General features: G+C 72.9%; 45 protein-coding genes and 2 pseudogenes (1 of these 47 running past the window's edge). 34 read left to right on the plus strand and 13 right to left on the minus strand.

From position 1 onward, the window contains the following. Positions 1-108: 108 nt before the first annotated feature. Positions 109-771: a hypothetical protein gene (locus ACFV57_RS23500; protein WP_385235540.1), complete on the plus strand. Its 663-nt coding sequence runs from the start codon at positions 109-111 to the stop codon at positions 769-771. Between the two features lie 698 nt (positions 772-1,469). Here the strand turns inward: ACFV57_RS23500 and ACFV57_RS23505 are convergent. Beyond that, the gene (locus ACFV57_RS23505; RefSeq protein WP_385235543.1) at positions 1,470-1,919 is read right to left on the minus strand and encodes a hypothetical protein; all 450 of its coding nucleotides are present in this window, start codon (positions 1,917-1,919) and stop codon (positions 1,470-1,472) included. Between the two features lie 116 nt (positions 1,920-2,035). Here ACFV57_RS23505 and ACFV57_RS23510 point away from each other — a divergent pair, with 116 nt between their 5' ends. Continuing rightward, a complete protein-coding gene (locus ACFV57_RS23510) occupies positions 2,036-4,012 on the plus strand; it encodes a thioester reductase domain-containing protein (protein WP_385235909.1) in 1,977 nt (658 codons plus the stop codon). A gap of 121 nt (positions 4,013-4,133) precedes the next feature. On the opposite strand, the gene ACFV57_RS23515 is transcribed toward ACFV57_RS23510, so the two are convergent. Then, on the minus strand, positions 4,134-5,090 hold the full coding sequence (locus ACFV57_RS23515) for a cupin domain-containing protein (protein ID WP_385235546.1): 957 nt from the start codon (positions 5,088-5,090) through the stop codon (positions 4,134-4,136). An 81-nt stretch (positions 5,091-5,171) separates the two neighbouring features. Between ACFV57_RS23515 and ACFV57_RS23520 the strand changes: the two genes are divergently transcribed. The 10 genes and pseudogenes from ACFV57_RS23520 to ACFV57_RS23565 form a co-directional block, all read left to right on the plus strand. Further along, positions 5,172-6,017 carry an NAD(P)H-binding protein gene (locus ACFV57_RS23520; RefSeq protein ID WP_385235549.1) on the plus strand — a complete coding sequence of 282 codons (846 nt, stop codon included), beginning with the start codon at positions 5,172-5,174 and terminating at the stop codon, positions 6,015-6,017. 456 nt (positions 6,018-6,473) lie between these two features. Then, positions 6,474-6,956, plus strand: coding sequence for an FAD-dependent oxidoreductase (locus ACFV57_RS23525; protein ID WP_385235552.1), 483 nt, complete (start codon positions 6,474-6,476; stop codon positions 6,954-6,956). Beyond that, positions 6,874-7,485 carry a transposase gene (locus ACFV57_RS23530; RefSeq protein WP_385235555.1) on the plus strand — a complete coding sequence of 204 codons (612 nt, stop codon included), beginning with the start codon at positions 6,874-6,876 and terminating at the stop codon, positions 7,483-7,485. Before ACFV57_RS23525 ends, ACFV57_RS23530 begins: the two co-directional genes overlap by 83 nt. Positions 7,486-8,031: 546 nt before the next feature. Beyond that, entirely contained in the window at positions 8,032-8,856 is an 825-nt protein-coding gene (locus ACFV57_RS23535; RefSeq protein ID WP_385235558.1) for a HipA family kinase, read from the plus strand. After that, the gene (locus tag ACFV57_RS23540) at positions 8,853-9,248 is read left to right on the plus strand and encodes a DUF3037 domain-containing protein (protein ID WP_385235561.1); all 396 of its coding nucleotides are present in this window, start codon (positions 8,853-8,855) and stop codon (positions 9,246-9,248) included. Before ACFV57_RS23535 ends, ACFV57_RS23540 begins: the two co-directional genes overlap by 4 nt. Positions 9,249-9,438: 190 nt before the next feature. Further along, a complete protein-coding gene (gene fabG / locus ACFV57_RS23545) occupies positions 9,439-10,200 on the plus strand; it encodes a 3-oxoacyl-ACP reductase FabG (RefSeq protein WP_385235564.1) in 762 nt (253 codons plus the stop codon). Between the two features lie 17 nt (positions 10,201-10,217). Then, on the plus strand, positions 10,218-10,988 hold the full coding sequence (locus ACFV57_RS23550) for an SDR family oxidoreductase (protein WP_385235567.1): 771 nt from the start codon (positions 10,218-10,220) through the stop codon (positions 10,986-10,988). Between the two features lie 255 nt (positions 10,989-11,243). After that, on the plus strand, positions 11,244-12,209 hold the full coding sequence (locus ACFV57_RS23555; protein WP_385235570.1) for an aldo/keto reductase: 966 nt from the start codon (positions 11,244-11,246) through the stop codon (positions 12,207-12,209). A gap of 145 nt (positions 12,210-12,354) precedes the next feature. Beyond that, on the plus strand, positions 12,355-13,032 hold the full coding sequence (locus ACFV57_RS23560; RefSeq protein WP_385235573.1) for a uracil-DNA glycosylase: 678 nt from the start codon (positions 12,355-12,357) through the stop codon (positions 13,030-13,032). 110 nt (positions 13,033-13,142) lie between these two features. After that, positions 13,143-13,421: pseudogene (locus ACFV57_RS23565) on the plus strand (hypothetical protein); the annotation flags it as partial. 577 nt (positions 13,422-13,998) lie between these two features. On the opposite strand, the gene ACFV57_RS23570 reads toward ACFV57_RS23565, so the two are convergent. Further along, entirely contained in the window at positions 13,999-14,496 is a 498-nt protein-coding gene (locus ACFV57_RS23570; protein ID WP_385235575.1) for a hypothetical protein, read from the minus strand. A 424-nt stretch (positions 14,497-14,920) separates the two neighbouring features. On the opposite strand from ACFV57_RS23570, the gene ACFV57_RS23575 reads away from it, so the two are divergent. Beyond that, the gene (locus ACFV57_RS23575; RefSeq protein WP_385235578.1) at positions 14,921-15,826 is read left to right on the plus strand and encodes a Gfo/Idh/MocA family protein; all 906 of its coding nucleotides are present in this window, start codon (positions 14,921-14,923) and stop codon (positions 15,824-15,826) included. 23 nt (positions 15,827-15,849) lie between these two features. Here ACFV57_RS23575 and lnt read toward each other — a convergent pair whose 3' ends face one another. The 4 genes from lnt to ACFV57_RS23595 form a co-directional block, all read right to left on the minus strand. After that, the gene (gene lnt / locus ACFV57_RS23580) at positions 15,850-17,388 is read right to left on the minus strand and encodes an apolipoprotein N-acyltransferase (protein ID WP_385235581.1); all 1,539 of its coding nucleotides are present in this window, start codon (positions 17,386-17,388) and stop codon (positions 15,850-15,852) included. A gap of 76 nt (positions 17,389-17,464) precedes the next feature. Continuing rightward, on the minus strand, positions 17,465-17,962 hold the full coding sequence (locus ACFV57_RS23585; RefSeq protein ID WP_385235584.1) for a nuclear transport factor 2 family protein: 498 nt from the start codon (positions 17,960-17,962) through the stop codon (positions 17,465-17,467). A gap of 137 nt (positions 17,963-18,099) precedes the next feature. Further along, positions 18,100-20,016 (minus strand): ABC transporter ATP-binding protein, encoded by a 1,917-nt coding sequence (locus ACFV57_RS23590; RefSeq protein ID WP_385235587.1) that lies wholly within the window; start codon positions 20,014-20,016, stop codon positions 18,100-18,102. A gap of 177 nt (positions 20,017-20,193) precedes the next feature. Next, positions 20,194-22,389: a heavy metal translocating P-type ATPase gene (locus ACFV57_RS23595; RefSeq protein ID WP_385235590.1), complete on the minus strand. Its 2,196-nt coding sequence runs from the start codon at positions 22,387-22,389 to the stop codon at positions 20,194-20,196. Between the two features lie 93 nt (positions 22,390-22,482). Between ACFV57_RS23595 and ACFV57_RS23600 the strand changes: the two genes are divergently transcribed. Continuing rightward, positions 22,483-22,923: an ArsR/SmtB family transcription factor gene (locus ACFV57_RS23600; RefSeq protein ID WP_385235593.1), complete on the plus strand. Its 441-nt coding sequence runs from the start codon at positions 22,483-22,485 to the stop codon at positions 22,921-22,923. Between the two features lie 136 nt (positions 22,924-23,059). Here the strand turns inward: ACFV57_RS23600 and ACFV57_RS23605 are convergent, their stop codons facing one another. After that, a complete protein-coding gene (locus ACFV57_RS23605; RefSeq protein WP_385235596.1) occupies positions 23,060-24,415 on the minus strand; it encodes an NAD(P)/FAD-dependent oxidoreductase in 1,356 nt (451 codons plus the stop codon). Positions 24,416-24,619: 204 nt separating this feature from the next. Beyond that, positions 24,620-25,168, minus strand: coding sequence for a GNAT family N-acetyltransferase (locus tag ACFV57_RS23610; protein ID WP_385235599.1), 549 nt, complete (start codon positions 25,166-25,168; stop codon positions 24,620-24,622). Positions 25,169-25,329: 161 nt separating this feature from the next. Between ACFV57_RS23610 and ACFV57_RS23615 the strand changes: the two genes are divergently transcribed. Together ACFV57_RS23615 and ACFV57_RS23620 are read left to right on the plus strand one after the other, a co-directional pair. Next, the gene (locus ACFV57_RS23615) at positions 25,330-26,598 is read left to right on the plus strand and encodes an arsenic transporter (RefSeq protein ID WP_385235602.1); all 1,269 of its coding nucleotides are present in this window, start codon (positions 25,330-25,332) and stop codon (positions 26,596-26,598) included. Between the two features lie 571 nt (positions 26,599-27,169). After that, positions 27,170-27,643, plus strand: a complete 474-nt coding sequence (locus ACFV57_RS23620) for an STAS domain-containing protein (RefSeq protein WP_385235605.1) — start codon at positions 27,170-27,172, stop codon at positions 27,641-27,643. A 7-nt stretch (positions 27,644-27,650) separates the two neighbouring features. Here the strand turns inward: ACFV57_RS23620 and ACFV57_RS23625 are convergent, their stop codons facing one another. Next, a complete protein-coding gene (locus ACFV57_RS23625; protein WP_385235608.1) occupies positions 27,651-28,139 on the minus strand; it encodes a glutathione peroxidase in 489 nt (162 codons plus the stop codon). Between the two features lie 947 nt (positions 28,140-29,086). Between ACFV57_RS23625 and ACFV57_RS23630 the strand changes: the two genes are divergently transcribed. The 10 genes and pseudogenes from ACFV57_RS23630 (at position 29,087) to ACFV57_RS23675 (ending at position 43,108) form a co-directional block, all read left to right on the plus strand. Further along, a complete protein-coding gene (locus tag ACFV57_RS23630; protein ID WP_385235611.1) occupies positions 29,087-31,354 on the plus strand; it encodes an ArnT family glycosyltransferase in 2,268 nt (755 codons plus the stop codon). A gap of 164 nt (positions 31,355-31,518) precedes the next feature. Continuing rightward, on the plus strand, positions 31,519-32,826 hold the full coding sequence (locus tag ACFV57_RS23635) for a M20 family metallopeptidase (RefSeq protein ID WP_385235614.1): 1,308 nt from the start codon (positions 31,519-31,521) through the stop codon (positions 32,824-32,826). Continuing rightward, positions 32,823-34,298, plus strand: coding sequence for an aldehyde dehydrogenase family protein (locus ACFV57_RS23640; RefSeq protein ID WP_385235617.1), 1,476 nt, complete (start codon positions 32,823-32,825; stop codon positions 34,296-34,298). The genes ACFV57_RS23635 and ACFV57_RS23640 overlap by 4 nt, the downstream gene beginning before the upstream one ends. A 68-nt stretch (positions 34,299-34,366) precedes the next feature. After that, positions 34,367-35,191 carry an SDR family NAD(P)-dependent oxidoreductase gene (locus ACFV57_RS23645; RefSeq protein ID WP_385235620.1) on the plus strand — a complete coding sequence of 275 codons (825 nt, stop codon included), beginning with the start codon at positions 34,367-34,369 and terminating at the stop codon, positions 35,189-35,191. A 55-nt stretch (positions 35,192-35,246) separates the two neighbouring features. Next, positions 35,247-37,643 carry a penicillin acylase family protein gene (locus ACFV57_RS23650; protein WP_385235623.1) on the plus strand — a complete coding sequence of 799 codons (2,397 nt, stop codon included), beginning with the start codon at positions 35,247-35,249 and terminating at the stop codon, positions 37,641-37,643. A 162-nt stretch (positions 37,644-37,805) separates the two neighbouring features. Continuing rightward, positions 37,806-38,774, plus strand: a pseudogene (locus tag ACFV57_RS23655) (RNA polymerase sigma factor); the annotation flags it as partial. A 121-nt stretch (positions 38,775-38,895) separates the two neighbouring features. Beyond that, entirely contained in the window at positions 38,896-39,444 is a 549-nt protein-coding gene (locus tag ACFV57_RS23660; RefSeq protein WP_385235626.1) for a hypothetical protein, read from the plus strand. A gap of 88 nt (positions 39,445-39,532) precedes the next feature. Next, on the plus strand, positions 39,533-40,540 hold the full coding sequence (locus ACFV57_RS23665; RefSeq protein ID WP_385235629.1) for a hypothetical protein: 1,008 nt from the start codon (positions 39,533-39,535) through the stop codon (positions 40,538-40,540). Positions 40,541-40,615: 75 nt separating this feature from the next. Further along, complete coding sequence (locus tag ACFV57_RS23670) at positions 40,616-41,992, plus strand: hypothetical protein (protein WP_385235632.1); 1,377 nt, start codon at positions 40,616-40,618, stop codon at positions 41,990-41,992. A 126-nt stretch (positions 41,993-42,118) separates the two neighbouring features. Then, positions 42,119-43,108 carry an alpha/beta fold hydrolase gene (locus ACFV57_RS23675; protein ID WP_385235635.1) on the plus strand — a complete coding sequence of 330 codons (990 nt, stop codon included), beginning with the start codon at positions 42,119-42,121 and terminating at the stop codon, positions 43,106-43,108. A gap of 47 nt (positions 43,109-43,155) precedes the next feature. Here the strand turns inward: ACFV57_RS23675 and ACFV57_RS23680 are convergent, their stop codons facing one another. Then, a complete protein-coding gene (locus ACFV57_RS23680; protein WP_385235638.1) occupies positions 43,156-44,652 on the minus strand; it encodes an amino acid permease in 1,497 nt (498 codons plus the stop codon). A gap of 516 nt (positions 44,653-45,168) precedes the next feature. Between ACFV57_RS23680 and ACFV57_RS23685 the strand changes: the two genes are divergently transcribed. The 6 genes from ACFV57_RS23685 to ACFV57_RS23710 all read left to right on the plus strand — a co-directional run bounded on the left by ACFV57_RS23685 (position 45,169) and on the right by ACFV57_RS23710 (position 52,845). Continuing rightward, positions 45,169-46,899: an ABC-F family ATP-binding cassette domain-containing protein gene (locus tag ACFV57_RS23685; protein WP_385235912.1), complete on the plus strand. Its 1,731-nt coding sequence runs from the start codon at positions 45,169-45,171 to the stop codon at positions 46,897-46,899. Positions 46,900-47,262: 363 nt separating this feature from the next. Further along, positions 47,263-47,502 carry a lactococcin 972 family bacteriocin gene (locus ACFV57_RS23690; protein WP_385235641.1) on the plus strand — a complete coding sequence of 80 codons (240 nt, stop codon included), beginning with the start codon at positions 47,263-47,265 and terminating at the stop codon, positions 47,500-47,502. A gap of 70 nt (positions 47,503-47,572) precedes the next feature. Further along, entirely contained in the window at positions 47,573-48,205 is a 633-nt protein-coding gene (locus ACFV57_RS23695) for a hypothetical protein (protein ID WP_385235644.1), read from the plus strand. A gap of 482 nt (positions 48,206-48,687) precedes the next feature. Then, complete coding sequence (locus tag ACFV57_RS23700; RefSeq protein ID WP_385235647.1) at positions 48,688-49,830, plus strand: Vms1/Ankzf1 family peptidyl-tRNA hydrolase; 1,143 nt, start codon at positions 48,688-48,690, stop codon at positions 49,828-49,830. 562 nt (positions 49,831-50,392) lie between these two features. Beyond that, positions 50,393-51,631: an amidohydrolase gene (locus ACFV57_RS23705; protein WP_385235650.1), complete on the plus strand. Its 1,239-nt coding sequence runs from the start codon at positions 50,393-50,395 to the stop codon at positions 51,629-51,631. Between the two features lie 479 nt (positions 51,632-52,110). Continuing rightward, positions 52,111-52,845, plus strand: coding sequence for an ANTAR domain-containing protein (locus ACFV57_RS23710; protein WP_385235653.1), 735 nt, complete (start codon positions 52,111-52,113; stop codon positions 52,843-52,845). 50 nt (positions 52,846-52,895) lie between these two features. Here the strand turns inward: ACFV57_RS23710 and ACFV57_RS23715 are convergent, their stop codons facing one another. Further along, positions 52,896-54,995, minus strand: a complete 2,100-nt coding sequence (locus ACFV57_RS23715; RefSeq protein WP_385235656.1) for a catalase — start codon at positions 54,993-54,995, stop codon at positions 52,896-52,898. Between the two features lie 445 nt (positions 54,996-55,440). Here ACFV57_RS23715 and ACFV57_RS23720 point away from each other — a divergent pair, with 445 nt between their 5' ends. Together ACFV57_RS23720 and ACFV57_RS23725 are read left to right on the plus strand one after the other, a co-directional pair. Next, complete coding sequence (locus ACFV57_RS23720) at positions 55,441-56,190, plus strand: SigB/SigF/SigG family RNA polymerase sigma factor (RefSeq protein ID WP_385235914.1); 750 nt, start codon at positions 55,441-55,443, stop codon at positions 56,188-56,190. 51 nt (positions 56,191-56,241) lie between these two features. Further along, a complete protein-coding gene (locus tag ACFV57_RS23725) occupies positions 56,242-57,075 on the plus strand; it encodes a VOC family protein (protein WP_385235659.1) in 834 nt (277 codons plus the stop codon). A 15-nt stretch (positions 57,076-57,090) separates the two neighbouring features. Here the strand turns inward: ACFV57_RS23725 and ACFV57_RS23730 are convergent, their stop codons facing one another. Then, positions 57,091-57,671: the 3' portion of a class I SAM-dependent methyltransferase gene (locus ACFV57_RS23730; RefSeq protein ID WP_385235662.1), read on the minus strand. Its footprint extends 178 nt past the window's final position; only the last 581 of its 759 coding nucleotides appear in the window; its start codon lies beyond the right edge, outside the window — the gene reads right to left on this strand; it ends in the stop codon at positions 57,091-57,093.

A 57,671-nucleotide genomic window follows, 5' to 3' on the forward strand; every position in this document is an offset into this window, starting at 1 on the left:
TCACAGCGAGTTGACCACGGACCTCGTCGGAGATGCACATACCACACCAACGAGCCGAATCACGGGAAGCAACACCTTGATTCTCTGCAAGCCCTTAGTGTGATGCGTATGTCTGACGGGGTCGCCTGGATAGGCGCACACAGCACCACAGCCAAATCCGCCGCCCTGCCCGGAATGCTCGGAGGGATATCGCTGACCTGCGCCCGGGGCCTCGACGCGGACGAGTTCCTCATCGCGCTGGGTGCCGACCTCGATGAGCTTGCCGAGGGAATCGCGTACAAGGATGTCGCCGTGCCGGTGGGGCGACCGGGCCGGCCCGCGCCCCACGTCAACCCGGTCATGTACGGGACGTGCGGCGACTGGGTGTACGTGCTGGAAGACTGGGGCATGGCGACGTGGTGCACCGGCTACCGAAAAGCAGAGTCGATGCGCCCCGGACCGGACGAGGAGATCGTCTGCGTGACGATGAACCGGTGGAGCCCCCCGTCTCAGATCGTCCATGCACCAGGTGACGGACGCGTCCTGCAGGCCGATTTCGGAGAGGACACCGGGGAAGCCTCCGCTCTGACCGCGGCACTCCGGGCAGCGGGCGCGGTGTTCCCGGCCATCGGGGATGTGGGCGAAGACGCCGTGGTGGCGCACTTCGAGGAATACGGGCCCCGGCTGCCCGCAGCGGTGTTCACTGCCGTCGGCACCTACTGCGACCTGTCCATCGACCAGGAGGCCGTTGAGGCCGGCGACCTTCCCGCGCTCCTGATCCCCATGGTCTGAGGTGCCGCCGGCTTACAGGTGACGGGCGTGGCGTGCATGCCGGAGATCGCCGACCGGCCACACACTTCCGTGAATGTCGGATCGTGAATGTCGGATCGGTGCCGTTGAGGGTGAGCAGGTGTACCACTGAGCCCAGCTTCTTCGTGTAGGTGCTCATTCACGCCTTGCCGGTGGGGGTGCCGCCGGGCAGCAGGTCAGGGTTCAGGCCGCCCTCGGCCTTCGGCATGCCGTCGCTGTTGTATGTCGAGGTGAACGAGAACTCGTCGCAGTTCAGCTCAGGGGTCTGCTGCGCGGGTTCGATGGTGAGCCCGGCAAGCCGGCGAGGGCGGTTCTGCTGTTGCTCACGACCAGGTTCGGCAAGGCCATCGCGGTGAACACGTACAACACCTACGTGTGAAGCCCGCGTTGACCCGCATCGGGATCATCCCTCCGCGACCGGTAGGTGCGAAGCCGTGGCAGTGGAAAGCCGCGTACCGGGACGGCTTTCATGTGCTGAGGCACACGTACGCGTTGGTGGTCCTTTGAGACCGGTGAGTCGGTGGTGGCCCTGGCCAGGTGGCTCGGTCACTTGTTCTCGTGATCACGCTCAGTCGCTGTGCTCGCTTCGTGCCGGAGGCCAGAGGTCGGAGGTCGGCGGGCGGGGCGGCGGGCTGTCGATGGACTGCTTGGCGCCCCGGCAGGCGCTCTGGTGTGAGGGCTCAAGACTTACTTGACGCTGTGTCCTCATGACTTGCTTGACGTGGCGGGCGTGATTGTCGGCTTGGCCATGTTTTGACTCTGGTGACTGGCTTGTCGCTGGTGCGGGGATGAACGGCCAGTTCTTCGCCGTCGTAGACGATCCGGAAGTGGGTGTCCTCCACGATCACGTTCACGACCTTGCCGCTGTGGACGGCTCCGATCCTCCTGTACTGGCCGGCGACCATGACGCGGCCGTTGCCGTTGACGAGTCTTTGAACGGTGACGGGCCCGATCGGACCGCTGGGAGGCAGTGCCTCGGTGGCGGCCCGGACGCCCTTGAGAAGCGGAAGCCGGCCGGGAGGGATGGGCGGCGGCATGGTCTTCACCACGCGTCCGCCGCTGATGACGTGGAGGAGGTGCTCGTCCATCCGCAGCACCACGCGGCTGCCCGCCAGCGTCCGGGACAGCATGACGTCACGGTCTCCGAGGCCGACCACGCCATCGCGCGTGACCGCGCGGTCGACCTCGACCGCCGTCCCCGGCGGCAACTGGGGCCGGCCGCGGTGACGGGGCAGCGCGGGCGCAGCTGGAATCCGTGCTGCGGCCCAAGGTCGACGCGGCCTGGAACCTGCACGAGCTGACCAAGGACCTGGGTCTGTCCGCGTTCGTGCTCTACTCGTCCGTCGCGGGCGTCCTGGGCACTCCCGGGCAGTCCAACTACGCGGCCGCCAACTCCTTTCTGGACGCCCTGGCCCAGCACCGGGCCGCCCTCGGGCTGCCCGCCGTCTCGGTGGCCTGGGGCCTGTGGGCCGACGCCACCGGAATGACCCAGCACCTCACCGAGGTGCATCTGAGCCGCATGGCGCGCGAGGGCATGCGGCTGTTGCCCACCGACCTCGGTCTGGCGATCCTCGACACCGTGGCGGGCGCCGCCCACCCCGCGGTGATCGCGCTGCCGGTGGACCTGGCCGCGGCACGCACCCATCCCCGCCAGCCCGTGGTGCTGCGCGCCCTGACGCGAGTGCGGCACCGGCCGGTAGCGGCGGCCGCCGAAGAGCTGACCGGTGCGGGCCGTGTCCTCGACGGTCTGGCCGCCCTGGACGAGCCGGAGCGGCAGCGCCTGCTGCTCGGCCTCGTCATCGAGCAGGCGACGGCGGCGCTGGGACGCGGGCCCGACGCCCCGATACCCGCGGACCAGGTCTTCCAGGACGTCGGGTTCGACTCGCTGACCTCCGTCGAACTGCGCAACCGGCTGACGAAAGCCGTGGGCCTGCCGCTGCCCGCCGGACTGGTCTTCGACCACCCCACCCCCCGGCAACTGGCGCGGCGGCTGCTCGCCGATCTGGCCGGTGGCGCGGAAGGCAGCCGGGAGACCGTCGACTTCGCCGCCGAGGTCCGTCTCGCACCGGACATCACCGCCGCGGAGAGCGTCGACCGGGTCGCCGAGCCCCGGCATGTGCTGCTGACCGGCGCAACCGGGTTCCTCGGCTCCTTCCTGCTGCGGGATCTGCTGCAGACGACGACGGCCCGGATTAGCTGCCTGGTCCGGGGCGTGGACGAGGACGACGCCCGGGCCCGCATCGAGGCCGCCGCACAGTGGTACCGCACCGGGGCCGACCTCGACTTCCACCGGATCGACATCGTCGTCGGTGATCTCGCGGAACCGGCCCTCGGGCTGACCGAGGACGACTTCGACGCGCTGGCCCGGCTGGTCGACGTCGTCTACCATGCGGGCGCCGGCGTCAACTGGCTCTACCCGTACGAGGCGCTGCGGCCCGCCAACGTCGCGGGCACCGAGGAGATTCTGCGGCTCGCGGCCCGGCACCGGACCGTGCCCGTGCACTACATCTCGTCCACCGGCGTCTACGCCCAGGAGGCCGTCGAGGGCCGTCGGATCTCCGTCGACGACCCGATCGGACCGCCGGAGGTGCTGTCCAACGGGTACCGGCAGGCGAAGTGGGTGGCCGAGGGTGTCATCGACATCGCCAGGTCGCGTGGCATCCCGGTCTCGGTGTACCGGGTCGACGTGGTCTCCGGTGACCAGGTCAACGGGGCCTGCCAGACCCAGGACTTCGTGTGGCTGAGCATCCGCGGCATGCTCACGGCGGGCGCGGTCCCCGTGGGGATCTCCGGCTACTTCCACCCCACACCGGTCGACTACGTGAGTGCCGCGATCCTGCGGCTCTCCTCCCTGCTCACGGGGGTGGGGGACACGTACAACCTGTCCAACCCGCATCGCCTGCACTTCTCCGAGGTTGTCGACCGGCTCCGCGCCCTCGGCCATACCCTCGTGGACCTGGACGGGGCCGAGTGGAGCCGGACCGTGCGGAGCGACCCGGAGAACTCGCTGCTGCCGCTGCTCGACGTCTTCGAAGCCGCGATCTCCGGAATCGGCGGCTACCCCGACATGGACACCCACAAGACGGAGGCGGCCTTGGCGGGTAGCGGCATCAGCTGCCCGCGGGTGACGGGCGCACTGCTGGCCCGCTACCTGAAGTTCTTCACCGACCAGGGTTACTTTCCGGCCCCCCGTCCGCAGGAATCCGCATCCGTGACGGTGTGACGCCTCGCGCGACCCGAGACCCGAGGACCCCGGCGGCCTGCCTGGCCACCGGGGTCCTCGTCTGTCGCGGGCGTCCGGACCGCGCCACGGACGGCACCTGCGGACAGGGCGCTGCTTTCGGTCAGGCGTTCAGCTCCCGGGTGCGCAGAGTGGCGGCACGGTGTTGGGTGGGCGTGATGCCGCGGCAGCGCTTGAAGGCGACGCTGAGCGCGAAGGTGTTGGAGTACCCGACCTTGCGGGCGATGGAACTCACCGTGGCGTCGGTGTCGCGGAGCAGGTCGGCGGCCAGGGCGACCCGCCACGCGGCCAGATAGGTCATGGGAGGTTCACCGACATGGCGGGTGAAGCGCCGGGCCAGACCGGACCTGGAGGAGCCCACCTTGGAGGCGAGGGTCGTTACGGTCCACGGGTGGGCGGGGTTGTCGTGCATCAGCCGCAGCGCGCTCGCGACGACCGAGTCGTCCATGGTGCGGTACCAGGCGGGGGCGTGGTTCTGGGGGCGGTCGAACCAGGCACGCAGCGTGGAGACGAGCAGCAGGTCCAACAGCCGGTCCAGGACGGCCTGCTGGCCCGGCTTGTCGCGTCGCAGCTCCTCGGTGACCAGGGCGAGGAGCGTACGTTCGCTGTCCCGTTCCGGTACGACGAGGACGTCCGGGAGGGCGTCCAGGAGGCGGTCGCTGATGCCGGTCCGGCCCTCGTAGGCACCGCTGATCAGAAGGGCCGCGCCTGCTTCGCCGACACCGCAGGTCCGCGGGTCGGGGGCCGGCCCGCCTCCCGCGACGGCACGGGCGGTGTGCGCGCAGTAGTCCGCGCTGGTGATGACCTGGTGGGGCGGCGCCGCGGGGTCCTCGGCGACCGTGTACGGGGCGGGGCCGCGCACGACGACGATGTCACCGGAGTCGACTCGGACGGGCTTGCTGCCGGCGGGCGTGACCCAGATTCCGCCGTTGACCGCGACCACCAGCGTAAGTTGGGCGCCGCTCGCGAAACGCAGGGACCACTGGGGGCTCATGACAGTCCGGGTGAACACAGCGCCGCGCGCTCGTACCCCGTCCAGCAGATTCGCTAACGTGTCCACCCCTCCAATGTAGACGCTCGAACATCGACATGGGCGTCTCAACCATGGTTTCGCTCCACGCCGGACGATTGAGTGGGGCCCATGACTGAGCACCAGATTCTGATTACCGGCGGCACGGGGAAAGTCGGCGGGCGCGCCGTGTCCCAGCTCCGCGCGAAGGGCGCCCCGGTGCGCGTGGGGTCACGTTCCAGCGACCCCCGGTTCGACTGGACGGACCAGAGCACCTGGGACGCCGCTCTTGAGGGCGTGAAGAAGGTCTTCATCGTGCCGCACGATGGCGAGCTGCTGACGCGACCGTTCGTCCAGCGCGCGAAGGAACTGGGCGTCGGGCGCGTCGTGCTGCTGTCCGGCCGCGGCGCCGACGTACCCGGCTACGCCGGCGAGGACAGTATCGCGGGCAAGACACACATCGACGGCGAGGACGCCGTGCGCAACTGCGGGCTGGAGTGGACGATCGTCCGGCCGGCGTGGTTCGCGCAGAACTTCAGCGAGGGTTTCTTCCGGGACGCGGTGATGGCCGGCGAGCTCCGGCTGCCCGCCGGTGACGGCGCGGCGAGCTTCGTGGATGCCGAGGACATCGCCGCCGTCGCGGTCGCGGCGCTCACCGAGGACAAGCACGTGGGCAAGACCTACGAGCTGTCCGGACCGAGCGCGCTGACCATTGGCGAGGCCTCGGCCCTCATTTCGGAGGCCACCGGCCGCACGGTGCGCTACGTGCCCCTTTCGCCCGAGGACTTCGTCGCCGAACTGATCGCCGAAGGCTGGCCCAAGGCCGACGCCGAGGACTATGCGGACGCGGTCGGCCCGATCCGACGGGACATGGACAGCCACCTGTCCGACGGTGTGCAGGCCGCGCTGGGCCGCCCGGCTCGTTCCTTCGCCCAGTTCGTCTCGGACGCCGCGGCCGCCGGGGCGTGGCGCGACTGATGTCACCTGCGGTCGGTGACAGCCACCGACCGCACGACACCGCCCCCGCGACCGTGAGGTGCGGGGGCCGTACCATCTGAACGTCCGGCGACACCGGTGACGGCACGCCGGAGGGCCTGTTCCCGGAGCAGGCCGACGCAACACTGCACGAGCAACGGGGGAGCAGCACCTTGTGGCAGGCTGACGCGACCGCGTACGCGGACGCGTCCCGGCCTGTCACCGTTGTGGAGCCACGGACTCGTCCGGGTTCTGTCTCGCTCTGAGGTGGCACCACATTTCCGATCGCCTGTCTCGCGAACGCGAGCTGGATTCCGCCGGCTGTCGAGCCGATCAGCCGTGCCGAACCGGCGGAGCGAGCGCGTCGCGAGGACACGGGCCGCGCAGGCAGACGTCGATTCCTCAGCCGCCCCCCTGGTTCTACGTACACGCGATCACAGGAAATCTGAGGACAACCCAGTGAGTGAAGACAACCAGCCAGGCATACGCGGCACCGGTGGCCTGTCCCGTCGGCGGCTGTTCAGGCTCGGCGGGCTCACCGCCGCGGCCACTGCAGTCGGAACCGTCACCGGACCCCTGGGCGGCACCGCCGCCCGGGGTGCCGAGCCGCGCGTCGGCTACGACGCCATCGTCGTGGGCCTCGGCTTCGCGGGAGCGATAGCGGCACGGGAGTTGCAGGCCAAGGGGCTCACCCCGCTGCTGCTGGAGGCTCGTGACCGGATCGGCGGCCGCACCTGGACCGCCACCTTCGCCAGACAGCCCGTGGAGATGGGCGGACAGTTCGTCGACGAGTCCCAGCCGTTGATCACCGCCGAACTCAGGCGCTACGGCATCCCCGCCGCGACCGGACTCGTCCCGTATGAACAACCGACGCGAGCAGGCCACCGAGGAGTGGCAGCGGCGGTACGCGATCCGCGCCGGCATCGAAGCCACTCCCCCTGACCGGGACACCCCTGCTCTTCCGCGGACGCAACGACACCGCTCTCACCCCCTGGTTCGGCCCGTCCTGCTGTGGCGGGTGCCGGCCAACCGCGTCCTGCCCGTCGAGCGCACGTTGCGGGACGGATCCTGGCTGTCGCGCATCCACGCCTGCACCGACGCCGCCCGCAGCGATCCGGTCACCGTCCGGGTGGTGGCCTACCGCCTGGACGGCACCGGCCGGGCGGCCGGGGAGTACCGGCTGGTGACCAGCCTGCTCGATGCCCGCCACTCCCCGGCCCGCCGGCTGGCCGCGCTCTACCGTGAGCGCTGGGAGGCGGAAGCGGTCTTCGCCGAGCTCAAGACCTGCCTGCGCGGGCCACGCACCGTGCTCAGCAGCAAGACACCCGACGGCGTGCGCCTTTACTTCACGCTCCCTGAGGGCGGCAAGACGCATGCCGTGGACATGTATTTTTCCGTCGCCTGTGGGCTGGGGGGACATTCGAAGAATGTGTCCGGCCGTGTGGGCGGAGTTGCCATGGGGGCCAGGTAAGCCGACGAGGACGGTTTCGCTGCTGCTTACGACCAGATTCGGCAACGCCATCGCGGTGAACACGTACAACACCTATGTGTGGAGGCCCGCGTTGGCGTGCATCGGGATCATCCCTCCGCGTCCTGCGGGTGCGAAGCCGTGGCGGTGGAAGGCTGCGCACCGAGACGGTTTTCATGTGCTGAGGCATGCATGCGCGTCGGTGGTTCCAGAGCCTGGCGAGTCAGTGGTGACCTTGGCCGGGTGGCTGGGGCGCTCGTTGTCGATGGTCACGCTGAGTCACTATGCTCACTTCATGCCGGAGGCCGGAGGCCGGCGGTCGAGGGTGCAGGGCTGTCGACGGGGAGCTCGGTGATCCGGTGGGAGCTGTGGTTGGGAAGTGAAACTCCCCGAATTCTCCCCAGATCCCTTCGGGAGTGTTCCCGGGTGGGGGTGACGATCGCGACGGAGTCGATGCGGTTGTACCGATATAGTTGTATCGGTATGGCCGGACCGAATTGACCGTACGTCGCTGACCTGCGACGAAGCTCAGGAAGTAGCCTGATTCGCATGTTGTCCGAAGTCATCGCGACTCGCTATGTCACGCCCTTGCGTGAGGGTGGGTCGCTTCCGGGGATCGTCGAGGCCGACGATCTCGGTACGTATGTCATGAAGTTCACCGGGGCGGGGCAGGGGCGCAAGACTCTGGTCGCCGAGGTTGTCTGTGGGGAGCTGGGGCGGCGGCTGGGGCTGCGGGTGCCGGAGCTGGTGCGGATGCAGCTCGATCCGGTGATCGGGCTGAGCGAGCCCGACCAGGAGGTGCAGGAGCTGCTGAAGGCCAGTGGCGGGCTGAACCTGGGGATGGACTACCTGCCGGGGTCGCTCGGGTTCGATCCGCTCGCCTTCGAGGTGTCCGGGCGGGAGGCGGGGCGGGTCGTCTGGTTCGACGCGCTGATCAACAACGTGGACCGCTCGTGGCGCAACCCCAACCTGCTGGTCTGGCACGGTGAGCTGTGGCTGATCGACCACGGCGCCACGATGATCTGGCAGCACAACTGGCCCTCCGCCGAGAAGTCGGCCGCCAAGCCGTACGACGCCTCCGACCACGTGCTGGCGGGCTTCGGACCGGACGTGGCGGCCGCGGCGGCCGAGCTCGCGCCCCTGGTCACCGAGGAACTGCTGACCGAGGTCGCCGCCGCGGTGCCGGACGAGTGGCTGGCGGACGAGCCCGGCTTCGACTCGCCGGACGAGCTGCGCCGCGCCTACGTACGGGCGCTGCTGGGACGCGCCGGAGTGATCGGCGAGCAGATCACCCTCGGTGAGCGTACGAAGGACGGACCCTCCCGGGTACCGGGCTGGCTGGCGACCGAGTTGCCGCGGAGGACAGTGAAGTGAGCGGCCTGCACAACGGACGCGACGTGTTCGAGTACGCCCTGCTCAAGGTCGTACCGCGGGTCGAGCGCGGCGAAATGATCAACGCGGGGGTGGTGGTGTACTGCCGCGCCCGGCGCTTCGTCGAGGCGCGCACCCATCTGGACGAGGGGCGGCTGCGGGCGCTGGACGCGTCGGCCGACGTCGAGGGCGTCAAGGCGGCCCTGCGTGCCGTCGAGGGGGTCTGCGCGGGCGGCGAGCGGGCCGGGCAGGCCGCGGGTGACGACGCGGGGCGGCGCTTCCGGTGGCTGATCGCGCCGCGCAGTACCGTCGTCCAGCCCGGGCCGGTGCACACCGGGCTGACCGCGGACCCGTCGATCGAGGCGGAGCGGCTGCTCGACCTGCTGGTGAGGTGAGGCGGACGGCCGCCGGCCCGTGCGGGAGTCCGGCGGCCGCCGTGAAGTGCGAGGGCGTGCCGGGGAGGCGTTGACAGGGGGTGGCCGGGCTTCTAGCGTCAGCCCTGCTGAAGCTACTAAGCGGTTGCTCACCTGCGGTTGCGGTGCGGCGGACCGCTCGTCGAGGTTTCGAGGGTGAGGAGAACCCCGCATGTCCACCACCGAGCAGCGCGTAGCCATCGTGACGGGCGCGGCCCGCGGCATCGGCGCGGCCACCGCCGTGCGCCTGGCCGCCGAGGGCCGCGCCGTCGCCGTCCTCGACCTGGACGAGGCGGCCTGCAAGGACACCGTCGAGAAGATCACCGCGGCGGGCGGCAGGGCGCTGGCCGTCGGCTGCGACGTCTCGGACGCGGAACAGGTGGAGGCGGCGGTCGCGCGGGTCGCGGCGGAGCTGGGCGCGCCGACCGTCCTCGTCAACAACGCGGGCGTGCTCCGTGACAACCTGCTGTTCAAGATGAGCGACACCGACTGGGACACCGTCATGAACGTGCATCTGCGGGGCGCGTTCCTGATGTCGCGCGCCTGTCAGAAGCACATGGTCGACGCCAAGTTCGGCCGTATCGTCAACCTCTCCTCCAGCTCGGCGCTCGGCAACCGCGGCCAGGTCAACTACTCGGCCGCCAAGGCCGGCCTGCAGGGCTTCACCAAGACCCTCGCCATCGAACTGGGCAAGTTCGGCGTCACCGCCAACGCCGTCGCCCCCGGCTTCATCGTCACCGACATGACCGCCGCCACCGCCGAGCGCGTCGGCATGGGCTTCGAGGACTTCCAGGCCGCGGCCGCCACCCAGATCCCCGTCCAGCGCGTCGGCCGGCCCGAGGACATCGCCAACGCCATCGCCTTCTTCACCGGCGAGGCGGCCGGATTCGTCTCCGGCCAGGTCATGTACGTGGCCGGCGGACCGCTCAACTGAAGCCGGGAGAAGGCGACATGACCGCACAGGACAAAACGCTGCCGCCGCTCTCCGGCAAGGCGGCGCTGGTCACCGGCGCCAGCCGGGGCATCGGCTACGGCATCGCGCGGGCGCTCGTGGCCCGCGGCGACAAGGTCTGCATCACCGGCCGCAACGAGGACGCCCTCAAGGAGGCCGTCGAGACGCTGGGCGCCGACCGCGTCATCGGCGTCGCGGGCAAGGCGCACGACGAGGCCCACCAGGGGGTCGCCGTCGAGCGGGCCATGGCGGCGTTCGGCCGCGTCGACTACCTGGTCAACAACGCCGGTACGAACCCGGTCTTCGGCCCGATCGCGGACCTCGACCTGAACGTCGCCCGCAAGGTGTTCGAGACCAACGTCATCTCCGCGCTGGGCTTCGCGCAGCGCACCTGGCACGCGTGGCAGAAGGACAACGGCGGCGCGATCGTCAACATCGCCTCCATCGCGGGCGTCTCGGCGTCGCCCTTCATCGGCGCGTACGGCATGAGCAAGGCCGCGATGATCAACCTGACGTTCCAGCTGGCGCACGAGTTCGCGCCGGCGGTACGGGTCAACTCCATCGCCCCCGCGGTGGTCAAGACCAAGTTCGCGGCCGCGCTGTACGAGAACCGCGAGGAGGAGGCCGCCGCGGGCTACCCGATGGGGCGCCTCGGCGTCCCGGAGGACATCGGGGGCGCGGCGGCGTTCCTGCTGTCCGACGCCGCCGGCTGGGTCACGGGGCAGACGCTCCAGGTCGACGGCGGGCTGTTCCTCAACGCGGGCGTCTGAGGCCGGGGAGGCAGGCGCGGGGAGCGTGCCAGGGCGCGCTTGCGGGGCGATGCGTGCCAGGGCGGCGGCGTGAGCCAGGGCGGGGCGGCGCGTGCCGGTGCGTACGCCCGCGCGTGGGTGTGCCGACGGGGCTTGCGTTGGTGTGCACTCCAAGAGGCAGTGTCTGTGGTGCCGGTCCGGACGGGACCGGCACCACACCTGTTCCGGGCCCGGATGCACGGGGGCTCGCGACGCACTCCGACAAGGAGATCCACCATGCGCTACCGCACACTCGGCGGCGGCTCCGGGCCCACGGTCAGTGCCCTGTGCCTGGGAACCCTGCCGTTCGGCACCAGCGTCGACGAAGCGACCTCGTTCGCCCTTCTCGACCGCTTCGCCGAGGCGGGCGGCACCTTCGTGGACACCGCCGACAACTACGCCTGCTGGGTGCCGGGCGGGACCGGCGACGAGAGCGAGCTGCTGCTCGGGCGCTGGCTGCGCAGCAGGGGCGCCAGGGACCGTACCGTGCTGGCCACCAAGGTCGGCGCCCGCCCCGACCCGTCGCGCGGCCCCGAGTGGCCCGCCAACCTGGAGGGGCTGGGCGAGAAGACCGTACGGGCCGGGATCGACGGCAGCCTGCGGCGGCTCGGCACCGACCGGGTGGACCTCTACTACGCGCATGTCGAGGACCGGGACGTGCCGCTGGAGGAGACCGTCGGGGCGTTCGCGGGCCTGGTGCAGGACGGCACCGTGGGCGTGCTCGGACTCAGCAACCACGCCACGTGGCGGCTCGCCGAGGCCCGCCGCATCGCCGCCGCGCAGGGCCTGCCCGGCTTCCGCGCCGTACAGCAGCGGCACACCTACCTGCGGCCCCGCTTCGGCGCGGACTCCGGACTCCAGCGGGAGACCGACGAGGAACTGCTCGACTACGCCGCCGCGCACGAGGACCTGACACTGCTCGGGTACTCGACGCTGATGCACGGCGCGTACGCGCGGCCGGAGCAGCCGCTGCTCGAACGCTACGACCACCCCGGGTCGGTGGCCCGGCTGCGGGTCGTCCGGGAGGTCGCGGCGGAGGCCGGGGCCACCGTGAACCAGGTGGTGCTGGCCTGGCTGATGGGCGGCCGGGTCCCGGTCGTACCCGTCCTCGGTGTGAGTTCGCTGACACAGCTGGACGAGGCCCTGGCGGCGGTGGACCTGCGACTGGACGCGGCGCAGCGGGCGCGGCTCGACACGGTCTGAGTGGGGAGCGGTAAGCGGGTAGCGGGGCGGAAGAGGGTGGGCGGGGCCGGGCGGAGGCCGGGCGGGAGCGGGTGTGTCGGCGTTGTCAGTGGTCGCCGGTAAGTTCGTTGCCGAGAACGGATCGCACACCGGAGGTTGCTCAGTGATGACCGACATGCTGCCCGAGTCCTGGCGCGGCGTCCTCGGCGAGGAGTTGGAGAAGCCCTACTTCAAGGACCTCACCGAGTTCGTCGAGCAGGAGCGGGCGAAGGGGCCGGTCTACCCGCCCCGCGAGGAGGTCTTCGCGGCCCTCGACGCCACGCCGTACGACCAGGTGAAGGTGCTGGTCCTGGGCCAGGACCCGTACCACGGCGAGGGGCAGGGCCACGGCCTGTGCTTCTCCGTGCGGCCCGGTGTCCGGACCCCGCCGTCGCTGCGCAACGTCTACAAGGAGATGAAGGAGGAGCTGGGCCACCCGGTCCCGGACAACGGCTACTTGATGCCCTGGGCCCGGCAGGGCGTGCTGCTGCTGAACGCGGTGCTGACGGTGCGGGCCGGCGAAGCGAACTCGCACAAGGGCAAGGGCTGGGAGAAGTTCACCGACGCGGTGATCAAGGCGGTGGACTCCCGGCCGGACCCGGCGGTGTTCGTGCTCTGGGGCAACTACGCGAAGAAGAAGCTGCCGCTGATCGACACCGAGCGGCACGCGGTCGTGGAGGGCGCGCACCCGTCCCCGCTGTCCGCGAAGAAGTTCTTCGGCTCGCGGCCCTTCACCCGGATAAACGAGGCCATCGCCGCGCAGGGCCACACCCCGATCGACTGGCGCATCCCCGACCTGGGCTGAGCCGGGAGCCGCGGCGTGCCGCGCACACCGCGCGGTCCGGCCCGCCGCCGGTTAGCGTCGGTGCAGGCAGGCCGTGGCAGGGCGGCGGACGAGCGCGGGAGTGTGCGGTGGTGGACGAGCAGCGTGCGAAGGCGGGCGGTGACATCGTCCTGACCCGCATCGGGCAGGCGGTCATGCTGCACCGGGGCGGCGACCGGGAGGAGGCCCGCAACCGCCTCGCGCAGCTGTGGGCCGAGGTCGGGCCGGACGGCGACCCGCTCCACCGCTGCACGCTCGCGCACTACCTCGCCGACACGCAGGACGACCCGGCCGCCGAGCTGGACTGGGACCTCACCGCGCTGGAAACGGCGTGGGAGGCGGACGCGGCACATACGACGGAGGGGGAGGGGGAGCGGAACGCGGGCCGGGACGGCGATCGGGGCCGGGGCCGAGACGAGGACCGGGACCGGGATCGAGACGGCGATGGGGATCGGAGCCGGGACGGGGATCGGGATCGGGACGGTGATTGGGATCGGAGCCGGGACGGGGATCGGGATCGGGACGGTGATTGGGATCGGAGCCGGGACGGGGACCGAAGCCGAGACGAGGACCGGGATCGAGACGGCGATGGGGACCGAAGCCGGGACGGGGACCGAGACCGGGACCGGGACGCGGACAGCGCCCGAAACCAAGCCCGATCCCGGCCCCGGCCCCGGTCGTCGCGCTCGCCCGGCAGCTCTCTCGCGCTGGCGGCGCTGCTGCCGTCCCTCCACCTGCGCCTCGCCGCCGACTACGCCGTCCTCGGCCGCCCCGCCGAGGCCCGCGCCCAGCTGGACCGGGCCCGGGCGACGGCGGCGGCACTGGCCGACGACGAGTACGGCCGGGGCGTACGACAGGCGATCGAACGGCTCGGGGTGCGGGTCACCGGCAGCCGGGCGGGCGGTGACGGCGGCGCGGGTCCCGCGGGGGACCGGTCGCCGTAGCCGGTCAGTCGCCGTAGACGTGGCGGCAGAGGGCGTCGGCGCTGTCGTCGTCCTGCCAGTGCCCGTAGTCGCGGGCCAGCTCGCACAGGCCGGGGGCCGGGGCGGCCGGGCGGCGGTCCCCGGAGCGCTGCCAGGGCGGCCCGTACCGGCGGGTGCCGGGGGCCTTGGACTTGTCCCGTACGCCCCTGGCGGCGCCCTGCCCGCGCCCCTCACCCTTGCCCGTCGCCGGGGGCGCCGGCCGCTGCGGCTGCGCCCGCCGGCCGCCGGACGCGGGCGGACGGGCCGGTGCGGGCTGCCCCGCGTCGGCTCCGGACGGTGTGGTCGGCCGCCCGCGCGCCGGAGGCCGGCTGACCTCCGGGCCGATGGGCTCCACGGAAGGGGCGGGCAGCGCGGGGCGCGGCAGGAGGCTCTCGGGGGCCGGACGGTGGACGACGGTGACACATCCGGTCGTGACGAAGGCCGTCGTCACCGCGAAGACCGCCGCTGCGGGGATACGGAACACCGGCCAACTCTGCCGATCACGGGCCCTTTTGGGAAAGACCCGCAGGGGTGAACGCTCCCGCGTGGCGTTGACCCCGGGGGCGGCCGCTGCCGAGCGCCCGACCACGGCACGGGCACGGCACGGCCACAACGGCGCAGCCGCAGACGACATCCACTCCGCCGCCCCCCGCACCCACTCCGCCGCCCACCGCCCGCCCCGCCCCTACACCGTTCCCGGAACATCCGGCACCCCGCGTCGCGCGCTCCCGGCGGCATCGCCGACGGGCGCCCGCCGCCCGGCACGTATGCTTCCGGGGCGCCGGGCACACCACCGGCGCGCCCGGCGCGATGTCCGTACGGCATCGGGGCGGGCGGCATCATCGGCACACCCGCAGCGCCGGTCCGCGCAGGCGGCCCGGGGCGGCGGCGCAACCCAGGGAGTACGCGTGAAGGTCGGCTGCATCGGACTCGGCGACATCGCACAGAAGGCGTATCTGCCGGTGCTCGGCGCGCGCCCCGGTGTCGAGCTGCACCTCCAGACCCGTACCCCGGCCACCCTGGAGCGGGTCGCCGGAACGTATCGCCTGCCCGCCGCACAGTGCCACACCGACCTGGACGGCCTGCTCGCGGCCGGCCTGGACGCCGCCTTCGTGCACGCGCCCACCACCGCGCACCCGGAGATCGTCACCCGTCTCGTCGAGGCCGGGGTGCCGACCTACGTCGACAAGCCGATCGCGTACGAACTGGCCGAGACCGAGCGCATCGTGCGGCTCGCCGAGGAGCGCGGCGTCAGTCTGGCGGTCGGCTTCAACCGCCGCCACGCCCCGGGGTACGCCCAGTGCCTGGAGCACCCCCGCGACCTGATCCTGATGCAGAAGAACCGGGTGGGCCTCCCCGAGGACCCGCGTTCGCTGGTCCTGGACGACTTCATCCACGTCGTCGACACGCTGCGCTTCCTGGCGCCCGGCACCGTCGAGCACGTGGACGTACGGGCGAAGATCCGCGACGGCCTGATGCACCACGTGGTGCTCCACCTCTCTGGCGACGGCTTCAGCGCCATCGGCAGCATGAACCGCCTCAGCGGTTCCACGGAGGAGATCCTGGACGTGTCGGGGCAGGACACCAAGCGCCAGGTCGTCAATCTCGCCGAGGTCATCGACCACAAGGGACAGCCGAGCGTGCGGCGGCGCGGGGACTGGGTGCCGGTGGCCCGGCAGCGCGGTATCGAGCAGATCGTGCTCGGCTTCCTGGACGACGTGCGGGCGGGCCGGTTCGTCCCGGCCGAGGACGCGCTGCGTACGCACGAGCTGTGCGAGCGGGTGGTCCGCGAGGCGCTGGCGCAGGGGGCCTGAGGCTGTACGCGTGAAGGGCGGGGCTACCGGTTCCGCCCCGCACCGTACGTCCCGCGCCGCAGCCGCAGCACCCCCGCCGCCACCGCGTAGGTACCGAGCGCCAGTATCGCCCCGTACAGCGCCCAGTCGCCGAGGCGCACGTACGGGCTGGTGCCCGCGGCCAGCGGGACGTCGTACACGGCCGCCCCGCCGCGCTCGGTGCCGAGCCGGCCGCCGACCGGCTCGCCCCGCGGCCCGTACACCGCGCTGACGCCGGTCAGCGTGGCGTGCGTCATCGGCCGCCAGGTCTCGGCGGCGCGCAGCGCGGCCAGCGAGGCGTGCTGCGCGGGCGCCCAGCTGTCCTGGAAAGTGGACGTGGAGGACTGGGCGACCAGCAGCTGCGCGCCGTCGTGCGCCAGTCGGCGGCTCATGTCCGGGAACGCCGACTCGAAGCACACCAGCGGCCCTACGCGCAGCCCGCCTGCCGAGCCGATGGGCATCAGCACCTGCCGGGTGCCGCGCATCCGGTTCTGGTCGGCGGCCTTGCCGACGTGCGTCGCCCAGCCCAGTACGGAGCGGAGCGGGATGTACTCGCCGAAGGGGACCAGCCGCATCTTGTCGTAGCGGTCGCCCGTCGCGCCCTGCGGGCCGACCAGCACGGAACTCTTGTAGATGCCGGGCTGTCCGGCGTGCCGCCCGTCGACGTTGACCAGCAGGTCCGCGCCAACGTCCCGGGAGAGCGCGGCGAGCCGGGCCGCCATGGCCGGGCTCCGGGTCAGGTCGCGGTTGACGCTGCTCTCGCCCCAGACCACCAGCTGGACGCCGCGCCCGGCCAGCGAGCGGGTCAGCGCCTCGCCGCGCGCTATCCGCGCGTCGGCGCCCGCCACTTCGCCCGGCTGGACGGCACCGATCCGGACCGTGCCGGCCGCCCGCGGCACCGGCGCCCACAGCCAGGCCGCGGTGCCGCCGACCGCGCACACGAGGAGGCCCGCCACGGCCGGGACACGGGCCCGCGGCACCGCGACGAGCAGGACGAGCGCGGTGTTCACCGCGACGATGAGCAGGCTCAGCAGCCACACCCCGCCGATGGAAGCGAGCCGCAGGGCGGGCGGAACCTGCCACTGGCTGGCGCCGAGCAGGCCCCAGGGGCCGCCCAAGTACTCCCAGGACCTGACCAGTTCGACCAGCAGCCAGCCGGACGGTACGAGGACGAGGGACGCCGCGCACCGGCGCGCGGTCGGCGTCCCGTGCAGCAGCGCCCGTACGAGCAGGCCCCAGGGCGCCCACAGCAGGCCGAGCAGCGCCGCCAGCACGAGGATGAACACGTGCAGGCTCGGCAGCAGCCAGTGGTGGACCGCCAGCATGAACCCGGCGCCGCCGAGCCAGCCGTCCAGCGCCGCCCGGCGGTTCGTACGGGCCGAGCGCGCCAGGAGGAGCCAGGGGACGAGGGCGACGTAGGCCAGCCACCACAGGGCGGGCGCCGGGAACGCCAGTGCGGGCAGCGCGCCGGCCGCGAGCGCCGCGGCGCCGCGTCCCCAGGGCGACGCGAGCCCCTTCACCCACCAGTCGGCCGACTCCCGCATACCGCTCCCTCCACCGGATCGCAGCATCCAGTGTGCGCGCGTCGGCCGATCATGGACAGCAGGCGGGGCGTCCCCGTCAGATCGCCGCCGGGAGCAGCCGGCGCCACTTCTCGTGGACGACGACCTCGCTCAGCCGCCAGCCGTCGGCGGCGCGGCGGGCGGCGAAGGCATAGCGGCCCGCGCAGGTGTAGTTCGGGGCGGCCGACGCGCCCGCGGCCTTGCCGGGCGGCGTGTCGTGCGGGTCCGCGAGGTGCATCGGGTTGAGGTAGTCCGCCTGCACGGTGGCCGTGTCGCCGGGCGCGCCGCCGTCGCGCAGCTCGATGCCGATCCGCCGGTTGACGATCAGGTGCTGGCGTACGGGGAAGCGCAGCATCATCTCGGCGAGCCAGTCCGCGACGTCGGTGGCGCGGCCCGCGATGCCGCCGGCCGAGCGGTAGTCGACGTGCCCCTCGGGGACGAACAGGGCCCGGTAGGCGGCCCAGTCGCCGTCGTCCAAGGCGATCGCGTAGCCGGTGACCAGGTCGTCGATGGCGAGGCGGTCCATGACAGTGGTGTGTTCCACGCGCTGGGTCATCGCCTCAGTGTTCGGCATGGGCGGGTCCCCGCCAAGGGCCGGTGCGCGTCGGTGATACGGCCGTCCGGCCCCGTCGCGCGTACGGGCGCGGGCCCCCGCCGAGGGGCGGGGGCCCGGGACAGGGCGTGGACGGCCGGTCAGTGCGCCGGGGCCTGCCCGGCCGCCTCGCGCACCGCCCGTTCCGCGGAGGTCTGCGCCTGCTCGAACTGCGTGCGGTACAGCTCCTCGTACCGGCCGCCCGCCGCGAGCAGCGTGTCGTGGGTGCCGCGCTCGACGATCCGCCCGTCCTCGACCACCAGGATCAGGTCGGCGGCCCGTACGGTCGACAGGCGGTGGGCGATGACCACGGACGTACGGCCCTCCAGGGCCTCGGACAGCGCCTCCTGCACCGCCGCTTCGGAGGTGTTGTCCAGGTGGGCGGTGGCCTCGTCCAGGATCACCACGCGCGGCCTGGCCAGCAGCAGGCGGGCGATGGTCAGCCGCTGCCGTTCACCGCCGGAGAGCCGGTAGCCGCGCTCGCCGACCACCGTGTCCAGGCCGTCGGGCAGTGAGGCGATCAGGCCGTCCAGGCGGGAGCGGCGCAGCGCGTCCCACAGTTCGTCCTCGGCCGCCGAGGGCCTGGCCAGTCGCAGGTTCTCGCGGATCGTCTCGTGGAAGAGGTGCCCGTCCTGGGTCACCATGCCGAGGGTGTCGCGGATCGAGTCGGCGGTCAGGTCGCGCACGTCCACGCCGCCGAGCCGTACGGCGCCGGCGTCCGTGTCGTACAGCCGCGGCAGCAGCTGCGCGATCGTCGACTTGCCGGCGCCCGAGGAGCCGACCAGCGCGACCATCTGGCCCGGCTCGGCCCGGAAGGAGACGTCGTGCAGCACCTCGGCGCCGCCCCGGGTGTCCAGGGACGCCACCTCTTCGAGGGACGCGAGGGAGACCTTGTCGGCGGACGGGTAGCCGAAGCGCACCGCGTCGAACTCCACCGACACCGGCCCGTCCGGCACCGCGCGGGCGTCCGGCCGCTGCTCGATCAGCGGCTTGAGGTCGAGCACCTCGAAGACCCGCTCGAAGCTCACCAGCGCGCTCATCACCTCGGTGTGCGCGCCGGACAGCGCCGTCAGCGGCGCGTACAGGCGGGTCAGCAGCAGGGCCAGCGAGACGATCGCGCCCGCTTCGAGGTGGCCGCGCAGCGCCAGGAAGCCGCCGAGTCCGTAGACGACGGCCAGGGCGAGGGCGGACACCAGGGTGAGCGCGGTGACGAAGTACGTCTGGACCATGGCGGTACGGACCCCGATGTCCCGTACCCGCCGGGCCCGCGCGGCGAATTCCGCGGACTCGCGGGCCGGGCGGCCGAACAGCTTGACGAGGGTGGCGCCCGGCGCGGAGAACCGCTCGGTCATCTGGGTGCCCATCGCGGCGTTGTGGTCGGCGGCCTCCCGCCGCAGCCCGGCCAGGCGGCGGCCGACCCGGCGGGCGGGCAGCACGAACACCGGCAGCAGAACCAGCGCGATCAGCGTGATCTGCCACGACAGGCTCAGCATCACCCCGAGCGTCAGCAGCAGCGTCACGACGTTGGCGACCACGCTGGACAGCGTGTCGCTGAACGCCCGCTGCGCGCCGATCACATCGTTGTTCAGGCGGCTGACCAGCGCGCCCGTCCGCGTACGGGTGAAGAAGGCGATCGGCATCCGCTGCACGTGGTCGTAGACGGTGGTCCGCAGGTCCAGGATCAGTCCCTCGCCCAGGCTCGCCGACAGCCAGCGGGTCAGCAGGCCGAGTCCCGCCTCCGCGAGCGCGATGGCGGCGATCAGCCCGGAGAGAGCCGCGACGGTCGAGGCCGCGCCGCCGCCGACGATGGCGTCGACCACCCGGCCCGCGAGCAGCGGGGTGACGACCGCCAGCGCGGCGGTCACCGTGCTCAGCACCAGGAACCACGCGATCCGGCGGCGGTGCGGCCGGGCGAAGGCGACGATGCGCCGCAGGGTCGAGCGGGAGAACGGGCGCCGGTCCCGCTGCGCGTTCATGGTGCTGTGCAGCGAATGCCAGGCGGTGACTTCCATGTCCATCGCGGTCCTCCAGGGCGGCGTGGTCGGCACGGGATCGATCGCGGGCCGTGGCGACCGGCGATATGCCAGAAGCTATGACCTCAACCAATGTTGAGGTCAACTGATTCCTTGATCGGCGCGCCGGACGCCGGTGGGGGAGGGGGTGCGACGGGGGCGCGCACCGGGCCCGCGCGCCTCTCAGGCCTCGGCGGCACGCCGCCAGGCCGCCGTGCGCAGCAGCCGCAGCCCGTTGAGCCCGACGAGGACGGTCGAGCCCTCGTGCCCGAGTACGCCCAGCGGCAGCGGCAGCTGCCCGGCCAGGTCCCAGGTGACCAGCGCGCCGATGCACACGGAAGCGACGACCAGGTTCTGCACCACCAGCCGGCGCGCCCGGCGCGAGAGCGCGACGACCGTCGGCACCGCCCCGGCCTCGTCGCGCACCACCACCGCGTCGGCGGTCTCCAGCGCCAGGTCGGACCCCACCCGGCCCATGGCGACACCGCTGTGCGCGGCCGCCAGCGCGGGGGCGTCGTTCACCCCGTCGCCGACCATGAGCACCTTCGCCCCGGCGTCCTGCCAGTCCCGGACGGCGGCCACCTTGTCCTGCGGCAGCAGCCCGGCCCGTACGTCCGTGATGCCGCACTCCTCGGCCGTACGGCGGGCGGCGCGGGGGTTGTCGCCGGTCAGCAGGGTGACGGGGGATTCGGGGTGGGTTCGGGCTGCGGGTGCGGCGCCGGTCCTGGCCCCAGTCCCGGTCCCGGTCCTGGTTCCGGCCCCGGTCCCGGCCCCGGTCAGGCGGTGGAGGCGGGCCACGGCTTCGGGGGCGCCGGGGCGCAGGCGGTCGGTGACGGCCAGGACGGCGAGGGGCGTACCGTCCGCCACCACGGCCACCGCGGTGAGCCCGGCGGCCTCCGTCTCCGACGCGATGGCGCGCGCTTCGCGCAGCCGTTCCGCTGCGGTTCCTTCCGCTGCGGTTCCTTCGTCTGCGTGCCCTTCGTCTGCGATCCCTTCACCGCTCCCGGACGCCTCCGCGCCCAGAAGCGCGGCCGGGCTGCCGACCTGCACCGCGCGCCCCTCGACCACGGCGCGCACGCCCCGTCCCGGCATGGACGAGAACTCGCGTGCGCCGGGCACCGGCAGGCCACGCTCCCGCGCGGCGGCGACCACGGCGCGGGCGAGCGGATGCTCGCTGGTCCGCTCCGCCGCGGCGGCGAGCGCGAGCGCCCGCGCCCCGTCCGTGCCGCCCAGCGGACGTACCCCGGCCACCTGGGGCGCGCCCTCGGTGAGCGTGCCGGTCTTGTCCATCGCGACGCGCGTCACGGCCCCCAGCCGCTCCATCGCCACGGCCGACTTGACCAGGACGCCGTGCCGCCCGGCGGTGGCGATCGCGGACAGCAGGGGCGGCATGGTGGCCAGCACGACCGCGCACGGCGACGCCACGATCATGAACGTCATCGCCCGCAGCAGGGTCGCGGTGAAGTCCGCGCCGAAGAGCAGCGGCAGCGCGAACAGCGCGAGGGTCACGGCCACCACCGCGGCGGAGTACCGCTGCTCCACCTTCTCGATGAACACCTGGGTGGGCGCCTTGGTCCGGCCCGCCTCCTCGACCATGGCCACGATGCGGGCGATGGCCGACTCGGAGGCGTCCTTGTCGACCCGTACCCGCAGCGCGCCGGTGCCGTTCAGCGTCCCCGCGAACACCTCGTCGTCCGGCGCCCTGTCCACCGGCAGCGGTTCGCCGGTGATGGTGGCCTGGTCCACCTCGCTCGCGCCGTCCAGCACCGTGCCGTCGGCGGGCAGCCGCTCCCCGGGGCGTACGAGCACGGTGTCGCCGACCCGCAGCGCGACCGCCTCGACGGTCTCCTCCCGGCCGTCGTCCGCCAGCCGTACGGCGGTGGAGGGCGCGAGGTCGAGCAGGCCGCGCACCGAGTCCTCGGTGCGCCGGGTGGCCAGGGCCTCCAGGGCACCGGAGACCGCGAAGATCACGATCAGCAGGCCGCCGTCGAGGAACTGCCCGATGACCGCGGCGCCGACCGCCGCGACGACCATCAGCAGGTCGACGTCCAGGGTCCGTTCGCGCAGCGCCCGCAGGCCCGCAAGGCCGGGCTCCCAGCCGCCGGCCGCGTAACACACCGCGTACAGCGGCCCCCACGCCCAGGCCGGGGCGCCCGCCAGATCGAGGAGGAAGGCCGGCAGGAAGGCGAGCGCGGAGAGGGCGGCCCAGCGCACCTCGGGCAGCGCGAGGAGGCGGGTGCGGCGCGGGCGGGGCAGGTGGGGCGGGGGAGTCGCCGCCGTCGGTTCAGGGGCGGGTGCGGCGGCCGGGGCCGGCGTGGGCGCGTCGGCGGATGCGGTCGGTGGCAGCTGCGTACGGCCGTGACTGGACGTGGATGTCATCGATACCTCTGTGCGGGGAGGGAGCGGAACCCGCACACCATAACCGAATACATGAAGACGTCTTCAAGTGTTACCGAAGATACGATGAGGCGTATGGGACATGGAGTCGACGGCAGGACCACACCGGCAGCGCATCTGGACGCGGACGCCGCCGCGACCATCGCCGCCACCCTCCAGGCGCTGGCCACCCCGTCGAGACTGATGATCCTCACCCGGCTCCGCCAGGGACCCTGCCCGGTGGGCGAGCTGGCCGAGGCGGTCGGCATGGAGCAGTCGGCGGTCTCCCACCAGCTGCGGCTGCTCCGCGCGCTGGGTCTGGTCACCGGCTGCCGCCAGGGGCGCCGGATCGTCTACAGCCTGTACGACACGCATGTGGCCCAGCTCCTCGACGAGGCCGTCTACCACATCGAGCACCTGCGCCTCGGCGCGCGCGACCTGCCGCCCGGCACGGCGGAGGCCGAGGAATCCGAGGAGGCCGCAGAAGCGGGCGAGTCCGGCGGGACCGGAGCCGGGGCGGAGCCCCTGAGCCGCTGACTCCCCGAGTCGCTGCACCCTCTCCGCAGGCCCCAGGCCCCAGGCCCCAGGCCCCAGGCCCCAGGCCCCAGGCCCCAGGCCCCAGGCCCCAGGCCCCAGGCCCCAGGCCCGGAGTGCCCCGCGTGCGCGCCCGCGCTCACCCGGTTCCGCGCGCCGCCAGCCGCTCCCGTACGTCCTCCGGCGAGAGATAGACATCGGTCCGCTCGAAGTCGCGCAGCGTCGCGGGCTTCTCGGCCTGGAAGCCGGTCCGCACGAAGTCGTCCCCGGCGGTCGCGTTGATCAGCCAGTTCGCCACGGTACGGAACCTGGCGACGCCGGTGCGCAGCGCCATCAGGTGGTAGCCGCGCGCCGCGACCTGGGCGGGCAGCCCGGTCAGCTCGTACCCCAGCGGCTTGGACACCGCGTCGATCCCGCCGAGGTCCACGACCAGCCCGAGGTCCTTGTGCCGGTACGGCGAGCGCGGCACGCCGCGCAGATCGGCGATGATGTTGCGCGCGGCGTGCTTGCCCTGCCGCTGGGCGTGCTGCGCGGTGGGCGGGCAGACCGCGCCGGCGCCCTTCGTCAGGTCCGGGACGGCCGCGGCGTCACCGCAGGCCAGTACGTCCGCCATGCCCGGCACGGACAGATCGGCGTCGACGGCGAGCCGGCCCCGCACCGTCTCCGCCCCGAGGGTGCCGATGAGCGGACTGGCCGCCACGCCCGCGGTCCAGATCAGCGTCCGGCACGGCAGCACCCGCCCGTCCGTGAACTGCACGCGGTCCTCGGTCACCTCGGCGACCGAGACGCCGAGCGACACCTCCGTACCGCGCTGCCGCATCAGCTCCAGCGCCTTGCGCCCGAGCCGGTCGCCCAGTTCGGGCATCAGCTTCGGCGCGATGTCGATGAGGTGCCACTTGATCTGGGTGGGGTCCAGGCGCGGATAGCGCCGCGCGGCCGCGTTGGTGAGCCGCTGCAGATAGGCGACGGTCTCCGTGCCCGCGTACCCGCCGCCGACGACGACGAACTGGAGCCGCGCCGCCCGCTCCTCCGGGTCCGTCGAGGCCGCCGCGATGTCGAGCTGGGCGATGACGTGGTCCCGGATGTACGCCGCTTCGGCCAGCGTCTTCATGCCCCGCGCGTGATCGGTCAGCCCGGGGATGTCGAACGTGCGGGTGATGCTGCCGGGGGTCAGGACCAGCCGGTCGTAGCGGATGTCGGTGGTCTCGCCCGTGATCAGCCGTACGACACAGACCTTCGCCGCGGTGTCGATGCCGATCACCCCGCCGGGCACCAGGCGCGTCCGGCGCAGGATGCGCCGCAGGGAGGGCGCGATCGACTGCGGGGTCACCACTCCGGCGGCGACGTGCGGCAGCAGCGGCAGGTACAGCTCGTAGTTGTTGGGCGTGACGAGCACGATCTCGGCCGTCTCGGCGGACAGGCCGTGCTCCAGGCCCCGCGCGCACTCCACCCCGGCGAAGCCGCCGCCCACGATCAGGACTCTGGGTCGTTCCATGACGCGTCCTCGCCTCTGTCGGCAGCTGTGTCGGCTTCCGGCCACGCTGGCACGCGGCGGCGGGGCCCGCCACCGCGCCCACCGGGTACCTCCTGCGACCGGGTGAGAAACAGGCGCCCCGGCCGCCGTGCCGAGCCGCGGTCCGCCCCGCCCGTTGTGCCGAACCCCGTCTGCCCAGCCGGGCCCCGTGCGCTCCGCCCCGGCTCAGCGCCCGTCGCGGTGGGTGGGCCGGGGGCGGCCGGTGCGGGCGAAGTGCGGCAGGGAGATGCCGCCGCGGTGCGGCGCCTCGCCGCTGCCGGGCCGTACGAACAGGGTGACGGTGACGCCCTCGGTGAAGCCGTTGCGACGCATCAGCGCCGCCGACGCGGTGTTGTTCACCTCGACGTCGGTCACCACGGACGCGGCGCCGGCCTCCGTCAGCGCCGCGCAGCACTCCCGTACCAGCTGCCCGGCCACGCCGCGCCCCTGGAAGTCCGGATCGACCGCGATCCACTCCAGGTACCCCCAGTCCTCGCGCTGCTCGAAGGTCATCGAGCCGAGCACGAACCCCGCGAGCCGCTCGCCGGCCAGGGCGACCCGGCAGGCGGGGACGGAAGCGTCGAGGTGGGTCGCGACGGCGGTCAGCGACCAGCCGGTGTACGGCATGGCATCGGTGTCGTAGACCCGGGACCCCAGTTCCAGTACGGCCGGGAGGTGTTCGGGGCGCAGGGGGTGCAGGGTGATCTCGGTGTCGGGCGCGGCCGGTGTCGGCATGGCCGGCGCTCCTTTCGGGGTGGGCGGTGGACGGGCCGGAGTCAGGCGGCGGATGGGGACACGGGCCTGGCTCGGGCGGTGCACCGATGGGGCGGACAGGTGTGAATCCACCCTAAGTGGGGCGATCTCGGACCGCGGTTCCGCCCCTGTAGTTTGCGGGGGTGAGCACCGCCGTCGCCGAGATCCTCTCCCTCCTGCTGCTGGTCTGCGTCCTGGTCTTCGCCGTACGGAGGCCGGGTGGCGCCCCCGAGGCGGTGGTTGCCGTACCGGCGGCGGGGCTGCTCGTGCTGGTCGGCGCGGTGTCGCCGGCCGCCGCGTGGGAGCAGGTGCACAAGCTGCTGCCGGTCGTCGGCTTCCTGGCCGCCGTGCTGGTCCTGGCGTACCTCTGCGCGCGGGAGGGGCTGTTCGAGGCGGCGGGCGCGCTGCTGGCGCGACGCTGCGCGGGGCGGCCGCGGCGCCTGCTGGCCGGGGTCTTCGTGCTGGCCGCCGCGGTCACGGCGGTGCTCAGCCTGGACGCGACGGTGGTACTGCTGACGCCGGTGATCATGGCCACCGCCGCGCACGCCGGCGCGCGCGCCCGCCCCCACCTGTACGCCTGTGCCCACCTGGCGAACTCCGCCTCGCTGCTGCTGCCCGTCTCCAACCTCACCAACCTGCTGGCCCTCGGCGCGGCCGGGCTGTCCTTCACGCGGTTCGCGGCCCTGATGGCGCTGCCGTGGGTGGTGGCGGTGGTTTTCGAATACCTGGTGTTCCGGCGGTTCTTCCGGCGGGACCTGGAGGAGGACGCGGGGCGCGGCGACGCGGTGGACGAGCCGCGGTCCGCGCCGCCGCTTCCCGTCTTCGCGCTCGTGGTCCTCTCGCTGACGCTCGCCGGGTTCGTCGTGACCTCTTTCGCCGGGCTGAACCCGGTCTGGGCGGCGCTGGCCGGGGTGCTCGTCCTGGGCATCCGCGCGCTGGCACGCCGGGAGACCACCGTGACGGGGGTGGCCAAGGCGGCCAACCCGTTCTTCTGCCTCTTCGTGCTGGCGCTGGGCATCGTGGTGGAGGCGGTGGTCACCAACGGGCTCGGCCGGGTCGTCGACCGGCTGCTGCCCGGAGGCGCTTCGCTGCCCGCGCTCCTCGGTGTGGCCGTGTTCGCCGCGCTCCTCGCCAACGTCATCAACAACCTGCCCGCGGTGCTGGCGCTGCTGCCGGTGGCGGCGCACGGCGGCGCCGGCCCCGTCCTCGCGGTGCTGATCGGTGTGAACCTCGGCCCGAACCTGACGTACGTCGGCTCGCTGGCCACGCTCCTGTGGCGGCGCATCCTCCAGGACCGCGGCGACGCGCCGGCCCTGGGCGCCTTCACCCGGCTCGGCCTGCTGACCGTACCGGCGGGGCTGGTCCTGTCGACGCTGGCGCTGTGGGGGGCCTTGCAGGTCATCGGGGCGTGACCGTGCCTCCTTGGCGGCCGATTGGTTGAATTCAGCCCTGTTCGCCCGAATCGATGAACTTATAACCGATTGGTGGGGAGCGTACGCAGACGCCGCGTCAGGAAAGCGTGGGGAAAAGGTAAGCGGTGTCCTGAAACAGCTCGGTCTTTCGACTGACGGGCGGGCCCGCGGGAAGGCGGCCGGCGTGCCTCGCCGCATCGGCCGCCACTTCCGCACCGCCCGCCTCGGCAGGCTTCGGTCCGCCGGACGGACACGGGCTTGAGTGACCGCTGTCACACTTGTCGCCCTCGCGGGGCGTATGTCCACCGGCCGGGTTCATGGCGTGAGTTTGAGACAACTTCTTTACGTATGTGCCGTCCGGACTGATGCCGGGGCCAGCGGGTAAGCCGTAGACACGTAAGGGCACAGCCGACGACCCGGACCCCGCCGGAGGCTGGCACCGCGCGGACGCCGAACGCCGACGGTGGTCATCCCCGCCCGGACCGCACTGGGCGAGTCCCCAAACTTCCGTACGTCCCCACCGTCAGCGTGCGGCGGCATCCCGCGCACGGGCACGGAGGTGGGGACAGGAATGGTGGACCAGGGGCGGACTTTCACGAGCCGGGAACACGTGGTGGGCGCGACCACGGTGGTGGAACTGAGCGGAGAAGTGGACATTCTGGCGGCGACCACGCTGCTCACGCGTTTCGACGAGATCACCGGCGCGCGCTGTCCCGATCTCGTCCTGGACGTGCGGGACGTGACCTTCATCGACTGCTGCGGCATGTCGCTCCTGTGCCGCGCCCGGCGGCGGATCGAGGTCAAGGCGGGCCGCCTGCGCCTGGCCGGCGTCGCCGAGAGCCGGAGCGTACTGCGCCTGCTGCGGCTGACCGGCCTGCTGTCCGCCTTCGACCTCTGCCTCGACCCGAGTGCCGACGCGGCCTTCGGGCCCGCGGGCGAGGGCTGTGCCGAGCCCCGGCCGGGCGAGGACTGTCCCTGCGCCCGGCCCGAAGGCGGGGGGCGCCCGGCCGCACCGGGCGCCCCCACGGACAGCGCCGTCGCCTGACGATGCGTCAGGCAGGCAGGGCCGCCTCGATCGCCTCCGTCAGCTCCGCTGCCTCCGGCTCGGTCCGCGGCCGAAAGCGCCCCACGACCTCCCCTTGCGCGTCGATGACGAACTTCTCGAAGTTCCACTGCACGTCACCGGCCTCACCCGCACCGTCGGCGGTGCGGGTGAGCTCCGCGTACAGGGGGTGCCGCTCCGGGCCGTTGACGTCCGTCTTCTCGAACAGCGGGAAGCTGACCCCGTAGGTGGCCGAGCAGAACGTGGCGATCTCTTCCGCGCTGCCGGGCTCCTGGCCCGCGAACTGGTTGCTGGGGAAGCCGAGGACGGTGAACCCGCGGTCGGCGTACTGCTTCTGGAGCCGCTCCAGGCCCGAGTACTGCGGCGTCAGGCCGCACTTGGACGCCACGTTGACCACCAGCAGGGCCCGGCCCCGGTAGTCGGCCAGCGATGCGGGCTCGCCGGTCAGGGTGCGCAGAGGGATGTCGTACAGGCTCACGTTCGGGCTCCTCGCTACGGGACCGCTGTTGCGGACGGACTTCCTCGGGAACAACAGTGCCCTGCCGTGTGTTCTTCCCGGCCGTCCCTCCTCCGGTGGCCGGGCGGGCCACGGGCGGAGCACTCCGGTACGCCATTCCCTGAGCAGCTGGTCGAAGATCGGGGTGCTCCCGTCACCGTTCATGCCCGGACCCAACACGAACCCGGCGCCCCGGGTTGCGGCCCGCCGTCGGCCCGGCCCGAGAAGCCCCCGAGGTGATGACGGACTGAAGATACGTTCCCGCGCGTCCTCGGCGCGCCCCCGTATTCCGGCCGACGGCCCGCCGGTAACGCGGTGGACGACTCCGGCTCGGACTTCGGCTCCGGCCGGTCCGATGTGCCGCTGAGGGTGCGGAAAACAACTCGGCTGTGTAATTCCTGTGTGTGGGCTATCTCTTTCCTGTGATGGGCCGATATCGGCCATGATGGGTGGCGTCTTTTACGGGGGGGCGCGGCCTGCGGAGGCCGTGCCGCTGCACGTCGGAGCGGGTGGCGACGGTGCCCCAGTGGGGGGAGGAAGCGTTCCTGCGGCGCGGTCATTCCTGGTGGCGCCGGTCGCGGGTTTCCCTCCGGCGGGATTGACCGGAAACGTGCTGGACGCAGCAGCATTCGCGATTCCGTTTTCCCGGGCTCATGCTCCTCTCATGTTTGGGTGTCACCGTTGGGCTTGCGAGTTCGCGGCGGCACCGGCATCCACTTACGTACGCATATTCCCGGTGGCGGGACGTCCCGCTATTCCGATGCCGCCGCCGGTAATGCGCTGAACCCCCGAAAATCCGGCCTCGGCGCGAGGCCGCCGGCCCCGAAGGCGCCGTCCGCGGCGGCGCCCGGCACGGCCGTGCCCGCGCCGGGAACCCACCGTCGCCCTGCGGTGCCCCCGACCCTCCTCCGTTTCCGGGAGAGACCACCATGTCCGCCACCACCTTCGTGGACCGGCCCCTCAGCACCGAACGGCCGCGCGTCCGCTGGCAGTTCTGGCACACGCCCGCGGGCCGGCCACGCTGGTCCAGGCCCGCGCTCCTGGGCATCGCCGCGCTCGCCGCGGTGCTGTACGCGTGGAACATCACCAGCAGCGACTACGCCGGCTACTACGCCGCCGCCGTACGCAGCATGTCGGAGAGCTGGAAGGCGTTCCTGTTCACGTCCTTCGACCCGGCGTCCACCGTCACCCTGGACAAGATCGGCGGATTCCTGTGGCCGCAGGCGCTGTCCGCGCGGCTCTTCGGCTTCAGCAACTGGGCGCTGACGCTTCCGCAGTGCGTCGAGGGCGTCGTCTGCGTCCTGGTGATCCACCGTACGGTACGGCGCTGGCGCGGCCCGGCGGCCGGACTGCTCGCGGCCGGAGTGCTGACACTCACGCCGGTGGCGGCGTCGATGTTCGGGCACGCGCTGCTGGAGGCGCCGCTGACCATGTGCCTGGTCCTGGCCGCCGACCGGTGCGCGCAGGCCATGACCAGCGGCCGGTTGCGGCCCCTGGTCATGGCGGCCGTGTGGGTGGGGCTGGCCTTCCAGGCGGCGATGATGCAGGCGTGGATCATCGTGCCGGCGCTGGCCGTCGCGTACGCCGTGGTGTCCCCGGCCGCGCTGCGCAAGCGGCTCGGCCACCTGCTGACCGCGGGCGCGGTGCTGCTCGCCGTCTCGTTCTCCTGGGTCCTGCTGATGACCGTCGTGCCGCAGAACTCGCGGCCGTACGTGGACGGGTCGCGCGACAACAGCGCCCTGTCGATGGTGTTCGGCTACAACGGCTTCGACCGGCTGAAGTCCGGCTGGAACATCGATGCCGCCAACAGCACGACGCCCGGCGCGGCCAAGGCCGCATCGGGAGCGGGCGGCGGGGCCGGGCACGACGCCAAGAACGGTGCCGGCACCGGCGCCAAGGGCGGTGCGGCGACGGCCGAGCGCCCGCCGGGGGCCGGGTCCGGGCGGCACGCGCCGGGCACGGCCGGTTCCGACGCGGGGGCCGCACCCGGCACCGGCCTGGCGCACGGCGCACGGCAGGCGGGCGGCGCACGGCAGGCGGCCGGCGGCGGATCGCAGGTGGCGGTGGGCGCTCCCATCAGCGGCTGGCTCAAGCTGCTCCGGGCACCCCTGGCGCAGCAGATCGGCTGGCTGTTCCCGCTCGCGCTGTCCGCCCTCGTCCTCGGCTTCGTCACCCGCCGCAGGCAGACTCGTACGGACCCGGTACGCGGCGGCTACCTCCTGTGGGGCGGCTGGCTGCTGACGGCGGCGGGCGTCATGAGCGCCATCAACGTCCCCCACGCGACCTACATGGCGGCCCTGGCACCCGGCCTCGCCGCGCTCTCCGCCGCCGGAGTCGTCACGCTGTGGCGCGCCAACAGCGCCAACAGCGCCCACAGCGGCCACAGCGCCCACAGCGCCCACAACAAGGAGACGGAGCGTCAGGCGGGCAAGGGCATCGGAAGGCTCCGGGCGTGGGCGCTGCCCGCCGTCGTCGTGGTGCAGGCGGTCTGGGCCGTCCACCTCGTCTCCGGGCACTCCGACTGGGTGCCGTGGCTGATCCCCGTGATCGTCGTGACCGCGCTCGCCGCCTTCGGCCTGCTCGCCCACGCCGCTCTCCGCTCCCGCACCCGCCCCCTCTCCCGACGCCACACCCTCGCCCGGCGCATCGGAACCGCCGGCCTGGTCGCCGCCTGCGTCACGATGCTGGCGGCCCCCGCCACCTGGTCGCTGTCCGTGCTGGACCCGCGCTACACCGGCTCGGCGCACTCCGCCTCCGCGGGCCCGCAGGACGCCACGCTCGGCACGCCCACCCGGCTGACGGACACCCAGCGCAAGATCCTCGACTATGCCGAGCGCCGCCGGGGAGGCGCCGACTACGCGTTCTCCGCCGGGCTGCTCACCGCGGAGCCGTACATCCGGCTCGGCGGCGCCGCCGTCCTGCCGCTCGGCGGGTTCGCGGCGGGGACCGAACCGGTCGGCCTCGACGCGTACCGACGGCTGGTGGCGGCCGGCAAGCTGAGCTTCGCGCTCGTCGGCCAGGGAGACGGCACGGGCACGTCGGAGACGGCGCGGATCAGCCGGTGGGTGCGCTCGGCGTGCGAGAAGGTCGATCCGGCGGCGTACGGAGGCGGGACGCGGTCCGGGAGCGGGCCGCGGGCCGGTGCCGCGGCGGGCCAGAGCCTCTACCACTGCTCCGCCGCGGACGCGCGCGGCTGACGGCGGACGCCGGGCCCCGCTCCTCCCACACCCCTGATTCTTGTATGACCCACTTGGCCCGTCGTGCCCCTCTTGACCCGTACGCGAGCGGGCCAGCACAGTACGGGGGACCGTCTGGTCCGACCCGTCTCCCGGCCGTACGGCCGGGAGAGTTGGAGGGTGCCGTGCACAGCAGCCCGAGTGTCGTGCCGTCCGGCCCGGACACCGGCGCACCGGAGGCAGGGAAGCGGCAGGACGGCGTACCGCCGGTCGACGAGGCGGCCGCCGTGGCCCTCACGCAGGACCTCGTCCGGCTGCGGACCGTCAACGCCGCGGGCGCCACCGCCGTAGAACAGCCCGCCGCCGACCTCGTCTCCCGGCTCTTCACCGCGTTCGGCTGGCCGCACGAGGTGACCGAGGTCGCCCCCGGGCGCCCCAACGTCGTCGCGGTCGTCGAGGGGGGCGGCGGGCCCGGCCGGACCCTGATGTTCGAGGGGCACTCGGACGTCGTGACCGAGGGCGACGCCGCCGCGTGGACCGTCGACCCGTACGGCGCGCAGATCCGCGACGGGAAGCTGTGGGGCCGGGGCGCCGCCGACATGAAGTCCGGTGTGGCGGCCATGATCTACGGGGTGCGGGCGCTCCAGCAGGCCGGGCCCTTCCCCGGCCGGGTCGTCGTCGGCGTGCTGTGCGACGAGGAGGGCCTGATGCTCGGCGCCAAGGCGTTCGCCGCCTCGCCGACGGCCGCCGGGGTGGACGGCGTCGTGGTCTGCGAGCCGGAGGGGTACGAGGTGTGCACCTCGGCCCGCGGCGGCATCCGCCTGCGGCTCGGTCTCCAGGGGGTGATGGCGCACGGCGCGATGCCGCAGGAGGGCCGCAATCCGCTCATCGCGGGGGCGCGGATCGTCGCCGCGCTCGCGGCGGCCGAGGAGTGGGCGGTCCGGCGGTACGGGACCCACCCGCACGCCGGGACGGTGACCGTCACCCCCACGGTGCTGCGGGCCGGCGACCCCGACCAGCTCAACGTCATCCCCGGGCACGGCCTGCTCGGCATCGACGTGCGGACCGTCCCCGGCACCGACCACGCCGAGATCGTCGAGCACCTGCGGCGGACGGCCGAGGCCGCGGCGGCGACCGCGGGCGTCACCGTCGAACTGACCGTCGTCGACGACCGGCCGGCCGTCGAACTGGCCGACGGGCACCCGCTCGTCGCCGCGCTGGTGGCCGGTCACCGGCGGGTGCACGGCGGGGCGCCGTCGTTCGGCGCGGTCCCCGGCACGACCGACGGCACGGTCCTCACCCGCGACGCGGGCCTGCCGACCGTCGTCTACGGGCCGGGCGGCAAGTGGATCGCCCACCAGAAGGACGAGTACGTGGCGGTGCGGGAGATCGCCGAGTACGCCCGGGTGTACGCGGTGGCGGCCCGGCACTTCCTCGACGGCGGCGACACCGGTCCCGGACCAGGGCGCGCCGAAGGCGGCGACGCCGCATGACCCTCCCGGACAGCACCGGCACACGCCGCGTACTCCCCGCCGGTCCGCCGCCCGGCTTACCCGTGGGCGACGGCTGGGTGGCCACCCCGCGCACCGGCCCGGTGGTCTTCCCGTACGACGGCGAGGAGTTCGCCAGAGCACCGGTGGGCGACGCGGCCCTCGCCCACCGCACCGTCGCGCACGCCGTGTCCGTCCGCCGCCGCGTCGCGAAGCTGACCTCGCGCGCACGGCGCCGGGTGCTGGGCGGCGTGGCGGCGGACCTGGAGGCGATCGCCGGCCCGATGGAGGACCTGCTCGTACGGGAGACCGGCAAGCCGCGGACCGACTGCCGTACCGAGGTCACACGGGCCGTGGCCACCTGGCAGGCCGCCGCCGACGAGGTGGCGCACATCCACGGGGAGACGGTGCCCCTGGACCTGCTGCCGTCCGGGGACGGCATGGTCGGCTTCTGGACCCGGCGCCCGGTCGGCGTCGTGGTCGGCATCGCCGGCTTCAACTACCCGATGATGCTGGCCTCCCACAAGATCGCCCCGGCGCTCGCGGCCGGCTGCCCGGTGATCGTCAAACCGGCGCCGGCCACGCCGCTGGCCACCCTGTGGCTGGTCCACCTCGTACGGGAACGCCTCACCGCGGCCGGCGCGCCCGCCGGCGCCGTACAACTGGTCACCGGGGACGCCGAGGTCGGCCGCACCCTGACCACGCACCCCGAGGTCGCCGCGGTCTCCTTCACCGGCTCCGCCGCCGTCGGCCACCGCATCGCCCGGGACGCCGCGCCCCGCAAGGTGGTGCTCGAACTCGGCTCCAACGCGGCGCTCGTGGTCGCCGCCGACGCCGACCTCGACGCCGCCGCCGACGCGGTGGCCCGCGGCGGCTACTACGCCTCCGGCCAGGCGTGCATCGCCGTACAGCGCGTGATCGCCGTCGCGGAGGTCGCCGTCGAGCTGGAACGCCGGATCGCCGGGCGGCTGCCCGAGATCGTCGTGGGCGATCCGCGCGAGGAGGACACCCGGGTCGCCGCCCTCATCGACGAGGCCGCCACCGAACGGGTGCTGTCCTGGATCGACCGGGCCCGCGCGGCCGGGGCCCGGGTGGTGGCGGGCGGCGGGCGGACCGGCCGGTGCCTGACGCCGACCCTGCTGGCCGACGTGCCGGACGGCCAGCCCGCGTGGGACGAGGAGATCTTCGGGCCGGTCGTCGCGCTGCGTACGGTCCCGGACCTGGACGCCGCGTACGACATGGTCAACGCCGGGCGGTACGGGCTGCACGCGGCGGTCTTCACGCGCGGCCTGGACGCCGCGTTCCGCGCGCTGGACGCGCTCGACGTCGGCGGCGTGGTGATCAACGAGGTCCCGGGCTACCGCAGCGACGTGGCTCCGTACGGCGGTGTCAAGGACTCCGGACTCGGCCGCGAGGGGCCGCGCTTCGCGATCGAGGAGCTGACGGTGACGCGGATGGCGGTGATCCGCCCATGAGCGGCGCGGGGAACGACGGCGCCGACGGACAACACGACACAGAGCGCACTACGGACAGGGAGCAGGCCATGGACCACGCTGCCGGTGCGGCGGTCGAGTACGCGAAGCTGTTCCGCCTGGACGGCCGCCGGGTCGCGGTCGTCGGCGGGGCCGGTGGCATCGGCCGGGAGGCGGTGCGCGCCCTGGCCGCCCACGGCGCCGAGGTGATCGTCGCCGACCTGGACGCGGCCGGCGCCGCCTCGGCCGCGGAGGCCGCCGCGGCCGAGACACCGGCCCCCGGCAGCCGGACCGGCACCGCGACCGCCTTCCCCCTCGACGTGCTGGACGACGACGCGGTACGGGCCGCGGCGGAGCAGTGGGGCGCCCTGGACGGGCTGGTCGTCACCGTCGGCGTCAACGTGCGCAAGCGGATCACCGACTACACCGCCGCCGAGTTCGACCGGGTCGTGGGCCTCAACTTGCGGGCCGCCTTCACCCTCGTACAGGCCCTCGCCCCCGCCATGGCGGAGCGCGGCCGGGGCAGCGTGGTCGGCCTCGCCTCCATGCGCGCCTTCCAGGTCGAGCCGGGACAGAGCGTGTACGCGGCGTCCAAGGCCGGGCTGGTGCAGTTCCTGCGGACGGCCGCCGCGGAGTGGGGGCCGCGCGGCGTCCGGTTCAACGCGGTGGCGCCCGGCGTGGTCCGTACGCCGCTCACCGACCAGATCGCCGCCGACCCGCAGTGGTACGACGCCTATGCCCAGGCGTCCGCGCTGCGGCGCTGGGCGCGCGCCGACGAGATCGCGGGGGCCGTCGCCTACCTCGTCTCGGACGCGTCCACGTTCGTCACCGGGAGCGTGCTGTCGGTCGACGGCGGGTGGACGGCGGTCGACGGCCGGTTCGAGCCGTCGGTCTGAGACCGCCCGACCGGCCGCACCGGCGCACCGGAACCCGGAACCACCAGGGAGGCACATGCCATCGCGCACCACCGCCTACGACGTCCCCGGCCTCACCGCTCCCGTCGAGATCCGCGTCGACCGCTGGGGCGTGCCCCACCTGTACGCCGCCTCCCAGGACGACCTCTTCCTCGCCCAGGGCTTCAACGCCGCCCGGGACCGGCTCTTCCAGATCGACCTGTGGCGCCGCCGGGGACTCGGCCTGCTCTCCGAAGTGTTCGGCGAGAGCTGCCTCGAACACGACCGGGCGGCCCGGCTCTTCCTGTACCGCGGCGACATGGCGGACGAATGGTCCGCCTACGGCCCCGGTACGGAGCGCATCACCAGCGCTTTCGTACGCGGCATCAACGCCTATGTCGCGCTCTGCCGGGACGACCCCGACCATCTGCCACCCGAGTTCACGCTGCTAGGCCACCTGCCCGCCTACTGGGAGCCTGCCGACGTCGCCCGCATCCGCAGCCACGGCCTCTACTACAACCTGGAGCAGGAGGTCGCCCGCGCGCTGACGCTGCGCGACCACGGCCCCGCAGTCGAGGACCTGCGCCGGGTCCGGGAGCCCGCGCACGACCTGCGCGTACCGGACGGCCTCGACCTGTCCGTCATCCCCGACGACGTGCTGCGCGTCTACCGGCTGGCCACCACCCCGCCGTGGGAGAACAGCACGCCCTGCCGCGGCCCGGACGGCAGCAACAACTGGGTGATCGCCCCGTCCCGTACCGCCACCGGCCGGCCGCTGCTCGCCAACGACCCGCACCGCGCCGTCACCCTGCCCGCGCTGCGCTACCTCGCGCACCTGTCGGCCCCCGGCATCGACGCCATCGGCGCCGGGGAGCCCGCGCTGCCCGGCGTCTCCATCGGCCACAACGGCCGGATCGCCTTCGGGCTGACCGTCTTCCCCATCGACCAGGAGGACCTGTACGTCTACCGCACCCGCCCCGAGGAGCCCCGCGCGTACTGGTACGACGGCCGCTGGGAGCCCATGACCCGGGTGACCGAGACGGTCCCGGTGCGCGGCAAACGCCCGGCCACCGTCGAGCTGTGGTTCACCCGGCACGGCCCGGTGATCCACGACGACCCGGAGCGCGGCACGGCGTTCGCGGTACGGGCGGCCTGGCTCGGCCCCGGCATGGCCCCGTACCTGGGCAGCACCGGATACATGACGGCGGACGGCCCCGACGCCTTCGTCGCCGCGATGCGCCGGTGGGGCGCGCCCGGCGAGAACCAGGTGTACGCCGCCCCCGACGGGACCATCGGCTGGCAGCCCGCCGGCCACGTCCCCGACCGGCCGAACTGGGACGGCACGCTGCCGGTGCCCGGCGACGGCCGCTACGAGTGGGCGGGCCGCCACCCCGTGGACACACTGCCGTCCGTACGCGACCCGGCCCAGGGCTGGTTCGCCACCGCCAACCAGATGAACCTCCCGCCCGGCTACCCGAACGCCGACCGGACCGTCACCTACGACTGGTCCGCACCCGCCCGGCACGACCGGATCGCCGCGGAACTGGCCGCGCGCACCGACTGGACCGTCGCGGACTGCGTCCGGCTGCAGACCGACCACACCAGCCCGGCCGCCCGCCGCATCCAGCCGCTGCTGACCGGCCTCACCAGCGACGACCCCGCGGTGGCGTGGGCACTGGACCGGCTCAGAGGCTGGGACGCCCGGCTGGCGCCCGAGTCCGTACCCGCCGCAGTCTTCGAGGTCTGGTACCGGCGGCACCTGCGTCCGGCCGTACTGGAACAGGCACTGGCCCGCCTGCTGCCCCCGGACCGCAGGGCCGCCGCGCTGGCCCGCGTCCTGCCCACCGGCGAAGCCGCCACCAGCGACCCCCGGGTGGACCTCGGCCTGCTGCTCGCCCCGGGCGACCGGCTCGGCCCGGACCCCGGCCGCGTCCTGCGGACGGCCGTCCTCGCCACCCTGCCCGCCGCGCTCGCCGAACTGGGCGGGCTGCTCGGCCCGGACCGTGACCGCTGGACCTGGGGAGCGCTGCACCAGGCGGAACCACGGCACCCGCTCGCCGCCTGGCTGGGGGAGCGGGGCCCGCACTGGACCCGGGTCGGGCCCGCGCCGCGCGGCGGCAGCGGCGACACGGTCGACGCCACCGCGTACGGCGCGGACTTCCGGCAGACCGGCGGGGCGACCTTCCGGCTGGTGATCGACGTCGGCGACTGGGACGCGTCGGTGGCCATGAACGCGCCCGGCCAGTCCGGCGATCCGGACAGCCCGCACCACCACGACCTCTTCGCCGACTGGGCGGCGGACCGCGCCTTTCCGCTTCTCCACAGCCGCGCCGCGGTCGAGCGGCACACCAGCTCTGTGATCATGTTGAGGCCGCCGGACGGACCCCGGCCGGCCGCCCCCGCGGAAAGGCGTGATTCAGATCACGGGAATTGCGGTGTAACAAACCACCGGTAAGTGCGCGATGAATAAAGAGGTGCTCGCCGTGCACCGTGCCTATGTGTATCGAGAGGTTCCCTCGTGTCACTCACCTCGCCCGTCATGCGACCGCAGGAAACAGCCGAATCCCCGGCCCCCGAAGGCGTACCGTCCGACGGTACGGCGATCGAGGCGGCCGGCGGATTCACCCTGTCCCACGGTGACGAGGGGGACGCCCCGGCCCAGCAGGTCGCCGGCGCCGGAGCCTCCGCCGACCCGGTCAAGGACTACCTGAAGCTGATCGGCAAGGTCCCGCTGCTCAACGCCGAGCAGGAGGTGGAGCTGGCCAAGCGGGTCGAGGCCGGCCTGTTCGCCCAGGAGAAGCTGGACACCGGCGAGCCCACCGGGCCGCTCCGGCGCGAGCTGGAGATCCTGGTGGCGGACGGCCGACGCGCCAAGGAGCACCTGGTCGAGGCCAACCTCCGGCTCGTCGTCTCGCTCGCCAAGCGCTACACGGGCCGCGGGATGCTCTTCCTGGACCTCATCCAGGAGGGCAACCTCGGGCTGATCCGCGCGGTCGAGAAGTTCGACTACGTCAAGGGATTCAAATTCTCGACGTACGCGACCTGGTGGATTCGCCAGGCCATCACCCGTGCGATGGCCGACCAGGCCCGGACGATCCGCATTCCCGTCCACATGGTCGAGATCATCAACAAGGTGGCCCGGATTCAGCGCCAGATCCTCCAGGACACCGGCCGCGAACCCACCCCGGAAGAACTGGCCAAGGAACTCGACATGGCCCCGGAAAAGGTCGTCGAGGTCCAGAAATACGGCCGTGAACCGATATCCCTGCACACCCCGCTGGGCGAGGAGGGCGACAGCGAGTTCGGCGACCTGATCGAGGACACCGAGGCCGTCGTCCCGGCCGAGGCCGTCGGCTTCTCCTTCCTCCAGCAGCAGCTGCGCTCCATCCTGGAGACCCTGGCCGACCGCGAGGCCGGCGTCGTCTCCATGCGCTACGGCCTCACGGACGGGCAGCCCAAGACCCTCGACGAGATCGGCAAGGTCTACGGCGTCACGCGCGAACGCATCCGCCAGATCGAGAACAAGACCATGTCCAAGCTCCGCCACCCGTCCCGCTCCCAGCTGCTGCGCGACTACCTCGACTAGGGCCCGCCGCCCGCCCGGACCCGGGCCGGTCTTCCTTTGGCCAGGGCTGGTGCGGCCCGGTGACCCGCCGTCGGGCCGCTGCTAGCCTCGCAGCAGCGGTCGCGGGGGACGGGGGTCCTGGATGAGGTCCGCAGCAGCGAAAGCCGGTCGTGCCACCGCGACGGTGGTACTGGTCCTCCTCGCCACCACCACGGCCTGCGGCCGGTCGGCAGGGCCCGGTCCCGGCGGTGTTCCGTCCGGCGCGGGATCGGGCGGCGCCGCGTCGTCCGCGACGGGGAGCGGCGCGGCGGACGACGGCGCAGCAGACACCGGCGGTCCGGGCACCGGCGGAACGGACGCCGGGGGCGGCTCGCACGGCGCGGGGAGTGGCCCCGCCTCGTACAGCCAGGGCGGCGATCCGGTGCGGCAGGTACCGGCACCGCCGGCGGACACCGGCGACGCGGAGACGACCGGCGTCGGCAGCACGCCCAGCGGCGATAACCAGTCGCCCATGCCCTCGTGCACCAACTCCTCGGGCGAGACGGTCAGCTGCTGGACCGAGGACTCCTCCCCGCCGACAGTCGACGGTTCGCCCAGCCCTTCGCCTACGGACACACACCCCGAGCAGTCCGGGGAGCGCGGGCAGTCCGACCGGCCCGGCCCCAGCCCGGCCGCCTCCAGCGGGTCCTGACCCGGCCATGGGAACCCCGCCGGCCGCATCGGGCGGTCCTCCTGCCGTACCGGGTGAACCTCCTGCCGTACGGGGTGAACCTCCTGCCGTGCCGGATGGTCCTCCTGCCGTACCGGGTGAACCTTCCGCCGTACCGGATGGCCCTTCTGCCGTACCGGGTGCTGCGGCCGTCGCTGCTGCCCGCGCCCGCGCCCGGCGCAGGCGGCTCCGCCGGGCTGTCCCGCCGCCACGCGCGTCCGGCCCCGGCACGCCGCCACAGTCCGACCAGCGGTTCGAGTTCGCCAACACCGTCCTGGGCGCCGGATCGCTCGTCGGCGGCCTGATGTTCTACGCGGGCGTCATGCACAGCAGCGCCTACTACGCCTACTTCCACATCCGTGCGTCGGTCCTCGGCTTCGGCTTCCCGCAGATGATCATCTACAGCCTGCGGCTGGTGACCCTGCCCGTCCTGGTCTGCCTCGCCCTCCTGGCCCTGGCCCCGCGCCTGCCGGAACTCCTCGTATCGCTCCGCGTCCCGAGCCGCGTCACGCTCCGGGTGCGACGGGCCGGCCGGGCCGTCGCCCGGCAGCACGCGCTGTTCGTGGCCGCGGGCGTCGCCCTGATGCTGCTGTGGCAGCGCATCCAGCCGTACGGATGGGCGGCGCCCCTGCTGGTGGCCACCGGCCTCGTACTGGGCCAGAGCGGCCCGGCGAACCCCGTCCGTCCCGCACGCGGCCTGTGGCGCCGAGGCCTTCCGGTCGCCGCGGCGGCGCTGTTCCTGGTCTGGGTCGTCGCCCTCGTCGCGGGCCAGCTCGGCACCAAGGACGCCCGTGCGGCCGCGGCCCATCTGGTCCGCCGCTCCGCCGTCGTCGTCCTGAGCACCGAACGCCTCAGCCTCACCGGCCCCGGCCTGGTGACCGAGACGTTGCCGGGGATGCACTACCGCTACCGCTACACGGGGCTGCGCCTGATCCTGGAACGCGACCGCCGCTACTACACCCTCCCCGTCGGCTGGCACGCCCGTACCGACCCCACCTATGTGATCGAGGACGACGACACGATCCTCGTCCAGATCATGCCGGGCACCCAGCCGCGCGACGAGGCCGGCGCGCAGTGAGAGGAACCGGTGTATACCTGCGCGGATTTTGGTCCAGCGTGCAACCATCCGGCATCCGCGCCGGTCTGGCCTCGTATGAACGGATCGATAGCGGGATCGCGGTCGCAGCGCGTGGCGGGGGCCGGGGCGGCCGTGGTACTGGTGATGCTGGCCGTGACGGTCGGGATCGGCGGCAAGACGCAGGTGGTCGCGGCCGGCGGCGCGGCACCCGCCACGGAGGCGCAGCTGACGATCACCCGGGCGATGAGCACGTACTACCTCCCCCCGCCCCACCCCGCCGGCTCCGACAGCTCGACGGACGAGTTCACCATCACCCTGGAGGTGCCGGAGCCGCAGACCGTCAAGAACGTCAAGGTCGCCATCGACCTTGACGTTCTTGACGGCCGGGTGAGCGTCACCTCGCTGAACAAGGCGCGGGGGTGCGTCCTCGCGGACCGGATCGTGACCTGCGCGCTGGGGAGCATCGAAAGGTCCACGACCTTCATCCCGTTCACCCTGAAGCCGCGGGCGGATGCCGCGCGGGGCCCGGCCGGGACCATGAACACCACCGTGACCAGCGCCAACGCGCCCACCGTCCGGCACACCACCCGGGTGATCGTCGGCGCGCCCGTCCTCACCGCGCGCGAGGCCCCGGAACGGACCGGGGTCGAGCCCGGCTCCGGGCTACGGCTGACGCCCGCCTTCGGCAACCGCGGGGACACCGACATCGACGAGGGCCTGACCGTGCTCGTCGAGGCCGACCAGGCGACGCTGCGGCCCCTCCACGACAACTGCCGGTACGACAAGGCCGTCGCGCCCACCCGGGCGCAGTGCGACTTCCCCGGCCCGCTGCCGGCCGGCACGGCGTACGAGACCGACGTGCCGCTCCGGGCGGTGGCCGACGCCACGGCGATGCACGGCCGCATCTCCTACACGGTCTACCGGGCCCACGACACGCTCGGCTTCCCCCTGCTGCCCGCCTCGGCCCCGCGTGGCACCGGAGCGCCGCTCGGCCTGCGGCCCGTCGACGGCAGCGGCGACGACTTCACCCCGTCGTGGCCGACGGCCGACAGGGCCTACGGCAAGCTGGACTTCGCGACGACGCAGATCCGCGACGTCCAGGCCATCGGGTTCACCATCAAGGGCAAGGTGGGCCAGGTCGTCGAGGTCCAGGTGCCGTACGCGAGGAACTCCGACGCGCGCGAGACGCTGGTGACCCTGCCCGCCGGCATCAGCCTCGCCGAGGTGACGGCCGGCGATCACTCAAGCGAAATGATCTACTGCGGGCGGCGTGCGACGGCGGACGGCCCGGTCAGGTGCTCGGGCCCCGGGACGGCAGGCACCTGGCTGCGGGTCCGCATCGACGAGCGGGTCGACGGCAGCCGGGGATCGGTGTACGCCGCCTCCGACCCGAAAGCCGATCCGGACCAGGAGAACAACACGGCACCGGTGACGGTCGAGTACACCGACTGAGCCGGACGCCACGGGCGGCCCGGCCGGGCAAGGACGTTTCCCCGCGCGGCCGTTGGCCGTACCGTGCGGTGCGGGGCGCGAGGACCGCCCGTACGGTACGCCCGGCAGACGACCGCAGGAGGACATGTGACCAGCGCAGTCGAGCACAGCTTCGTCGAGGTGAACGGCGTCCGGCTGCACATCGCCGAACAGGGGCGGGGGCCGCTGGTCCTGCTCCTGCACGGCTTCCCGGAATGCTGGTACTCCTGGCGGCACCAGTTCGCGCCGCTGGCCGCGGCCGGATACCGGGTCGTGGCGCCCGACCAGCGCGGCTACGCGCGAAGCGAGCAGCCCGCCGACATCGCCTCGTACACCCTGCTCCACCTGACCGGCGACGTGATCGCCCTGATCCGGGCGCTGGGGGAGGAACAGGCGGTCGTCGTCGGCCACGACTGGGGCGCCCCGGTGGCCTGGACGACGGCGCTGCTGCGCCCCGACGTGGTGCGGGGCGTCGCCGGGCTGAGCGTGCCGCCGGCCCCGCGCACTCCGGTGGCGCCGCTCGCCCGGCTGCGCGAGCTGCTCGGCGACGGTTTCTACCAGATCTACTTCCAGGAGCCGGGCGTCGCCGACGCCGAGCTGGCCCAGAACCTCACCACCACGTTCCGCGCCATGCTGGCCAACGGCTCCGGGGACAGCGCGTTCACCGACCCGCCCCGCCCGTGGATCATCCCCGAGGGCGCCAAGCTGCTGGACACGATGCCGGACCCGGCGGACCTGCCCGGCTGGCTGAGCCAGGAGGACATCGACACCTACGTCGGCGAGTTCTCCCGGCACGGCGCCCGCGCCTTCACCGGGGGCCTGAACTGGTACCGCAACATCGACCGCAGCTGGGAGCTGCTCGCACCGTTCGAGGGCCGCGGCATCGACGTGCCCGCGCTGTACCTGGCGGGCGACCGCGACCTGGTCCGGGCCTTCCCGGGCGCGGCCGAACTGCTGGCCGCCCTGGAGCGGGCGATGCCGAACCTGCGCCTGGCCCCGGCCCTGCCCGGCTGCGGCCACTGGACGCAGCAGGAGCGGCCGGACGAGGTCAACTCCGCGCTGCTGGAGTTCCTGGCGGAGCTGCCCGCGGCGAAGTGAGGAGACCGGGCGGACGGGCGCGGGACCCCCGTCCGCCCGGCGGACCGCTACACCGAGGCGTCGGCCTGTTCCGCCGCGTCCGGCGCGCCTTCGCGGAGCTTGCTGTGCCGCCGGCCGTAGCCGAAGTACAGCGCGAGGCCCACCGCGAGCCAGACCAGGAAACCGACCCAGGTGATCAGCTGCAGGTTGAGCATCAGATACAGGCAGCACAGCAGCGAGACCAGCGGAATGAACGGCACCCACGGGGTACGGAAGGCGCGCGGCAGGTCCGGGGCCGTGCGCCGCAGGATCAGCACGCTGGCGGAGACCGCGGCGAAGGCGAACAGCGTGCCGATGTTGACCATTTCGGCGAGCAGGTCGAACTTCAGGAAGGCCGCCAGCGCCGCCATGATCAGGGCGAGCACCACGAGGTTGGCCTTGGGGGTGCCGTGCCGCGGGTCCACCTTGCACAGCGCCTTCGGCAGGAGCCCGTCACGGGCCATCGCGAAGATCACGCGGCTCTGCGACCGGAAGCAGATCAGGCTCACCGCGGCCAGGCCGACCACCGCGCCGAGGCTGATGACGGTGGCGAAGAAGGGGTGGCCCTTCGCGGTGAAGGCGTCGGCGAGCGGCGCCTCGACCGACAGTTGCGAATAGTGCTGCATTCCGGTGACCACCAGGCACACCGCCACATAGAGCACGGTGACGATGACCAGTGAGGCGATGATGCCGATGGGCAGATCGCGCTGCGGCCGGCGGGTCTCCTCGGCGGAGGTCGCCACCATGTCGAAGCCGATGTAGGCGAAGAAGACCATCGCGGCGGCACTGAGAATTCCCGCGACGCCGAATGCGGTGGGGGTGATGCCGGTCAAAAGCTGCAACACCGGTGCCTGCAGACCGGACACCTCGGCGGTGTGCTGGGCCTCGGGCACGAAGGGGCTGTAATTCGCGGTGTCGATGAAGAAGAGCCCCGCGACGATGACCAGCAGCACAATGGCCAGCTTGACGCCGACGAGCACATTGGTGACGCCTTTGGACAGCTTTCCGCCGACGACGAGCACCGCGCCCAGGACCAGGACGAGAAGCGCCGCGGGCAGGTTCACCACGGCGTTGTCGCCCCCGCTCAGCGCGGCGGGCAGATGCAGTCCGAGGCTGTTCAGCATCGACTGCAGATAGCCGGACCAGCCGACCGCCACCACCGCGGTGGCCAGCGTCAGTTCCAGGCTCAGCGCCCATCCGATGATCCAGGCCGGGAGTTCGCCCAGTGCCGTGTACGAGTAGGAGTACGCGGAGCCCGCGACCGGCACCGACGAGGCGAATTCGGCGTAGCACAGCGCCGCGCAGGCGCAGACCGCGGCGGCGACGACGAAGGACAGCGCGACGGCGGGCCCGGCCATGTTCCGGGCCACCGTGCCGGTGAGGACGAAGATTCCGGTGCCGAGAATGACACCGACCCCGAGGACGGTCAGATCGAGCGCGGAAAGGTCCCGGCGAAGTTGTTGTTCGCCCTCTCCGCGAGCCTCCTTGACGGCTCGCTCCAAAGGCTTTTTGCGCAGCAGACTCACGGTGGATATTCCGAACTCTCTCAAGGGTACGGGAACGGTCGTACGCGTTCCCGGTCGGAGTGTCCGTCAGGCGTCCGCGTCCTCGCAACGTAACGCTCCCGCGTCTCAAATGCTGGGATCGGTGTCGGGTCGCGGCGCATTTTTGAATCGGCCCGCACCACGGCCGGGCGCCACGGTCCGGCGTGGGCCTGTCGCGGTGGCCGGAAGAATTCCGTTCGCGCGCCGCGTCCGTCGGCTACAGTGGAACACATGGCTTCCTGGTACTACTTCACCTGAGACCGGGCGTGACCGCGGCCGGCTGACCTTCGGCCGCCGCGCCGCACGACCGACAGCGCCGCCCGCCCGCGCAGGACGATCCGCCGGGCCGCCGCGCCCGCCGCGTGCGCTCACCCTCCCGCAGCCGCGTTCACCGCCGTGCTGCCCCGGCCTCATCGGAATCCGGCCCCCGTGCGCGTCAGGCACGGCGTGGCCACGAGTACCCAGGGAATTCCCGTGCGCCCTCGCGCCCAATTGACCATGAAGGACGTCTCCCTCGCCTACGGCGACCGCACCGTGCTGGAGCAGGTGTCGCTGACCGTGCGCCCCGGCGCCAGGACCGGCGTCATCGGGGAGAACGGCTCCGGCAAGTCCACGCTGCTCCGGCTGCTGGCCGGGGCCGAGAAACCGGACACGGGCGAGATCACCGCGTCCTTCCCCGGCGGCACCGGACACCTCGGCCAGACCTCCGTCCTCGACCCGCGCGGCACCGTCCAGGACGCCGTCGACGCCGCCCTCGCCGACCTGCGCGACCTCGAAGCCCGGATGCGCGCGGCGGAAGCCGGCCTGGCCACCGCCACACCGGACGAACTCGACGCGTACGGCGAGCTGTTGACCACGTACGAGGAGCGCGGCGGCTACCAGGCGGACGCCCGTGTGGCCGCCGCCCTGCACGGCCTCGGCCTGGCCCACCTCACCCGCGACCGGGTGCTCGGCTCGCTCTCCGGCGGCGAGCAGTCACGGCTGGCACTGGCCTGCGTGCTCGCCGCCGCCCCCGAACTGCTCCTGCTGGACGAGCCCACGAACCACCTCGACCAGCAGGCCACCGAATGGCTGGAGGTCCACCTGAAGGCCCACCGCGGCACGGTGGTCGTCGTCACCCACGACCGCGTGCTGCTCGAAGCGGTCACCTCGGACATCCTCGAAGTCGACCGCGACCTGCGGACCGTCGCACGCTACGGCGACGGCTGGCAGGGCTACCGTACGGCGAAGGCCGCGGCCCGCCGCCGCTGGGCGCAGGACCACGAGGAGTGGCTGGCGGACGTCGCCCGGACCGCCGGACTGGCGGAGTCGGCCGGCCGGCGGCTGGCCGGCACCGGCAAGGACCCCCACGAGGGCTTCGGCAAGCACCGCCGCTCGCACGAGGCGAAGCTCTCCGGCCAGGTCAGAGCCGCCAGACAGCGCCTGGACCGGCTCCGCCGCCACCCGGTGCCACCACCTCCGGTGCCGCTCCGCTTCTCCGCGGAACTGAGCACGTACGCGGAACCGGGCACGTACACCGAACCGGCCACGTACGCCGAACCGGGCACGGATGCGGAGCGGAGCCCGGACTCGGCACCGAGCCCGGACGCGGAGCGGGGCACGCACCCGGCACGGAACACGCCCCCGGCGCGGAACACCGCCGAACTGACCGACATCACCGTCGGCGAACGCCTGCGCCTCACCGGCCTGACCATCGCGGCGGGGGACCGCCTGCTGGTGACCGGCCCCAACGGCGCGGGCAAGACGACCCTGCTGCGCGTCCTGGCCGGCGACCTGCGCCCCGACACGGGCACGGTGCGCCGTCCGGCCCGAACCGGATACCTGGCGCAGGAACTGTCCGCCGCGCCGCCCCGCAAGTCCCTGCTGGCCGCCTTCGCCGCCGGTCTCCCCGGGCCGCCCGAGGAGCACACGCGTGAGCTGCTGGCCCTCGGCCTGTTCCGGGAGGAGGACCTGGCGGTGCCCGTGGCGGCCCTCTCCGTGGGCCAGCGGCGGCGCCTGGAGCTGGCGCGCCTGGTGACGCGGCCCGCCGACCTGCTCGTCCTGGACGAGCCGACCAACCATGTCTCCCTCGCCCTGGTCGAGGAACTGGAGGAGGCGCTGTCCGCCTACCGCGGCGCGGTGGTCGTGGTCTCGCACGACCGCCGCTTCCGCAGCGGCTTCCAGGGACGGGAGCTGGAGCTCGACGGCGGCCGGGCGGTGGGGGAGGGGAGCGCGGCAGCTGGAATGTGAAAATCCCATCAGGTCGGTAAGACAGGTGGGGACGTTTTTCGGGCAGCTCCCGGTAGCGGCCGTTGACTCCCACCGCTCTCTCCTCGAAAGTCTTTGCGAAACCTCCGCAGGAGGGGTTGAGGAGGGGGTCCCGTGAGGTTATCCAGTAGATCATTGGCTCTCTGCTTCGCGAGCTCGGCGCTCACCGTAGGGAGCCTTGCCACGCCGGCCTCCGCAAACGTTCCTCGGAATGCGACCGGTGCCGGCCAGGTCACCACTCATCAGCGTGGTGACGGCGCCGAGCCGCCCGCAGAGCTGGGCAACCCCTCTGAATGGGGTGTGGTGAAGATCGAGAGGGGCGTTTCGGCACGGTCCGGCAGGCCGTTGTCGAACGCTTGCGTTTCCGCCGGCGGCGGCAAGTGGTGTTACGGCTGGTACGCGGCCGATTCGGACGGCAAGTACTGCTACTCGAACTATTTGCATGGGAGTAAGTGGCACTCGTCCTCGGTGAAGATCGCCGGCATCTCGCGCTCCAGCGGTTCGGTGCGGCCCGGCAGCCCCTCCAACGCCAACCGTACGGCGGGCTACGCCTACACCTGCTACACCTACTACAGCATCGATTAGAATCCGGCCCCCCTCTGGCTTGATCACGGAACAGGGAAGAGAAATCACATACTTTCCGCGCACTCGCGTTGTGCCGTTCGCCGCGTCTCTCGGGGCGGGTCTGTTGCTCGGCTTGGCGGGCCCTGTTGCCGGAAAATGGAACAATCCTGCTTGTGTCGCCCTGGGGGTTGTATTCACCGGTGGGTGGTCATGGGTCTGCTATGCGTTCCTGGTGGGGTATTTTCGTCGATCCAAAATTGAATCGGCGCTGCTGTCGTCTTTGGGTCTGGCTTTCGGCGTGGTCGCATACTATCTGTTCAAGGACCTGAGCCCCGCCGTCCCGGTCGGACTGGAATCCGGCACTTCGGGGGAGAACCTGTCCACCAGGATTCTCGTATGGGGCATAGCGGCCTTCGCCCTCGGGGCGCCTGTGGGGCTCCTGGGCAACCTGGCTCGGGTGCCGGGTATCGGCGGCCTCCCCTTCCGGCTGATCATTCCGCTCGTGGCTATTTTCGAGACCTCCATGCGGCTGACGACGGAAGGGGATGGCCAAGGTGCGGTTGTCGGAGTGACGTGGAATGTGACGCGGTTCGTCGCAGGCGCTGTTGCGTTGGTCCTCGTAGGTCACACGATCTGGAGCTGGTGGCACGCTCGGCGTATGCGTTCCTCGAAAGCGGACGAGCACGGCGCCGGAGGAGGCATTCGCGCGACGCCACCGGTGTGAAGGCCACGGGCTTGATGGGGTCGGACCCCGTGGCGTTACGCGTCTTCATGGACCAGGGGCAGGAAGCGGCGGGGCAAACGGCGTTCCAGGTGCGTCCCGTGCTCCGAGGGTCGAGAGTGGAGAAGGAGCCCGCGAGGAACGGCGGCGGGCCGGGCATGTGAGAAGGACGTACCGAGAAGGGCGTACGAGGAGAGCCCGTGAGAAAGGTGCCGGGGTACCGCTCCGGTACTGGTGAGGCATGGCGGCGCCGGGGACGGGCATGCGTGCCGGCAGGCCCGGCGGCGGTTCGCGGTCGTGGGAACGCCGTGGGGACGGGGCACGGCACACGAGAACCGTGAGTCCCACACACCACACAAGAATCGTCCGCCCACGTTGAAACCGCCGAAAACCGGGCACCCGCACCACCGTCAAGACATCACCGTCAAGGCTGTCACGACTGTCAGTCGGTGACCCGTACCCGCGAATCCTGAGGAGGCAGCGCCATGCACCTTTCGCTCCTTCAACCGATCATCGACCGGCCGGGCCCCTGGGCATCCGTGTACGCCGAGGTACCGCACAGCACCGAGGACGCGGCCAAGCAGCGCGAGCTGTCGGCGGACGCGGCGGCCAGACAGCTCGCGGAGCAAGGGGCGGACCGGGCCACCTGCGACGCCGTACGGGAGGCACTGGCCGGCCTCCGCGCCGACGGGGAAGCGACGCCCCCGGGCGGGCGGGCGGTCTTCGCCACGGACGGCGAGGTCGTCCTGGACGCCCCGCTCGCCGGACGTCCCGCCAGATCCTTCTCGACCTGGTCGCCGCTGCCCAGGATCACCCCGTGGGCCGAGGCCACGGCGGACGACGCCGGGTGCCTCGTCGTGTACGTGGACCGGGAGGGAGCCGACTTCGCGCTGCACAGCGACCAGGGCGCCCTGGACGCCGGGACGGTCGAGGGCCTGGACTGGCCGATCCACCGCACGGCTACGGCCGACTGGTCCGAACGGCACTTCCAGACCGCGGTCGAGAACACCTGGGAACAGAACGCCGGTGACATCGCCGAGGCCGCGCAGCGGGTCTTCGAGAGCTGCGGCGCCAAGGTCATGCTCCTGGCGGGCGACCCCCGCGAGCGCCGCTCGGTCCACGACAAGCTGCCCGAGAAGCTGCGCACGGTGGCCTACGAGACCGATCACGGCGGCCGGGCCCGCGGCTCGGAGAGCGCCGGACTGGACCGCGACATCGCCCACGTGCGCGCCGCCTACGAACGGGACCACGTCGCGGATGTCCTCGACCGCTTCCGGGCGGGCGCCGGAGTGGGCGGCACGGACCCCGCGTACGCCGCGACCGGCGTACCGGCCCTCGTCGAGGCGGCGCGCGAACACCGTATCGACACCCTGATCATCACCCCCGGCGGCGCCGACGCGGGCCGCGAGATCTGGGTGGGCCCCGGCGCGGACCAGCTGGCGGTGCGCAACTCCGAACTCCAGTACCTGGGCGAGACGAACCCGTCCGCGGCCCGCGCGGACGACGCCCTGCTCCGCTCCGCCGCCGCGAACGGAGCCGAGGCCGTGGTCGTCCGCGACCCCGTCGAGGCCCCGGCCGGCGGCCTCGGCGCGGTCCTCCGCTGGAGCACGCCGACCCAGCACGAGTAGGTCCGGCACGAGTAGGTCCGGCAGCGTGGAGACCGGTGCGCGGGCGGGCCTCGCCCGGGCACCGGTCCCTTTCCCGCATGGGGCAGCCGGCTACGGGACGGACGCCCGCCCCGGAACGACCCCGCTCGTCCGCCGCCACATGAGTCGGTCTCCGGCCGGTTCCGCGTGACGGGCTCCTTCCGCCGGGGCCGGCCGTCAGGTCCGGGGCCGCCCCGGCAGACAGGGCCGAGCTGGTCAGGCGGAGCCGTAAGGACCGGCTGAAGGCGCCTTGACCGGCTTGCTGTCGGCCTTGGTACAGACCGTCACGTCAACTCGACCTTCCTTTCGCTCATCCTCCTGTGGCCCACGTCCGCAGGCTAGGAGAGGGCGCACCGGCCGGACAGGGCGCACGTTCCGCGCCCGGTCGCGGAAATCGGGCGCACACCGGGCGGTGCGGCGCGTCCGCCCCACGAGGCGCGCCGCGCCCCGGCCGGAGCGAACCGGTCACGGCGCCGCGCCTGTTCCGCCGGTCGGCGTGCGCACCCTGGGCCTCGCGGAGGCCGCCGCGTTACGGTCCAGGACCGTGGACCCGGCCGTCGGCACCGCGCCCGGCCGCGCACGCACCGACGAGGAGGCCGCCTTGGCCCGTACCGCCCCCGCCCCCGACGCCGTGATCCGCACCCGGCTCGACGCCGTACGCGGCCGACTGCTGCTGCTCGCCCGTGACCTGCACGCGCACCCGGAGACGGCCTTCGCCGAACACCACGCGGCGGACGCCCTGACCCGGCTGCTGGCGGACGCGGGCTTCGCGGTGGAACGCGGTACGGCCGGGCTGGCGACCGCCTTCACCGCGACCGCGGGCCCGGCCGACGCGGACCTGACCGTGGGGCTGTGCCTGGAGTACGACGCGCTGCCGGACCTCGGCCACGCCTGCGGGCACAACCTGATCGCCGCCGCCGGGGCCGGCGCCGCCATCGCCCTGGCGGCGGCCGCCGATGACCTCCGGGTGCGGGTGAAGGCCCTGGGCACGCCCGCGGAGGAGGGCGGCGGCGGAAAGATCCTCATGCTGGACGCGGGCGCCTTCGACGACGTGTCGTGCGCGATGATGGTGCACCCCGGCCCCGCGGACGACTTCGGCGGCACCTCCCGGGCCTCACAAGGCGTGGCGGCGGAATACCGGGGCCGCGCCGCGCACGCGGCCGTCGCGCCGCACGACGGCGTCAACGCCGCCGACGCGTGTGTGGTCGCGCAGACCGCGCTGGCCCTGCTGCGCCAGCAACTGCCCGACGGCGTACGGATGCACGGCATCGTCACGCACGGCGGCGACCGCACCAACATCATCCCCGCGCGGTCCCGGATGAGCTGGCAGCTGCGCGCCGACACCCTGGACGAACTGGAGGCGCTGTGGCCGCGCGTCCGGGCCTGCTTCGAGGCGGGCGCCGTGGCCACCGGCTGCGAGCTGACGCTGACCGAACCGGCCGCCGCCTACGCCGACCTGCGGCAGGACGCCTGGCTCGGCGACACCTACGCCCGGCACGTAAGGGCGCTGGGCCGCGCCCCGGAGCCCGCCGTCTCCCTCGGGGCCTCCACCGACATGGGCAACATCAGCCAGGTCCTGCCCGCCATCCATCCCACCATCGGCCTGGCGTGCCGGGCCCGGCCCCACACAACCGAGTTCGCCGGGATGACCACCGGCGAGCAGGCCGACCGGGCGGTGGCGGACGCCGCGCTCGCGCTGGCCCTGACGGCCGCGGACCTGGCCGCCGACCCGGACCAGCGGGCCCGGGTCACGGCGGCGCACCGGGCCCGCGCCGGCCGCTGACGAAAACCTCGGCGTCGTTCGTCGTCCGGTTCGCCCCTCGGGTGACCGGCCGCGTTCTGCTGCTCCCCCAGGTTCGTGGAGAACGTGTCCCCCTCCTTGCCGACCCGCTCGTCCCCGTCCTCGTCGTCCGTGACGTCGAGGACGGCGTCCTCGAACTCTGCGGTGATCATGCCCGGGGCGGTGGGCCGCCCCCTGGGAGCCGTCGGCCGTACGGTGGCGCGCCCGGCGCGGATGTCCCTGTTCGCGCCGCCCACGGCAGGCTACGGTGACAGTACGCACCGTGAGGCCGCCCAAGGCCGCGTGGAACCGGCCGACGGAGCCTCGGACAGGCCGGCCGGACGGAGCCGGGACGGATCCGCGCCTGTCAGCGGGCGCCACATCGGCCTCCTGGAGGCCGGCCGTTCTCCCACCGCCGGGCGCACGCCCAGACCCCGCGCCCCTCGTCGCGGTGGCGGGAGCCCGTCGAAAGGCGGCTTCCGATGCCTGCCACCGCGCGCGAAGTACGGGTCGCCGAGGCGGTGCGCGACCTGGTCCACCGCGACCTGGAATTCGATCCGCCGGAACTGCTGCATGACCTGACCGCGCGGACGCTCGCCCTGCTGCCCGTCTCCGGCGCGGCCGTCACCGTCCTCGACGAGCTGGGCCGGGTGGAGTACGCCATCGCCTCCGACGAGCGCTGCCACCGGCTGGAAGCGGTTCAGAGCGAGCTGGACGAGGGGCCCGGCGTGGACGCCTCCCGCACCCGCACCATCCAGACCGCCACCGCGCTGTCCGGTCCCGGCTCCCTGCGCTGGCCGCGCTTCACCCACCACGCCCGCCGCGCCGGCATCACCGCGGTCGCCGCCGTACCGATGCGCGCGCCCGGCTTCACCGTCGGCGCGCTCACCCTGCTGGGCACCACGGCGCCACCGCCGGCCGTGCGCGAGCTGCGCATCGCCCAGGCCATGGCCGACGCCGCCGCCACCTGCTTCGGCCACCGGCAGCACCTCCAGGGCCAGGCCCTCCTGATCGAACAGCTGCAGACCGCGCTGGACAGCCGCCTGGTGATCGAACAGGCCAAGGGCGTGCTGTCCGAGCGCCTGCGGATCACCATGGACGAGGCCTTCGAGCGGATGCGCAGGCACGCCCGCGCCCGGCAGCGCAAACTCACCGACCTGGCCAAGGACGTCGCCAGGGGGGCCGTCCCCGCCGACCTCGACCTCCCCATGAGCTGAGGGGCCGGGCCGAGCCGAAACGGCCCGGCCCCGCCCCGTGGGCCGGTGGCTCAGCTCGGCAGCGCCGGGCGGTTCCAGTGCCGGTGCGCGGCGACCGCGTCGGTGAACGCGCCGGTGAAGTCCTGGGCCGTCGCGCCGCCCGGCAGCCGGTCCGTGACGATGCCCGCCTCGGAGACCGTCGCGTCGCCTTCCGCGGCCGTACGCAGCTCGTCCGGCAGGAGACCGGCCAGCTTGGCCACGCTCGCGCCCAGGGCGCCGATCGGCTTGCCGTGGCGGTAGGCGCCGCGGACGAACCGCAGGGCCGCGTCGTCGGCCGCCGCGTTGCCGGAGTCCAGGCCGCCCGGCGGCAGCAGCACCGCGTCGTAGAGCACCGAGGCGACCGTGGGCAGCGCCCGGTCGACGGCGAGGGTGCTGCCGTCCTTGTCCTGGACGGTGCCGTCCTGCGGGGCGAGCAGTTCCACGGTCGCGCCGCGCTCGGTCAGCGCGTCGCGCACCGCGATCGTCACGGCGGCGTCCACGCCGTCGGACACCAGCACGGCGATCTGCCGGGTGCTGATCGAGCCGTCCCCGCGGTTGTTCTCGAAGCTCAGCGCGGGGGAGGGGGTCGGCTGCGGCGTGTTCGGGCGCTCCTGCGGCGTGGGGACGCCGACGCCCTCGGCGACCGCGACGGCCAGCGCGTGGTCCACGTACGAGAGCTGCTCGACCGTACGGGCCCGGACCTCCTTGGCGCCCACCTTGCCCAGCTCGAAGCGGAAGGCGTCGACGATGTGCCGCTGCTCCCAGCCGGCCATGCTGTGCCAGAACATCGCCGTCTGGGTGTAGTGGTCGTCGAAGCTGGGGCTGCGGCGGCGGATCTTACGGCCGTCCACGCGCTCGGTGTAGTGCCGGAACGCCGGGTCTTCCGGGTCGGCCAGGGCGGGACAGCCGCCGCCGAGCGAGTTCGGGAAGTAGCTGGTGCCCCGGTGGATCTCGCCCTGGTGGTAGCCGTCGCGCTGGTTGTTGCGGACCGGGGCGACCGGCCGGTTCACCGGGATCTGCGCGAAGTTCGGACCGCCGAGCCGGATCAGCTGGGTGTCCAGGTAGGAGAAGTTGCGGGCCTGGAGCAGCGGGTCGTTGGTGAAGTCGATGCCGGGCACGACGTTGGCCGTGTGGAAGGCGATCTGCTCGGTCTCGGCGAAGAAGTTGTCGGGGTTGCGGTCGAGCACCATCCGGCCGATGGGCTGCACCGGGACCTGCTCCTCCGGGATGATCTTGGTGGCGTCCAGCAGGTCGAAGTCGAACTCGTGCTCCTCGGACTCCGGCACCAGCTGCACGCCCAGCTCCCACTCGGGGTACGCGCCGGCCTCGATGGTGTCCCACAGGTCCCGGCGGTTGAAGTCCGGGTCCCGCCCCTGGGCCTCCTGCGCCTCGTCCCACACCAGGGAGTGCACGCCCAGCTTCGGCTTCCAGTGGAATTTCACGAAGGTGCCTTGACCCCGCGCGTTGACGAACCGGAAGGTGTGCACGCCGAAGCCCTGCATCATCCGGTAGCTGCGCGGGATGGCCCGGTCGGACATCAGCCACATGATCGTGTGCAGGGTTTCCGGCTGGAGCGAGACGAAGTCCCACAGCGTGTCGTGCGCCGAGGCGCCCGTCGGGATCTCGTTGTGCGGTTCCGGTTTCACCGCGTGCACGAAGTCGGGGAACTTGATGCCGTCCTGGATGAAGAAGACCGGGAAATTGTTCCCCACCAGGTCGTAATTGCCCTCCGAGGTGTAGAACTTCGTCGCGAAACCCCGCACGTCCCGTACGGTGTCGGCGGAGCCGCGCGGGCCCTGCACGGTGGAGAACCGGACGAACACCGGAGTCCGTACGGACGGGTCCTGGAGGAAGGCCGCCCGGGTGAATTCCGCGCACGACTGGTACGGCTGGAAATAGCCGTACGCGCCCGCCCCGCGCGCATGCACCACCCGCTCCGGGATGCGCTCGTGGTCGAAGCGGGTGATTTTCTCCCGGAAGTGGAAGTCCTCCATCAGCGTGGGGCCGCGTTCGCCGGCCTGGAGGGAATCATCGGTGTGGTCGACCGGTACGCCCTGGTCGGTCGTCATCGGCCCCGAGGCCGGATCTTCGGCGCGGCAGCTGTCACGCTGTTCTTGCTTCGGGTCGGCCATGGAATTCCCTCGCTCCTTGTCTGCCCTGCTCCGCGCGCGTACGGGCACCCGCACGGCGATTGCGCGCGCCGCGGCCCGCGGCCGTCGCGACGGCACTTCGCCGGGCTGGGTAACCGGCCGGCCGGACAGCCAAACATGCGTTTCGAGGCGGGCCGGACACGGGGCGCGACGATGCGTGACGGCTCCGCAGGCGGGCCGGTGCCGATCGTCCTATGCTCGGTCATGCAGACGTCGGGCGTGTGCCGCGTGCCTGGTCGGACCTGGTGTGCGGACAGTCGAGGGCTGTCCGCCCGGTGTGCCTCCGCCGTCTCGGTGACGACGCCCAGACCCCGCGTCCGTTGGGAGAGTGGATCCCGTGAGCACAGCCGCCACGGCTTCGTCACGCCGCCGACGAGCCTTTCCGGACACGCCGGACGCGACGGAGACGAACGCCGTTTTCACACGCCTGGCAGAACTGCCCGAGGGCCCGGAGAAAATGCGGCTGCGGGACGAACTGACACGTGCCTGGCTGCCCATGGCCGTACGCCTCGCCCTGCGTTTCAGGGACCGCGGCGAAAGCATGGACGACCTGAAGCAGGTGGCCGCCCTGGGCTTGGTCAAGGCCATCGGCGGGTACCGGCCGGAGCGTGGCAGCGCATTCGAGAGCTACGCGATCCCCACCATCGTCGGCGAGGTCAAGCGGCATTTCCGGGACTGCACCTGGGGCGTGCACGTACCGCGTCGCGTCCAGGAACTCCGCAATACCGTCCGGCTCGCCGTGCGCGAACTGTCCGCGGCCTCCGAAAGCCGCTTCCCGACGGTCGCGGAGATCGCCGAGCGCACCCGGCTCTCCGCCGACGACGTCATTCTCGGCCTGGAAGCCATCGAGAGCTACAGAACTCTTTCGCTGGACGCCGAGCGGCCGGGCGCCGACGACGAGTTCGCGCTCCGCGACAGCATCGGTTTCACCGAGACGCAGTACGAGCTGGTCCTCGCCAGGGAAACGGTGCGGGACGGTCTGCGCGGTCTGCCGGAGCGCGAGCGCCGCATCCTCTACATGCGTTTCTTCTGCGATATGACGCAAAGCCGAATCGGCGAGGAACTGGGACTGTCCCAGATGCATGTGTGCCGCCTCATCAAGCGGACCTGCGCACGCATTCGCGAGCAGGCCGACGGCCCCGGCCCCGAGGCGCCCGCCAGTTCGGTCGCGGCATGAGCCGGTGAAATGACATGCGGTCCTGCCTTTCCTGGTAGGACCGCAGTAGCAGTGCTGGACACAATGGTGGAGAAGGGCCGGCTGTACATGGGCGACTGCCAGATGACGTTCGTTCCCGGGGTGCCGTCGTGGGCCACCCTCCTGACGGGGGACCTCGACGTCGCGACGCGTTTCTACGGACCGCTGCTGGGCTGGCGGTTCGAGCCCGGCCCGGACCGGTGGGGCCCGTACGTACGGGCGATGGCCGGGGACACCGCGGTGGCGGGGCTGAGCGCCGCCGCCCGCCACACCGAACTGCCCAACTCCTGGACGACGTACTTCGGTACCCGCAACGCCGACGCCGCGGCGAACGGGGTCCGCGAACGCGGCGGCACGGTCGCCATCGGCCCGCTGGAATTCGACGCGGGCCGGCTGGCGCTGGCCGCCGACCCCGCCGGGGCGCGCTTCGGCCTGTGGGAGTGCCGCGAGAGCACGCCGCGGACGAACCGGCAGCCGGTCGGTACGGGCGCGCCGACCTGGGTGGAACTGCGCACGCGGGACGCGTTCGACGCCGCGCGCTTCTACGGCGACCTCTTCGACTGGTACAGCGAGGAGACCGGCGGCCCCTTCGACCCGCGCTGGGAGAACGAGCGGGTGGTGCTCAGCGTCGGCGGGCGGGACGCCGTCGGACTCTACGGCGGCGCGATCGAGGCCGCCGCCGATCCGCAGGTGCGGCCGCGCTGGAACATCCACTTCCAGGTACCGAGCGTCGAGGAGGCCACCGAGACCGCGAAGAGGCTCGGCGGCCAGGTGGAGTCCAGGGCCGAACGCACCTCGCAGGGCCCGGTGGCCGAACTGCGCGACCCGGAGGGGACCCTCTTCCACATCATCGGCGCCACCCCCTGACCCCGCCCGCCGCGGTCACCGCACCGCGACCAGCACCGCGTCCTGACCGAACTGCCAGACCGGCGCCGCGTGCCGGAAGCCGGCCCGGCGCAGCAGCCGTACGTGGTGGGACACGGGCAGGCCGTTGTGCACGCAGTGCGGGATGTGGCGTGCCCGGCGAGCGGTGAACGGGTCGGCCAGCTCCGGGTCGGCGGCGGCAGCGGCCCACCAGGACGCCCAGTCCTCGTGGCCGGCCGGCCGCTGCCGTTCGGCGCGCCGCCGCCCGACCTGCGCGGCGACCTCCGCCACCCGGTCCCCGTCCGGGCCGGGGAACCGGTCGCTGTTGACGAGGACACCGCCGGGCCGGATCAGGCGGGCGAGGTCCTCGTACGTCCGGCGCAGCGCGTCCGGCGCGAGGCAGTGCAGCGCCGTCGCCGAGACGGCCGCGTCCGGCGCGCGGTCCAGGCCGAGGGCGCCGGTCCAGCCGGGCCCGCCGACCGGCGCCTCCACGAACCGCACCGCGCCGCCGTGGTGGGCCTCGCCCAGCGCCAGCAGTACGGGGTCCTTGTCCACGGCCACGACGTCCGCGCGGGGCAGCCGCCCGGCGAGCCGCGCGG

Source organism: Streptomyces sp. NPDC059788 (genome assembly GCF_042732265.1).
Taxonomy (GTDB): Bacteria; Actinomycetota; Actinomycetes; order Streptomycetales; family Streptomycetaceae; genus Streptomyces.

Coding starts and splice junctions, on each gene's coding strand:
- ACFV57_RS23640 (WP_385235617.1), top strand. CDS start 32,823: ATGACCCTCCCGGACAGCACCGGCACACGCCGCGTACTCCCCGCCGGT.
- ACFV57_RS23595 (WP_385235590.1), bottom strand. CDS start 22,389: ATGACATCCACGTCCAGTCACGGCCGTACGCAGCTGCCACCGACCGCA.
- ACFV57_RS23715 (WP_385235656.1), bottom strand. CDS start 54,995: ATGGCCGACCCGAAGCAAGAACAGCGTGACAGCTGCCGCGCCGAAGAT.
- ACFV57_RS23710 (WP_385235653.1), top strand. CDS start 52,111: ATGCCTGCCACCGCGCGCGAAGTACGGGTCGCCGAGGCGGTGCGCGAC.
- ACFV57_RS23685 (WP_385235912.1), top strand. CDS start 45,169: ATGAAGGACGTCTCCCTCGCCTACGGCGACCGCACCGTGCTGGAGCAG.
- ACFV57_RS23620 (WP_385235605.1), top strand. CDS start 27,170: ATGGTGGACCAGGGGCGGACTTTCACGAGCCGGGAACACGTGGTGGGC.
- ACFV57_RS23610 (WP_385235599.1), bottom strand. CDS start 25,168: ATGCCGACACCGGCCGCGCCCGACACCGAGATCACCCTGCACCCCCTG.
- ACFV57_RS23505 (WP_385235543.1), bottom strand. CDS start 1,919: ATGCTGTCCCGGACGCTGGCGGGCAGCCGCGTGGTGCTGCGGATGGAC.
- ACFV57_RS23645 (WP_385235620.1), top strand. CDS start 34,367: ATGGACCACGCTGCCGGTGCGGCGGTCGAGTACGCGAAGCTGTTCCGC.
- ACFV57_RS23530 (WP_385235555.1), top strand. CDS start 6,874: ATGAACAACCGACGCGAGCAGGCCACCGAGGAGTGGCAGCGGCGGTAC.
- ACFV57_RS23520 (WP_385235549.1), top strand. CDS start 5,172: ATGACTGAGCACCAGATTCTGATTACCGGCGGCACGGGGAAAGTCGGC.
- ACFV57_RS23650 (WP_385235623.1), top strand. CDS start 35,247: ATGCCATCGCGCACCACCGCCTACGACGTCCCCGGCCTCACCGCTCCC.
- ACFV57_RS23600 (WP_385235593.1), top strand. CDS start 22,483: ATGGGACATGGAGTCGACGGCAGGACCACACCGGCAGCGCATCTGGAC.
- ACFV57_RS23590 (WP_385235587.1), bottom strand. CDS start 20,016: ATGGACATGGAAGTCACCGCCTGGCATTCGCTGCACAGCACCATGAAC.
- ACFV57_RS23700 (WP_385235647.1), top strand. CDS start 48,688: ATGCACCTTTCGCTCCTTCAACCGATCATCGACCGGCCGGGCCCCTGG.
- ACFV57_RS23670 (WP_385235632.1), top strand. CDS start 40,616: ATGAACGGATCGATAGCGGGATCGCGGTCGCAGCGCGTGGCGGGGGCC.
- ACFV57_RS23630 (WP_385235611.1), top strand. CDS start 29,087: ATGTCCGCCACCACCTTCGTGGACCGGCCCCTCAGCACCGAACGGCCG.
- ACFV57_RS23555 (WP_385235570.1), top strand. CDS start 11,244: ATGCGCTACCGCACACTCGGCGGCGGCTCCGGGCCCACGGTCAGTGCC.
- ACFV57_RS23605 (WP_385235596.1), bottom strand. CDS start 24,415: ATGGAACGACCCAGAGTCCTGATCGTGGGCGGCGGCTTCGCCGGGGTG.
- fabG (WP_385235564.1), top strand. CDS start 9,439: ATGTCCACCACCGAGCAGCGCGTAGCCATCGTGACGGGCGCGGCCCGC.
- lnt (WP_385235581.1), bottom strand. CDS start 17,388: ATGCGGGAGTCGGCCGACTGGTGGGTGAAGGGGCTCGCGTCGCCCTGG.
- ACFV57_RS23585 (WP_385235584.1), bottom strand. CDS start 17,962: ATGACCCAGCGCGTGGAACACACCACTGTCATGGACCGCCTCGCCATC.
- ACFV57_RS23560 (WP_385235573.1), top strand. CDS start 12,355: ATGACCGACATGCTGCCCGAGTCCTGGCGCGGCGTCCTCGGCGAGGAG.
- ACFV57_RS23550 (WP_385235567.1), top strand. CDS start 10,218: ATGACCGCACAGGACAAAACGCTGCCGCCGCTCTCCGGCAAGGCGGCG.
- ACFV57_RS23535 (WP_385235558.1), top strand. CDS start 8,032: ATGTTGTCCGAAGTCATCGCGACTCGCTATGTCACGCCCTTGCGTGAG.
- ACFV57_RS23660 (WP_385235626.1), top strand. CDS start 38,896: ATGAGGTCCGCAGCAGCGAAAGCCGGTCGTGCCACCGCGACGGTGGTA.
- ACFV57_RS23500 (WP_385235540.1), top strand. CDS start 109: ATGTCTGACGGGGTCGCCTGGATAGGCGCACACAGCACCACAGCCAAA.